Genomic DNA, 47,104 nt, shown 5'->3' on the forward strand with positions numbered 1-47,104 from the left:
TGCTACAATGCTGTGATATTGACGGTTATATCTCTCTGTTTTTGAGTTCCTTCGCCGTTAATACTTTCCTCACTGCATTAATTTGTCATGCTGTCAAGGGTGGCGACTTCTTCCTCCTACCTATTTTTCCTTGCTTTTTTTCTTCTTTTTCGCTTTTCAATCTTACTTTTCTTCTCTAAATTTTTTTCATAGCAAACTTTACACTATCAAATAATGATAGCATTTTATTAGTTGTTTTTCTCGATGATTCTTATCATGTTTTCTATTAAAAAAATCAAATATAACAGGGAATAGTAGTATGCTATGATGGAGTAAACCAACGTAAATTTAAAGTTGTTAAATCTACGTTGGTTTTAATAATTTCCTTGCCGTTTATGAAATTATCAATTCATGTATATTATATTGATAAAAAGCTAAAATAAAGAAGAATAATTTTATTAGAGGTGATAGCATGAAAAGGAGACTTACATTAGTTGCTCAACTACTAATTATAATTCTATTAATGGGTTGTAATGTAGGGAAAAATCAAAATTCTATAAAATCAAATAATAATCCAGCTGCTACTTCCACTAAAACTAATAAAGAGGAAGCGGATGTAATTAATATACCTGATAATATAAAAGACATGGGGAAAGGGTCGATATCGATTTCTACGCCTTCAGGAAGTTCTGAAAATGGAAAGGTACCTTTTATCTACAATAATAAAGATGCTACCATGGAGCAGATAGGATTGAATACTAATAACATTGATGGCAGCAAATTAAGTTATGTACTTGTTGATGGTATAATAAGTGACAAGGATCAATTAAGCGATAGTCAGTCTACATTAACTTTACAGGGTGATCATCTAAAAGCAGGCAAACATAAGGTAGAGTTACTTCAATTCTCTAATGATAAGCCTACAGGCAAAATCATTACTTATAAAACTGCTAATTATGAAGTTAAATCGAAATAAAACTATGTTTTATTTAGCAATATGAATTTTAATCTAATATATTATTTTTGATTTAAAATAACATTGTACATGTATTGTGGTAGCAGAATACGCTCAGCGAGTGTTTCTGCTGCCACAAAAATTTTAAATAATCATAGGAGCTAGGAATTTAATTTAAACATCTCTATTTTTTCTTTAAGATCGCTTGCCATGTTCTCTAAATCTACAGCTAGGGAACTGATCTGCTGTATAGTTGCATTTTGCTCTTCTGTAGTAGCAGATACTTCCTCAGCAGCAGCAGCAGTTTCCTCTGCTATTGAAGAAGAATTTTCTATTACAGATAACAACTTATCTCGTGTAACAATAATGTTTGATAGATTGGTATTCATATCATTTATCTTTGAAACGACATCACTTATAGCTGACCCTATCTCACTTAATGTATCATTAGTATTATTAACTGCTTCATTCTGTTCTACTACAACCATTTCTGCATCTTTCATAGTAGTTTTAGCAAGTTCAACATCTTCTTGTATTAGATTAATAATATCTTTTACGTTCAAACTAGATTGAGATGTACTTTCAGCTAATTTTCTTACTTCATCAGCAACTACTGCAAAGCCTTTCCCTGCTTCGCCTGCGCGGGCTGCTTCAATAGCCGCATTCAGTGCCAGCAGATTAGTCTGCTCAGATATTGATGTAATAGTTTCTGCTATCGTACCGACTTCATTTGCTCTATCGTAAAGATCATTTATTATTTTAGCTATATTTTGAGAAGCATTGCTGCTATCTTTAGTCTTTTCTTTTAGTATGGACATAGCGTTAATACCTTTTTGATTTGCAAGTGAAATTTTGTTTGAAGAGTTCAGTCCATTTTGTATGTGTGTTGCTAATACATTCAATTCATCCGATAAATTAGAGGAAACTTCTACTCCTTCTAAGGTATCAGTTACTTGGCTGCTAGCGCCTTCAGCTACTTGTGAAATTGACTTTGCGACCTCGTCTACTGATGCTGCGGTTTCTTCAGTGCTGGCAGAAAGTGTTTCTGACGACGAAAAAACAGAATTCATAGTTTTGCTAATATCATTTAATAAAGCTTTTATATTTGTAATCATCAGATTAAAACTTTCACTGAGCTGTCCTAATTCATTTTTTGATTTATAATCGCTGTATACTGTCATATCTCCTTTGGAAGCACGATTCATAAGCTTCATCATGTTTACAATAGGCCTAGTGATGACATTGGATATAAAATATACAAGCACTACTGCAAGTAATATTAATATTGCTGCGCTAATGATATTTTTTTGTTTTATCTGATTTGCAACAGACATAGCTGCGCTCTTCTTCTGTACTGTAATAACTGCCCAGTTATCAGACTGCCCCCTAAGCTTAATAGTGTGATAGGCACTGATAACTTTCTCATTGTTTTGATCAGTATATTCAGCTGTTCCAGACTCGCCGTTTAAGGCTTTCTCTGTTATTTCTCTTAGAGTAGAAGGTACCTTGATATTCTGTTGTTTGGTTTTATCATTTCCATTATCGTCTTTAATTGTATTTCCGCTACTATCTTTAAGTAATATAGTTTTCTTTAAAGTTTTATAGTTATATTCATTCTGAACTTGCTTTTTATCAGGATGGGCAATAACTACACCCTCACCATCGACAATAAATGAGTAACTTCCTTCACCAAGATTAGTTTTTTCAACCATCTTTTGAAGTGCATTCAGTTTTAAATCTGCGCCCATAACTCCTATCATATTTGATTTGCTATTGTATATAGGGAGTATTATGGATGTAACTGGCACGTTTCCTGTCAACGAAAAATATGACTTTGATACAAAGGGTTTCTTATCTTTCATAATTTGAAGAAACCACCAGCGGTCTGATCTATCACCAAGGTCTCCTGATGTTTTTGCTGTCTGCATACCATTTGTTTTCTGCACATATAACAAATCGAAGTAAGAATTTCTTTGAATGGAACTGGAGAGTACTGCCTTTTGTTTTTCAGCATTAAAACTTATTACATCAGAATTGTAAGATAGCTCTTCAGCTAGAGAATAAGCTTTATCTACTAGCTCACTTACATTATTTGATATAGATGCCGCGAAGGTTTTGTTGTTGGTTTTAAGATAAATTAGAAAACTATTTGTTATAAAGAAAGAACTTATAAGGTTAGAGACTATAAAGGGAATAAGTACAAGAAGTAATGTTATTACTATAAGCTGCTTTTTAATACTTTTCATTTGTGATCTCCTTTATTTCTTAAAATAATTAATTATCGAATGTATTATTACATAACATTCTAGTATTCTACATAAATGCCTAAAATCCTGCAAAATAAGCGGAAACAATAATTAGCAATGCCATAAGTTGTGACAAAACACAAGGCTTAGTAACCTTGCGTTTTATTTGATATACTCTGTTTATTGATGTGGTCCATTCCTTTGCTTTTGAGAAGGATAATTAAAACATAAATGAGAAAACTAAAGTAGATACATTAGTTGAAAGGCATATTGATTTTAGTTAATTTCACAAAATATGATAATAAATAAAACTCGATGAGATAATATAAAGGAAGTGAGAAAGTGGCTTTACAAACATATTTATATTTTAAAGGTAACTGCCGCGAAGCTATAGAATTTTATTCAAAGGTTTTTGAAACAGAGGAGCCTCAAATTATGCTGTTTGGCAATATGCCAGTAGATGATGACTTCGCACGTAATGAAGAAATGGAAAATCTAATACTACATGCAGAGCTTAAAATAAAAGATAGCAGGATAATGCTTTCAGATGTTCCGCCGGGCATGCCTTTTGTCATTGGAAATAATATTAGTCTGTTTGTTAGCAGCAGAGATATGGATGAAATTAAGCTATTTTTTAATAGATTAAAAGTTGATGGAAATGTTATAATGGAGCTCGAAGAAACTGCTTGGAGTAAGTGCTATGGACTTGTTGAGGATAAATTTGGTGTAAGATGGCAGCTTAGCTATGATAAAGAATAACATGTAAAAATTGCTTAAGCTTGATAGCACTAAGCAATTTTTATCTTTAGCATTTTTGTTTCCTGTAAATCAGAAAGTGGGAAATAAGAGCTAGACCTTGAAAGATAAGGCCTATTGCACAGACGCCATGCCATCCAAAATTTTGCCAGCAAAGAGTACCAAAGAAAGAACCAGCTGCACCACCGATAAAATAAGAGAACATAAAAACAGTATTATTACGACTGCGGGTTTTATCTCCTAAACTCTGTACTCGTGCTTGATTTGATATCTGACCACACTGGTTGCCAAGATCAAGAATGATTGCCCCTAACATAAGTCCCCACAGGTGAAAACCGAAAATAAGAAAGCATATGTAGGCAATGGTAGAAAGTATTATACCTATGCCTACTGTAAATTTAGGACTTTCTTTATCAGCGGCTTTTCCAACTAGAGGTGCAGCTAATGCACCGGCTACTCCAAAGAGTCCAAACAGGCCAGCTTCTTTTGTGCCCATGCTATAGGCAGGAGTTTCAAGCAAAAAGACAAGTGAAGTCCAAAATATGCTGAAAGAGCCAAACATAAAGAATCCATTAACCGCTGATTCACGCAGTGTAGGCTGGGTTCTTATCAAATCGGGTATTGATTTTAACAGCTCACCATAAAAGATTTTTTCTTCTGGTTTGTTTTTTGGAAAAAGTTTATAAATAAAGACAAATAAAATAGCAATGAATACAGCTGCAAAAATGTACACAATTCTCCAATTAAAAATTGATCCTACAATTCCACTAAAGGTACGTGATAACAAAATTCCTATAAGCAGTCCACTCATAACGGTTCCTATAACTTTACCTTGCTGGCCTTTTGGGGAAAGGTGGGCAGCATAGGGAACAATAAGTTGAGGAACTATAGTTGTAAGTCCAATTATAAACATTGCTGCAAGCATAAATAAATAAGCTGGTGAAAATGAAGTGCAGATTAGTGCTAAGGTTATTAAAACCAGCATACGCAATATAAGAGAACGTCTCTCGCACATATCGCCCAGAGGTGTTATAAATAAAAGTCCTAAAGCATATCCAATTTGTGTAACTGTAGCAGCTATTCCAGCTGAATTCTGTGATACGTGAAAAGTACTTACAATCTGCGCTTCCAGAGGTTGAACATAGTATAGATTTGCAACACAAACGGCACAGGCAACTGCCATTAGCAGTGTCAGTGATTTGGTTAAAACAAATTTCTTATATGTTATAGTATTATGCAATTAAATGAATCTCCCTTCAGAAAAATAATTAAATATAATTTACAGTGTATACGTGGTATACACTGCGTGTATAGAGAATTTTCACTTAAAGAAGATTCTCTAATTGTTCTAAAAAATAGTAAATGGTTTTTATGTCTTGTTCTGATTTACCTTGAACACAGGAAAAGATAGTTTTATTAATATTTTCATGATATTTTTTATGTTCACTATAGGCTATCCAACCCTTTTTTGTTAACGAAACGATGGTTTGAGACTTATTTTCCGGATTTAAAGCCTTAACAATAAGTTTTTTATCCTCCAATCTAATTAGTGTTTTTGAGATGGCACCCTTTGTAACGCTTTTTTTGCGTGCTATCTCTGATACAGAAAGCTTTTCATTATCACCTATAAATTCAATTAGATGAATCTCTGAAAGATGAAGTGTTTCATCCGTACCAAAGTTCCTAGCTTTACTATCAATTTCGTTAAATCGGTTTATGACATCAAGTAGTTTTCTCGGTAAATTATCGATTTGAAAATTTTTATCCATAACAATAATTGTATACCTGGTATACACTACTGTCAAGTATTATAATTAGAGTAAAGAGTTTGGATATAAAGTCGATGAATGTATTTTTGTTAATAATAAGGAAAAACACGTTATAAATTTATTATGAGGTAATAATTTACATGGTGATATTAACCTAAGTGGTTTTTTATACGTATACTTAAATGGTAAAAAAATCTTAAGAAAGGTACTGAAAAAGAAAAAGCCAAGGGAAATTATATTATTAGGAGGAAAATTTCTATGAAAACGAGACCTATATTAAAAAAGAGTGTAGCTTTTCTTCTGCTACTCACATGTGTAATTTTTTTACATCAGCCACTTGTTGTAAACGCAGCTTCAACAACAGAGAAAAAGGCATCAGTTAAATTTACAAAAGCAAAAATTAGCGGTTTCACAAAAATATCTACATTAACGAATGTGGATAATTACCTTGTAGCACTTGGGAAAAAGGCTAAAAGCAATACGTTAGCCTATAGCAGAGATGGTATAAACTTTAAGAATATTTCATTAGACTCTGCAGTTAATAAAAAATACAATAATGAAAAAATTAGCAGCATTGAAATGGGTTCATATCATCCTTACTATGTAAGGAAAAGAGGAATTATATTTATCTTAGGCTCAGCAACAACAAGTAAAGGAGAAATCCACCACTTTATTGTATCCATTACTAAGAGCATGAAAACTGTAAGTATTATTTCTTTAGATTCAGTTGTTAAGAAATTGAATTCAAAAGCAAAGGATATGTATGTTGATGACTATGCTAATTGTAACTATGAAAAAGGATATATTACAATAATCGGAGCCTACTATAACACTAATAATTCTAAAGTCCCATTTTATATCCTATCAAAAAATGGTTCAACATTTACTGCCTACAAAACACCAAGTACTAATGCCGCATATATTGATTTTATAGGAAATTATTTGGTTTCTTATGGGTGGCCACTAGATAAGGCAAGTAATGGACGTGGAGCTTTCTACTATTCAAAAGACTGCACAAAGTGGATTAAGGCTACTACACCTAAGCATTCATCATCAACTTCTTGGAATAGGTCTTTTTTCAAATGGGATAACTTTTGTACATCACCTGAAAATAACTCTTCTAATAAATATAAATTATTTTATACAAAAAACATGAAGGATTATAAAAGTATTAGCAAGGATTATGTTGTAAAAGATAACCATAGGTCTATGAATTTCGATGAATATGATAATAAATATATTGCTGAAGAGCATGGATTAGGAAGTAAAAATCAATTAGTTATTTCAGAAAGAAGCAAGCAGTCGGGAAGTAGATGGAAGGTACTGCTTAACTATAAACAAAAAAATTTCGGAGATTTCTACTATAACTCGCTAACTAATATGGATGGTGGAGTAGTGATTATCAAAGATGGAAATACTAAGAAGATTTATACACTTAAAAATAGAAAGAGTTATGGAACAACTATTGATGTTGGAAAGTTAGATATGTGCTATTTTACATCAACTGAGGCGTACGGAGGCTATGATAAGCAGTATATATTAGCTACCAAGAATAGTTTTACGAAAAACTATTTATTCAAAGCTCCAATTAAGTTCAATAAAATAGAAGAAAGTTCAAATAATAAATTTGGAGAAAGAATGTATGTTTATTCTGATTCTGCAGTATATTTTGTAAGTAAGACAGCTTTAGAAAAGGCAATGAAATAAGATAAAGCGGTTGTCGCACAGCAATTGAAAATTGCTGTGCGACAACCGTTTATTTTAAAAACTTTTAATTACAATATGCTGAGTATATTTAAATTATCTTTTAGTTTTCTTAAAGGTATTTTCAGCATTAGTTGAATCGCTGGTAAATGCTTTAATACAAACATTAGTATTCTTACACTCATCCTCTTTGGTCAAATCATACCAAACTATTCCGTCATCGCTTATATAGCTTTCATCTGGGTTAGCCGTAGCTCTGCTTGAATACCCATCAATCGGATCTTCAATAGGTAGCGGATATTTACTACCTGGTGACGTAAATTTAATTGAAACGGCAAATTCTTTGTTTTTTTCAAGCTGCACACCTGTATCTAGTTTGATAGTATGGTATCCTCCATATTCTATTGTGCCTGATTTTGTTAATTTAAGATCCGTAAAAGAATTTCCATTTACATTATTATATATCTTTATTTCATAAGAAGTATCCTGGGTTTTAGTATAGAAGGCTACAGCTGATATAACGCTGTTTGAGGTTGCAGTAAATACATTAGCAGCATACGCAGTATCTTCCTCATACCCATACCAATCTGTTACTCCAAGTGGATCATATGAATATTCTGAAGTATAGTTATCTGTGTCTTCAGCATCATTGAATGCAACATTTTCGGTAAATGCATAAACATCCTCATAAGAAATGTAGAAATAACCGTTATCACCCCAGTCTTTTCCCCAACTGTTTCTGACAATAAACGCACCATTGTGAGAAGGTTTCTTTCCACTTGGAGATTCGAATTTATTCCTGCTAAAATTATCATCCCATCCAACTATATCCACTTCATGGTTGATATAGTATTTCTTTTTTTTATGGTCACAATAATATGAATAATGTTCATCATCATAATATTTATCTTCATTCATATACATACCTGTATCAATAGCTCCAGAAGTAATAATAGCTTTTTTAATATTGGCATATAAACTATCTATATCATTTCCTGTAATGTAATCCGCATTTTGAATATGTTTCTGTGGCTGTAAATTTGAAGGCGATCTTTTTATTTTACCTGTATATTTATCCTCTTTTTCACTTACAGGACCATTCCACCTGCTCAGATAAGCAATTGCCATTCCAGGATATCCACCATCATTGTAGTTATTATCAAAACCACTTTTATTTATAAGATTGTTTTCTGAAAAATCTTGCTTTTCTTTAGGAAGCAGGGTTGATTCCAAAGATCCATATGCAGCAAATGCCCAGCATGTCCCCAAAGTTCCTTGATCTCTTATTGGCGTAATTCTTTTTAATTTTCTTAGATCATATTTAGCCGGCAAACCTTCAGCTTTGGAGAAAGTAAATTTATGACCTTCTTTTGGAAAATAGTGAGTATTATTACTAGGCGAAATTATATGTCCATAATTTTTTTCATGCTTGTCATCTGTTTGATTTGAACTCTTCACAATATTCTGTTTCTTATTTTGTGTATATTTTATAAATTCATTACTTAATGGTTCCTTTTTAAAATTCAACCTGCTTTTTTGTGCATATACCGTATTCCATGGTATGACTAAAGTTTCAAACAAAAATACTAAAACAGTTATTAACGGAAGCATTTTTCTCTTCAATGTTTTTTTCATTAGGATTCCCCCTTTTACCCATAATTTCATAAAGTTATATAATTTCTGATATTAAGTATTTATTTACAGCTTGGTTCCATTATATCACGAAAGTGGATTATTATTACTAAAACCTTATTGAAAATTCTGCGAGTACACATGTGGTTAATCCATTATGCAAAAAGGCTGCAGTTGAAATAACTGCAGTCTTTGAAAATTCACTTGAATCCATATTGTGTTTGCTATATTCATTATATCGCATCAAAAAAGCATAGTTGATCGCTTTCAGGAAGGCCTTTTAAGCAGCCAAAGTTTCTAAGCAGCTCTATTCCTGAATTACCAATCTTAGCACGTTTTTTTACATCTTCGACGGAACTAAACGGCATTTCTTGTGCAGCATTATATAAGCTTTCTGCTGCCACATTACCCATACCAGCGATACTGTTAAGAGGTGGCCTTAAACCTTCCTCCTCAACGAGAAATCTTGTAGAATGGGACTTATATAAATCAATCGACAGGAAATTAAAGCCCCTTTCATACATTTCAAGAACAATTTCCAAGTCGTCGTACATATCTTTATCCTTTGGAGAAGCTTGATTGCCCATCATCTGGATTTCCTTCATCTTCATCTTAACCTTTTCTTTTCCAAAGATCATAAATTCACTATCGAAGGCCTTGGCTCTGATGGAAAAGTAGGCTGCATAGTAAGCCTTTGGTATATGAACCTTAAACCAAGCTATTCTAAAAGCCATCATTACATAGGCCGCAGCATGGGCCTTAGGAAACATGTATTTTATCTTTCGGCAGGAATCTATGTACCATTCCGGAACTTCATGTTCTCTCATTAAAGCTTCATATTCTGCCCACTTTTCAGGATCCTTTAAAGCCTTTCCCTTACGAACAAGCTCCATTATCTTAAATGCAGTATTTGGAGGCAGACCTTTCTTTATAAGATAAATCATGATATCATCTCTTGTACAAACTGCTTCACTCAGCGTTACTATTCCCTGATCGATCAAGTCCTTGGCGTTTCCAAGCCAAACGTCGGTACCATGAGAAAGTCCAGATATACATAGCAGCTCTGAGAAAGTCTTTGGCATTGTATCCAAAAGCATTCCCCTAACGAACTTAGTTCCAAACTCAGGGATACCAAAGGTTCCAACCTTTGAATTTATCTGTTCCGGCGTTACTCCTAAAGCCTCAGTTGAGGAAAACAAAGACATTGTCTCCTTATCATCCAGCGGTATCTTATGAGGGTTTACTCCGGTTATATCCTGCAGCATTCTTATAACTGTAGGATCATCGTGCCCCAGTATATCCAGTTTCAACAGGTTCTGATCTATAGAGTGATAATCAAAATGCGTCGTTATGATATCTGAGGTTGGGTCATCCGCAGGGTGCTGTACAGGGCAGAACTCAAAGATTTCTCTTCCCTTTGGCACAACTATTATTCCTCCTGGATGCTGACCCGTGGTTCTTTTTATACCTGTGCAGCCTTTTGAAATTCTAGTTATCTCAGCTTTGTTTATAGGAATGTTCTTTTCCTCATAATATTTTTTAACATAACCAAAGGCGGTTTTTTCTGCTATGGTACCTATGGTTCCAGCTTTGAATGTTGTACCTTTACCAAAAATAACTTCTGTATATCTATGGGCTTTTGCCTGATATTCACCAGAAAAGTTCAGATCTATATCTGGTTCTTTATCACCATTGAAGCCAAGGAACGTTTCAAAAGGTATATCCATGCCATCCTTATCCAATTTTTCACCACATTTAGGACATACTTTATCCGGTAAATCGAAGCCGTTTTTAACGCCGTAATCCGCAAAGTCAGAGTATTTGCATTTAGGGCATCTATAGTGCGGCGGCAGAGAATTAACCTCCGTTATACCTGTCATATTTGCAACAAAGGACGATCCAACAGATCCTCTGGAACCAACCAGATAGCCATCTTCATTAGACTTCCATACCAGCTTCTGAGCGATGATATACATAACTGAGAAGCCATTCTTTATAATGGATTCCAGCTCTTTATCTAGTCTAGCCTGAACAATCTCAGGAAGAGGATCTCCATACAGTTCATGAGCCTTATCGTAAGCAATATTTTTAATGGTTTTCTCACAACCATCTATATGCGGCGGGCACTTTTCCGGGGAAATAGGGCTGATCTGTTCGCACATGTCTGATACTAGGTTCGTATTTGTAACTACAACTTCATAAGCCTTTTCCTCTCCTAAATATGAAAACTCCTTAAGCATTTCCTCAGTGGTTCGCAAATAAAGAGGAGCCTGATTATCTGCATCCTTAAAGCCCTGGCCCGCTTCAAGAATACGTCTGTAGATTTCATCTTCAGGGTCCATGAAATGTACGTCTCCCGTAGCTACTACTGGCTTATGCAGTTTTTCAGCTAAAGCTATTATCTTTTTATTAATTTCTATTAAGCGCTCCTTATTAGGTACTTGTTCTGACCTTATTAAGTAGTCATTATTTCCTAGAGGCTGGATTTCTAAGTAATCATAAAAATCTGCGATAGCTTCAATTTCCTCATCAGATTTTCCAAGCAGTATAGCCTGATACAATTCGCCTTCACTGCAGGCACTGCCGATAATAAGACCTTCCGAATATTGGTTATAAAGGCTTCTCAGTATTCGTGGTTTCTTGTAGAAATAATTTAAATGAGAATAGGAAACCAGCTTATACAAATTTTTTAACCCTACATAATTTTTAGCTAATATTATCGCGTGATAGGTTTTAAGTTTCTTATACTCTTCCTTTTTAGACTCCTGATTTGAGGCATACTTATCTACATCTTCAAGAGTTTCTGTACCTCTCTCTTTTAACATATCTATCATCACATTAAAAACCTTAACAGTAGTAGCAACATCGTCTAGCGCTCTATGGGCTACCTCAACTTTTATGCCAAGATTCTTAGCAATTCTTCCTAGCTTATATGTCTTATATTCAGGAAATAATTCCTGAGCCAATGATAACGTATCTAAATATGTAAAATCAAAATTATAACCAAGCACTTTAGCATTATGCTTTAAAAATCCTACATCAAATTCTGCGTTATGAGCTACCAATACACTTCCATCAATAAACTCCAGCAGCTTAGGAAAGACTTTATCTATCGTCTCTGCATCCTTAACCATATCATCGGTTATGTTAGTAACTTCAACGACTCTCATTGGAATAGGCTTTTCAGGATTTACAAAGCAGCTGAACTCATCAATAACCTTTCCATCTTTAACCTTCATTACACCTATTTCAGTGATTTTTTCAGTTATTGGCGAAAAACCTGTGGTCTCCAAATCCAGTACGCAGTATGTGGTATCAAGGTTCTGACCTTTAATATTTCTTATGGATGGCTTTTTGTCGGGTGCTAGATATGCTTCAACTCCATATATAATCTTCATATCTGGATTATCTCTTCCAAGCAGCTTATGTGCTTCAGGAAAGGCCTGCACTACTCCGTGATCTGTTATCGCAATAGATTTCATGCCCCAGCTCATAGCCCTTTTAATAAGATCGGTAGCACTGGTCATTGCATCCATCTGGCTCATTTGCGTATGCATATGCAGCTCAACTCTCTTAACCTCTGCATTATCCTGTCTCTTAGCCTTCTTTATGCCTTCTGTCTCGATTATAGTGTTAGCAATAAGTTCAACCTCGTGAGAAAAGGTACTCAAGCCAGCATTTCCTGCAAGCTTAACTCCTTTAGCTTTCTTAAGCCTTGAAAACACTCCATCACCTTCACCGGGCTTGCAGAACGTCTTACACGTCATGGAGCTGGAACCGTCATATAAATCAAAGGAAATAAGTATCTTTCCGCTCTTAAGTTCCTTAGACTCAATGTTTGATATTTCACCTTCTATAGCAATTCTACCTTCATCTGGCGTAATATCAGTAATCTTTATTACAGGCTCCTTGATGTGAGCATTTCTGCCTACTATAAGCCAAGGGTTTTTCTTTCCGTCTGCTTCAGCTCTGCCATCCTGTTTGTTTTCAAAATTTTCCTTAGATGGTTTAGGAGCAGCACTTGCAGCATTATTTATCTCTTGCTTTATGAATTTCATTTCATTTGCAGTTCTTTCTTCCTGCTGCTTAAGCATATCTTCACTGCTGACTTTATCAATAAAATTTATGTGAAAATCTGTACCATATAGGTTCTTTACAGCTTTATGTATCTTTTTGTCATAATCCATAGACTTTAAAAAGTCTGATGCCGCAATTTTTAGGTTGAAATTTATGTTATTATCTTCTATTTCGTAATCACTATTGTTTAATAGCACTGCCTTCAATGCAGGATATCTATTTGACACTGAGGCCACAATATTGTGAAGTTCTTCTTCAATAGGTTTCTTATTGGTTCCTTCAGAATAATTCACAGCAATTCTCGAATCCTCTAATGCAAATCTCTTTTGTATGAACTTATTTAGTTTTTCAATTTCGTTTATGTCGATATACTTATCCGAGTTTAATTTCATCTCCAGCGTCTTAGTCTTTTTCTTTAAGACTACCGACGCAACCATAGCAGTGTCTAAATTGCCTGCTGCTTCATAGTCACTAAAAACTTCATTTATTCTTTTCATACAATATCAGATATCCTTCCTCATAAAATTTTTAGTACGTTACTATTATATAAAATATTATTAGTATTTGCTATGAGAAAATGAGGGAAATAAATTTTATAAAGATATAGGAATACAGGAAGCAATTGTTATAAAAGTGTTACATTGAATTGATTAATATTAAAATTGCATGGAAATAGTGCTAATATAACAATGAAATAATAAGTTTAAATTATCAATAAGTTTGTAATTTAAAATATTGAGTTATGTCATTAACATAAAGTTAAAGAAACTATATGTTATTTATTTTTAAAAGGGAGAAAAAGAATGGAAAAATATAAGAGCTACTTTGCAGATTTATTATGTTTGTTACTGATTCCATTGCTAGGAATGGTATATAGTTTGCTTAATACATCCAGTAATGGATTAAATAGTTTAGTTACTGATCTAGATAAAAAAATACCCTTTATCAAGGAATTTGTAATCCCATATTTATTATGGCATCCATTTATTTATATATGTATGATCTATTTCCGATTTAAGGATAGGAAAATATATTTTATCACCTTTATAAGTATTGTAATAGAAAGGCTTATAGCTTATACGATATTTTATACCTTCCAGACCTATGTTCCAAGACCTATTCTTCATGGAAATGACTTATTTACTAAGATTACGGCTTATATATATAGTTCGGACAAGCCTTATAATTGTTTTCCAAGCATCCATGTTATAGAAAGTTATTTAATGATTAAAGGCATAAAGAATATAACTAATAAAAGAAAGCTAGTGCTTCGTTTGATTAGCATCACAGCTATAATAATAATTTTATCCACTCAGTTTATAAAACAACATGTCATTATGGATGCAATAGGTGGAATTTTGCTTGCTGAGGTTGTGTTTAATGGAGTTTTAAAAATTTTCCATATTGTATACAGCAGCAAAGATAAAAATTTAAACAACAGCATAAATAGTTAGTTACAGATGCGTAATTCTTTTATAATCTGGGCACAGATGAGTTTCACTCTAGGTCATCATGGTATTTAAAACGGGGACAAAGCTTTCTCCCAGTTCACTTAAAGTATATTCAACCTTCGGTGGAATTTCTTTGTAAATTTTACGATATAAAAAACCATCTGCCTCCAACTCACGGAGTTGTTTGGTAAGTGTAGACTGGGTTATACCATCTAGACGACGCAGCAATTCGCCAAAACGCTGGACCTTGTAAAAAGCTATATACCATAAAATTAGTATTTTCCATTTACCGTTCAACACGGACTGGAGCATACTCATTGGTACACAGCGCGTCATCATGTTCTTGTTGCGGAACTTATTTTCTCCCATAGTTTATCACTCCATTTCATAAGCAGTATACCTTATGTTGAGAAAGAAAACAATGCACTATTTTTTATTATACTTAGTATTAAAAATAGTACTAAAGCCATAAAAAGACAGTACTTGAATAAAAAAAACTTTGCTGTAATATGTAAATCAGAAACTGAAGCTACTATATCGATACTTGTTTTATCGAGAAAGTAACTGTAAAGGAGCGATATATATGCATTACACAGGAACTATTTGGAGACCTCCATATGAGGCATCCTCTCTATTAATTGAAGTTACTGCTGGCTGCACTCATCACAAGTGCAAATTTTGTACTCTTTATGATGACCTTCCATTCAAATTCAGAATGTCTCCTCTTGAGGATATCGAAGCGGATTTATTAGAAGTGCAGACTGAACTTAATTCTTGGCATAGTCAGAAAGTAGCTCGTGTTTACTTAACAGGAGCCAATCCTTTTGTTTTGAAATTCGAACGGCTAAAAGAAATCGCTGACTTGATTCATAAATACCTGCCTGAATGCCAAACAATAGGCTGTTTTGCTCGTGTTACTGATATTACTCTTAAGACTGATGATGAATTAGAGGCTTTACATGAACTTGGTTATGATAGCATTACTATCGGCGTGGAAACTGGTGATGGAGAGATACTTAAATTCATGAACAAGGGGTACCTGCCGGAAGAGATCATAATCCAAAGTCATCGTCTGGATGCAGCCAGCATCAAGTATAATTATTTTTACCTTACTGGTATCTCTGGTGCTGGACGAGGAAAGATAGGAGCATTAGAATCCGCTAAAGTATTTAATCAGACGCATCCACAAATTATCGGCTCATCAATGCTTACTATCTATCCTGAATCTGAGCTATTTGCTGAAATTGAGGCTGGCAATTGGTCTGAGGAAACAGAATTAGAAAAACTAGAGGAACTAAAGACGCTAATTGAAAACTTAGATATTCCAGTGTTTTTCGCAACTTTAGGTGCGTCAAATGCCATTTTTGTTCAAGGTGAGCTTCCAAAGGATAAAGTCAGGATGCTTACTTATCTTGAGAAGATGTGCAAAACACAAAATGAATCTGAATTACGGTACTATCGTACACACTTAAGACACCTTTAATGGAGGAAGCAGACTTGGATCAACAAATATGTAGTGAAAATGAAATATTGGTAGATATTATTGAAAAATATAGTAAAATAGTTTCCTCTTTATGTAATAGGATAGTTTACGATAGAGAACTTGCTAAAGATGCAGCTCAGGAAGTGTGGCTAGAAGTCTTTAAAAGTATTTCAAAATTTAGAGGTAAATCAAAATTATCAACATGGGTATATGCACCTGAAATGCTCGGATTAGGATATACAGAAGCACCTATAGAATATGATCACTCACTGAAGGGGTAGGCAAAAATTGTTGAATTATTTATCAGAGAGATAATTAGAAAAGAATGCATAATAGTTGGCCATGATTTGGGAGGTGGAGTGGCTCAAATAATTGCTACAGAGAAGTCAAGTATTATTAATAAATGTGTACTCACAGATTGTGTGGCTTTTGATTCATGGCCTGTTGAAGGAATAAAAAAGCTGATTCAACTATCTAGAAGTGAAGAAGCACTAGATATCCTTAGCGATGAGGTTATAAATGATACATACTACATAGCTTATATACGGCTAATTTTGCATATAGATTTCTCCAGTGTAAAGTTTACATTCTGCGATAACGTTTAATAAAGTAATATTTTACCCAAATAGAAAGAAATTACTAATATTATCTCAAAGCAGATGTTATATAATCATTTGGTAAAAAATATATAGGGGGATAGTAATATTATGAAGAAGAACAAGAAAATTCTTTCACTTATTATGTCTGTTATGATGATTTCTCTATTGACATCTATAGGTAAGACCACCGTTGTAAAAGCTTCTGAAGTATCTGCTGCCGAAACTAGCACCTTTGCAAAAGGTGCGGATACAAGCTGGCTGCCGCAGATGGAAGCTAGTGGTTTTGTTTTTAAAAATGATAAGGGAGATCAAGAAGACTGCCTACAGATTCTAAAGAAGCATGGGATTAATTCAATAAGGTTAAGAACCTGGGTCAATCCGTCAAACGATCGCACAAATGGCCACTGCAGCACTAAAGAGACTGTTACTATGGCTGTTAGGGCAAAACAGATGGGTTTTAGGATAATGTTAGATTTTCATTACAGTGATACATGGGCAGACCCAAGCCATCAGGATATTCCAGAAGCCTGGAAAAATGATACGCTGGAACAAATGAAAACTCATTTGTATAATTACACCTATGATGTTATGACAAAGCTAAAGGATGCAGGCGTTACTCCAGAGTGGGTACAGGTAGGAAACGAAATCAATTCAGGGATGCTGCTTCCAATGGGAAGCACCACAAAACCGGACAATCTAGTACAGCTTATTAATTCCGGCTATGATGCTGTTAAGGCTGTAAGCCCTACTTCTAAGGTTATACTTCAGAGAGCAAATGGATATGAAAATGCTAATTTTAGAAATTTCTTTGATGCTCTTAAGAAGTATGGTACTAAATACGACGTAATAGGTGTTTCATATTATCCTAGCGTGGATTATACTTCTACAATCGATGAGCTTGGAGATAACCTTAAGGACATGGCAGCAAGGTATGGTAAGGAAGTAATGGTAGTAGAGGTTGGCGCTGATTGTTCCGAGGATGAAGTAAACGTTCACAACATGCTGGTGGCTGTGCAGAATAAAGTGCTAGCAGTTCCTGACAACAAGGGACTAGGAGTGTTTTACTGGGAGCCAGAAGGAGCAAAAAGCTGGAGCGGATATAGCATGTCTGCTTGGAACGGCTATGATGGAAAAGCTAATGATGGACAGCCGACAAAGGCCTTAGATGCATTTTTACCAGGAGAAGCAGAATTAAATCCATATCCCGTAACGGAAATATCTTTTGATAAGAAAAAAGTTTCTGTAGAAGTTGGAAATACATTAACTTTAAAGGCATCACTAACACCATCAAATTCCACTTACAAGGGTATTATTTTTTCATCCTCGAAAGAAAGTGTAGCAAAGATAAATTCATCCACTGGAATAGTAACGGGCATTGCACCGGGTACAGCTACTATAACTGCAACTAGCTATGATCAGCATAAAACTGCAGTTTGCAAGGTTACCGTTACTAAAAGCAGCAATCTTATCAAAAATCCAGGTTTTGAATTAGATGAAGATAATTGGACAGTAGCAGGAAATAGTTCTTCAGTAACCTTTGAAAATGATGCACATACAGGCAATAAAGCACTTCATTACTATAATGGAGACTTTAAAGCTTCTCAGACGATAACAGGTTTAAAAAATGGTTTCTATAGATTAACTGCATGGGCTTCTGGCGGTGGCGGAGAAAAGACTTCAGAGATTTTTGCAGTTAATGGAGCAAAAAAAAGATCTGCAGTTGCTTTTACTAATACGGGTTGGAATATATGGAACAAGTACACAATCAACAACGTAGAAGTAAAGAATGGAAAATTGACTGTCGGTGTAAAAGTTCAGATGAGCAGCAGCGGCGGCCAGTGGGGAAACATAGATGATTTTGTTTTAACTAAGAATAATAGTACTTCGTTGAAGGATTTAAAGGTAAACGGAACAACAGTTAATGGGTTTGATCCTGAGGTAACCAGTTATAATGTAACTTTGCCAGCAGAAACAACTAAAGTGCCTAAGATAAAAGCAGCAGTAGTTGATTCATCTGCTAAAGTGGTTGTAAAACCAGCAAAGGCTTTGCCAGGAAAAGCAACTGTTACAGTAAAAGCTGGTTCTAAAAGAAAGGTTTATGTAATCAACTTTAACGTTGAAAAAAGCAATCCTGTTAAGAATGCTGGCTTTGAAGCAGGTTTTGATAACTGGACAATTTCTGATACAGATGCTGAGAATATAAGCAAGGATGTATATTCAGGCTCAAAAGCATTAGGTTACTGGAAAGCATCAGCATATAAGCTTACGGTTTCACAAAAAATAACCGGATTAAAAAATGGGGTATATACATTATCGGCATGGTCGCAAGGAGCTGCAGAAAGCTGCACTAATCAGATATTTGCTGTAGATTCAAAGGGAAAACCATTAACTGCAGATATTAAAAATACTGGCTGGGCAGTTTGGTCTCAGGTAAAGATCATAAATATAGTGGTAACAGATGGAACTTTGACAATTGGTTCATATTTAGATGCTCCAGCAGGATATTGGGGATCTTATGACGATTTTGAATTGACGCAGACAAGTACAAACATTTCAAATTAAATGAATTAAAGACGTAGGTTGATCGAAATGTCAACCTACTTCGGCATTTATGTTCTTCTGATGCCGGTAATATTCAAGCATAATGTGCTTATATCAATATTATAACTCGAAGGAACTTTTGCATAAAACCCCCCTGAGCTAATTAAATGAATATCAGCTCAGGGGGGTTAACTAAGCCAGCAGCGCTAATAAGTTCTGCTCAGCTGTAACCTCTTTAATATTAGTTTCTGCAATTACATTCGAATAATCTTTAGTATTTGTAATAACAACAGGAGTAATAACCGAGTAACCAGCATCTACAATTTTTTTGATATCAAACTTAATTAGCATGTCACCTTGCTCAACCTTATCGCCTTGGTTCACGATAGTTTGGAAGTACTTACCATCTAATTGAACAGTATCTACACCTATATGAATCAATATTTCTGCTCCTTGTTCAGACATTATTCCGATTGCATGTCCTGTTGGAAATACTGCTGTAACAGTACCATTAACTGGCGCTACTACTTCACCTACAGTTGGTTCAATAGCAATACCTTTTCCAATTGTCTCTGATGAAAAAACAACATCATTAACTTCACTTAAATTTTTAATTGCTCCAGTTATTGGACTGGCAATAAGCTCTTTCCTAAGTAATGCTTCGTTTTCTCCTTCAACAGCGGCAGAGTTTTCTTTTTTATGTTCAAAACCAAAGGCTACTGTAAGTGCACTTGAAATTACAAAGGATGTGCCAAGAGCCATTAAGTATTTCATTAACGGAGTGAATTCTGGAACAGTAAATATATTTACAAAGAATGTAAATACAACTAGTTTAACTTTAAATAGTCCGATAAAAGCTCCGCCTATTGCACCTGATATAATTAAATAGGGAATGGTACGCCTGTATCTAAGCACTATACCATAAATAATTGGTTCAGTTACTCCAGATAGGAAACCAGATATTATTGCAGAGCCAGCAAGTGTTTTTAAGTTTTTATCTTTTGTTCTTATAAAAACTCCGAAGGCTATACCCAAAGCAGCAGTTACTGTAACAGCAAACATTGGTACGATTGGATCACTACCCTTGGCAATATTGGCTAACACAATAGGTACAATTGCCCAATGAAGTCCAAGCATAACTAGAAACACCCAGGATGCTCCAACAGCAGCACCGGCTAAAACTCCACTTTTGCCGATTAAGAAGCTTATTCCTGACCCAATTGCGTTCCCGAGGTAAACACCAAATGGTCCAAATACAATGGCTGTTAGAGGTACCATTATCATTAATGACAACATAGGTACTAAGAATAATTGTACATTTTTATGAATAATTTTTTTTAAGCCTCTTTCGAGAAACGCAAAGATATTAATAGTTATTAATATAGGAAATACTGAAGAGGAGTAGTTCATTAACACTACAGGTATTCCTATGAATGAAGTAGTTTTGCCGGCATTTAATAGAGCTGTAAAATTAGGTTCTAAAAGAGCAGCCCCAATTGCACCTCCTATATAGGCATTGGCACCTAATTTTAGTGAGCAGGTAATACCAAGCATAATTGGTAAAAAGTAAAATACAGAATTTCCAGCTGCTGATAATATAGCATAGGTACCACTTTTGGGTGATAGAAGGTCAAAATTCTGAAGTACTAGTAAGAGTGCTTTTATCATACCTGCACCTGCAAATATGGGAATTAACGGAGACAAGGTTCCTGAAATTATATCAAAAACCGTAGAGATAATTGAGTTGTTTTTAGAATCTGCATTATCTGATGCTGTTCCAAAGCTGCAAATTTTCATTATTTCCTTATATACATATGAAACATCACTGCCGATAACTATCTGAAATTGACCGCCGCTTCTTACTATACCCAATACGCCTTCAATTTTTTCCAGGGCTTCTTTGTCGGCCTTTTTCTCATCCTTCAATTTGAATCTGAGCCTAGTAGCACAATGAACGAGGTTTACTATATTTTTTTCTCCTCCAACTTTATTCAAAATATCTTTTGCGAAACTGCTGTAATCCATTTTGACACTTCCTTTTAGTAAATTTGTTATAAATAAAGCCATATATACTTTTAACCTTAAAAAAAATAAGACCCGATTGAAAATTAAGTACTCTATTAATAAGGCTTCTATTAATAAAGCAATTAATAAACAATCTAGGTCTTGCCTGCCAAACCAGTCACAATCCTATTTAAACTCTATATACTAGATAATAATATATCATAAGGATAAACGCTGTCAACATTAATTCTGTAAAAGCGCTATTATGTACAGATATTTTCCTTTGCTTGATAAAGGCGAGTTTGGAGATAGGCGGCAGCAGTCATTTTTAATCAGAAAAGTTATAGTTCCTTGTTATGCAGCCAGTTTTTTATATATTCTTCCTTAGTAAGTTTAGGAGGATTCTCTTTTATGATTTTATCTGCTAAAATTCCGCCATCTGCTAGTAGGTCATAGACTGTCATAGCGATTGCCTTTGCAGGAATTATATAGGCGAGTTCCTCATCTGCAATTTCAAAATCTGCTCCGTGAACATTGCCTTTAAAACCACTAAAACCAAATTGTATCGTAGGTTTTATTGCAGCTAAGTCGCCTATATCTCCAGAAGCCATAGATTTTTTCCCGTCAATCACATTATCTGGACCTATTAGGGTTGTCATGTTATTTTTCAAAACATTTGAGAGAGAAGTACACTGAGCAAATGGTAGATAGCCTATAGTATTCTCAATTACACATTTGCCTCCTACGGCATAAGCACCAGCTTTGAAAGCTCTGTCAACTTTTGAGTTTGCATCTAATATGGATTCCCACCTAGCACCACGCACATATGCTTCTATAACAACTTTCTCAGGCACAGAATTAGTGCTTTGACCGCCTTCTTTTATTATTCCGTGGACTCTTATATTATCTTCATCTAGAAAGGTTTCTCTCTGTGCATTTACGGCAGAAAGTCCAATAACAGCTGCATTTAATGCGTTTATTCCAAGATGAGGTGCTGCACCAGCATGAGAGGCTTTACCGTAATAGGTTATATTTTTGAGAATAAAACCATTAAGTGACGAATTTACATCTGCCATTGGAGTTGGTATACCTCCCATAGTATGGCAGGAGATAACAAGGTCTATATCATCAAAAATTCCATTTGCAATCATATCTTGTTTACCAGACATATATCTGATTTTATTTTCTTTTATTAAGTTTTTTCTGTAATTAAGATTGATAAATTCTTCTGCTGGAGTCCCTATTAGTGTTACTTTAGCATCTATTTTATCCAAAAGACCGCTATTTTTTAATGCTTTCATTACTCCCAGCATTATGGCAAGCTGATTGGAATGTCCGCAGGCATGAGCTGCATGCATATCATTAGAAGAATATTTATGGCCATAAGTTGGAATAGCATCTAGTTCGGCAATTAGTCCGATATTGATTTTTTTACCTGTGCCCAGTGAAGCTTTAAAACCTGTTATTGAAAGGCTTTCTTCAATATCTATGCCAATGCCTTTTAAATAGTCACAAGCAATTTTGGAGGTATTGAATTCTTTAAATCCAAGTTCAGGATTTTGAAAGATTGTGTTACCTACATTTATTATTTCGTTTCGTATATTATCTAATATTTCACATAATAAAGCTTTTATTTTAACCACCTCTAAATTTTTAGTTACAAATATCACTGGCTGAATTATGATAAAAAATTCATAACCATAAAAGGTGAATGCTCTAAGATATATCGTTATATATCTTAAAAGACATTCACCTGTTTGATTAACTGTTGCATTCTGTATCTAGAATGTCTAAAGCATTGAATATCATATTAACAAAGGCTTCTCTATCTAGATCAAGAAGTACATTGGCATTAAGTCTGCCTTCAGGAAGCTTTCTTCTGTCTGCAACAGTCATTCCTCTAGTTACAGTTCCTGTAGTTTCAATATCTATATGATACTTCTTAGCTGTAAAAATATCAGGATTCAACAAGTATGCAATGGCACAAGGGTCGTGAAGAGCACTTCCTTTATCGTATCCGAACTTCCTACTGAATATTGAATAAAAATCCAGCAAGTCATTTACAAAAGCTGACACTTTACCCTTACCTTTTAATCTTTTAAACTCAGTGTAATACATTTGAGCTTTATTTGTAACATCCAAACCGCTCATTACTATCGGAATACCTGAATCAAATACTATTTTGGCTGCTTCAGGATCTACATAAATATTAAACTCAGCGGCAGCTGTTTTATTTCCTTCATTTATTCCACCACCCATAAGAGAAATAAGTTCTACCTTTTCTTTTACCTCTGGGAAAGTGGAAAATAACATAGCTATGTTTGTTAAAGGTCCTATGGCGATTAAAGTAATCTTCTCGCTGGCTTCAGTTATTATATCTTTCATAAACTCTACTGCACCTTTGGCAATTGGCTTAAATTTAATGTCAGAAAGGTTATGTCCGTCCATGCCAGTTCCACCATGAGCCTCCTCGCCTGTAACAAGCGGGCATACCAAAGGAGATTTTGCACCCTTAGCTACTTTTATATCCTTATCTACAAGTGTAAGCAGCTTAAGCAGATTATCTGTTATTTTATCAACATTATGATTTCCGCCAACGGTAGTTATTCCTTCTATTTTAAATTTGTCTGGATGAGCTAATGCAAGTAAAATTGCGATTGCATCATCATGTCCTGGGTCACAATCAATAATAATTCTCCTCACATTTATCACTCCTGAATTTTTTTCTTATTAGTTTCTTTTATTGCATAGAACATAAGTCCGATAATAGTAGCTATATATGGAACCGTTGAAACAAGTTGCTCTGGAACCTTAAGTACCTGGAGCGTGTTAGCTAGTGCATCCGCAGCACCAAATAGTAAAGAGGCTAGTGCAGTTCCGAGGGTCGTACCTCTTCCAACGGCTTCTGCTGCTAAGGCAATCCAGCCTCTTCCGGCAGTCATATTTCTTGAGAACCAAGAAACGTATCCCATAGACATATAAGCTCCGCCAAGTCCAGCTAAAAGGCCGCTTAAGATTATTGCTATATATTGTACTTTCATCACACTGATACCAACAGATTGTGCTGCATTAGGATTTTCGCCTACCGATCTTATTCTTAAGCCTAAAGAGGTTTTCTTCAATAGGTAATAGATGGCTATAACTGAAAGTATCGAAACATACGTGAGTATATTGTGCCCTGATATAATTTTGCCTACAACTGGTATTTGATCGATTAATGGCAGTTTCAGAGAAGGAACTACTTTACTTGGAAGTGAAGCTGAGGTTCCTTTATCATGGGTGAACAAGTATAATAAGAAGACTGATCCGCCATCTGCAAAAAGATTTACTGCGATTCCTCCCAGTATTACATCTGTCTTAAAGTGAAGAGTAAAATACCCGAGTATTCCGGCTATTACCATTCCTGTAATCATTGCAGACAGCAGTCCTATAATTACACTATGGGAATATGCACTTCCAAGAACACCTGCAAGAGCTGAAAACAGCATTATTCCTTCAAGTCCTATATTAACGATACCCGCTCTGTCGGAAATAAGTGCTCCAAGAGCTGCAAATAGTATAGGAGTCGTTACCCTTAAAATAGAGAAACCAAAGTTAGTTGTAAATATCGAATTGAATAAACTATGCATTTTTCTTAGCCTCCTTAAGTAACGATTTTTCCTTCCAATACTTTAAGAATTTTTCTGCTGATATCAGCAGGATTATTATAGCCTGTATAATAGAAATCATTTCTGCTGGCACATCAGATGTTCTTGACATTAGGTCTGCACCGGTTCTTATGTATGCAATAAAAATTGCAGAACCTATGACAGATACAGGATTGTTTTTAGCTAACATTGCGATTAATGCTCCGTCAAAGCCATATCCAGGCAAGGTTATCCATTCAAATCTATGGTGCATTCCAAGAACTTCTACAGATCCTCCCATGCCGGCAATAAGTCCAGCTAAAACGTGCACATAAACAATTACTTTTGCAGTTTTTATTCCCGAATACTCTGCAAATTTTCTATTGATTCCAGTCATTCTTAGCTCATATCCCCATTTAGTCTTGTAAAGGAAATAGTGAGTTAGTAAAACCATAATAAGAACAATTATAAAACCAACGTGAACTCTTGTTCCAGGTATAATTCGTACAAGTCTCGCAGTATCCTTAAACTCAACTGAGCAATTTGACAATGCATTAGGATCTCTAAGCTGATAGGTTAATATATACAAGCCAACGCCAAGCAGAATGTTATTAAACATAAGAGAAGTAACTAATTCACTGGCATTCCATTTTGCTTTAAGTATTCCAGGTATTGCAGAGATCAATCCGCCTGCTAAGGTACCTGCGGCTATTGCGAAAAGTGGGTGAATTATTGAATTTGTCTTCCAGTATATAGCTATGATTGCAGCTATAATACCTGAAAAATAAAATATTCCTTCCGCACCCATATTAAAAAGTCTGGTTTTAAATAGTAATGCCATTGACAAGCCAGCAAACATAAGAGGTATCGAAAGTTCAATAACATTTCCCATATGGCTTTTAGATGTTAATGGCCCTAATAAGAATGCCTTCAATGCTTCAGCTGGCTCTTTACTTACTAAAAGTATTACTATAAATGCGATGATAAGCGCTATACCTACAGAAATCAGCGTTCTGATAATTTCAAACTTGCTTTCCTTATTCATACATAGCCCTCCTTAGTTCAGATTCTGAATGCTTCTTTAATCCCAACATGCAAAGTCCCAGTTCTTCTTCTGTGATTTTAGAAGGGTTTTCAAAATATGCGACAATTTCTCCTTCGTACATAACTATCAGACTGTCACTTAGTTCCATAACCTCATTTAGGTCTGCTGACACTAACAAAATTGCTGTTTTATTCTTTCTCATTTCAAGAAGCTTTTCATGTATAAAGTGAGCTGCGCCTATATCTACTCCTCTGGTTGGCTGCTCTGCAATCAAAAGTTTAGGAGAGGTTGAGCATTCTCTTGCTACAATAACCTTCTGCATATTACCTCCTGAAAGCATTCCTATCTTCTGTCCTATGCCGGAGCATTTTACTTTAAACTCTTCAACAAGCCTGCTGGCAAGAGAAGTTATTTTTTTATTTTCTAAAAATATGCCTTTAGAACTTATTTCTGTTTTATCGTAAATGTTGGAAATAACATTATCGGCTATGCTTGCATCACCAGCCATTCCTTCAGTTATTCTATCTTCAGGTACATATGAAAGTCCTGTGTTTCTTATGTCCTTAATACTTTTCTTATTTATTTGAGTCCCATTTATTTCAACAGCTCCATCGCTAACTGACATACTTCCGGTAATAGCTTTGATAAGCTGTGTTTGTCCATTTCCTTCAACACCTGCAATTCCTAGTATTTGACCCTGTCGTACCGAAAAATTAATATTTTTAAAGATATATTTATCTTGATAATTTTTATAGGCTAAATTTTTTACTTTAAGTACAGCATCACCATATTGGCTGTCTCCTTTATCATATTTCAGTACTATATCTCTTCCTACCATAAGTTTTGATATTTGTTGTTCTGTTACATCTTTTGTATAAAAAACGCCTTCAGTTTTTCCGCTTCGCATAATTGTAATTCTATCGCTTATTGCTTTTACTTCTTTCAATTTATGTGAAATGAATACTATGGTGTGTCCTTCTTCTTTTAGTTTCTTTAGCTGAACGAAAAGTTCATCAGTTTCTTGAGGGGTAAGAACTGCGGTCGGTTCGTCAAGTATTAATATCTTAGCGCCTCTAATTAGTGCTTTTAATATTTCAACCTTCTGCTTCATAGCTACAGTTAAATCTTCTACTCTCATCTCAGCATTTACAGAAAGGTTATACTTTTTTGACAATTCTTCTGTCATCTGTACTGCTTTTTTATAATCGATTGATAATCCTTTATGAGGTTCTATTCCTAATATAATGTTTTCTGCTACAGTAAAAGATGGCACAAGCATAAAATGTTGATGAACCATTCCTATACCTTTTTTTATTGCTTCGTCAGGTGTATGCAAAACTACCTTGTCTCCATTTAAGCAAATAAAGCCTTCACTTGGCTGCTCTATGCCGAAAAGCATTTTCATCAGTGTTGACTTTCCTGCACCATTTTCTCCAACTACAGCATGTATTTCTCCTTCATACAGCGAAAAGTTCACATTTCTGTTAGCTACAACACCATCTGTATAAATCTTAGTTATATTGTTCATTACCAACAATTCTTGCTGCATAAAATTACCTCCATCAATAGTAATAAATGCCCATATAATATATAAATGGAGATCCCTGCTTTGAGCAGGAATTTCCATCTATACAAGCTATTAATCTAATTATTTCTGTTAAGGTTTTACTGCATTACGTATTTTACTAATTTCACTAGTTTTCATACCAAATGCTGTATTAACTTTGATTTCACCATTTTTTAGTTTATCTTCGATCTTTTGAACTTTTGTCTGTATATTTTTAGGAACTAATTGATTGTAGAATTCGTTCTTAGCGATTCCAACTCCGCCTTCTTTAAAGCCTAATTTTTCATGTTTACCGTATTTTAATGTTCCGTTTTTAGCCTTTTTTACTGCTCTAAGTAAAGCCATATCTATCTTCTTAGTTGCAGAAGTTACTATATGCTCTGCTTTCTTCTTATCACTGTCCTTAAACATTTCTGCTTGGTCTGAATCAACACCTATAGCATATTTATTCGTATTTTTAGCTGCGTCAAGTAATCCTAAACCTGTTCCGCCTGCTACGTTAAAGCTTATATCTACGTTAGAATTATACTGCAGTAATCCAAGCTCTTTTCCCTTTCCAGGGTTAGCAAAATCTCCAGCATAAGCAATATTAACTTTTATACTAGGATCAACATATTGAGCACCTTGAATGTACCCAACTAGGAAATCATTTATTCCTGGTATATCCATACCGCCTAAAAATCCGATAACCTTGTCCTTGTTTACATTAGGCATATTTGAAGAAGTAACTAATGCTGCTAATGAACCAGAAAGGAAGGATAATTCATTTGTAGCATAATCCATTGAATAAACATTTTCAGGAGTTTCTGTTATTGTTGTATCGTAGTTAATAAATTTTTTATCCGTATTATCTTTTGCTGCATCATTCAATATTTCAGTAGCATCTCCACCGGATATGATTACATCATAATCTTCACCGCATGCATCTTGTACAGCTGGCTGCCATTTTGTCTTGTCTCCGCCCATTTCAATTACTTTTGTAGTTGCATTGAGTTCTTTTTCTATAAGCTTCATGCCTTTATTTGCAGCATCAAAGTAAGATTTGTCACCAAGATTTCCAGGAACTAGTAAGACTACTTTTAAGCCTTTCTTTTTTGAACTGCTGCCGCCTTTTTGGCTACATGCAGCCAAGGCAAATGTGAATGTGAAAATCATCAGCATAGCAATTACGGTTTTGATAGTTTTTTTCATTTCTTTAGTACCCCCCACATTAATTATTGTTAGTGTTTTATAAAATTATTTACCTCTGTCAAGGATGGCAGAGAATTAATAGCACCACTTTTAGTAACGCTTAGAGCTGCAGCAGACATAGCAAACTCTATGCTTTCATTCATGCTTTTATCATTTGCTAGCATAAAAGTTAAAGCTCCATTAAAACAATCACCAGCACCAGTAGGATCTATAGCATTAACCCTATGTGCTTCAAACTTATGACAAAGAGAATTTGATATATATAGTGCACCAGCTTCTCCTAAAGTCACTATAATTTGCTTCAAGCCCTTCCTAAGTAATTTTTTAGCAGAAGTTATAATGTCAGCTTCTGTTTTTATTTCCATACCAGTTAAAACTTCTAACTCTGTCTCGTTAGGTGTTATGATATCAACAGCTTTTAATATATCTTCAGATATTTTTGCCGCTGGAGCTGGATTCAATATAATATATTTATTAAATTCTTTTGCTCTCTTTATAACGTGTTCTACAACTGCTAAAGGTATTTCAAGTTGCAGTAAGATTATGTCTGAACCTTTTAAAATGTCTATATTACTCTCAATATCTTCTATTGTTAGATATTGGTTAGCCCCTGGTACAACAGTTATGGCATTATCCGCATTTTTATCTATTTCAATGAGCGCAAATCCAGTTTCTACACCTTCTTTTGTCAATATGCAGTCTGTCTTTACTCCTTCTCTTTCGAGAACTTCCTTAAACTGTAATCCCTCTTTATCATCACCTATCATTCCAAGCATTGATACGTTACCCTCTAGTCTGGCCAAAGTTACTGCTTGGTTTGCACCTTTTCCCCCAAAATAGTTTTTTAAATCAGTGCCTATAACAGTTTGACCAACTTTAGGGATACTCTCAACACTGACAACTCTATCTATATTAAGACTTCCTATTACTAATACTTTCTTCACGCATTTTCCTCCTGCACGTAGAATTTCTTATTTTCAATTTAGGTGATAAAACTATATTTTCACCATTCTTTTTACCTTCAAGTATATCAATAATCATTTCTACTGACATATAACCCATTTCATAGTTGGGCTGCTTAACTGTGGTAAGTTCTGGTGTAACCATAGTAGCAACGGTTATATCATCAAATCCTACTACGCTTACTTGTTCTGGAACTTTGATGTTGTTCTTTTTCAATGCTTTGATAGCACCAAGAGCTATCAAGTCATTTCCGCAGAAAATTGCAGTAAAATCTCTCTTCCCAATTAATTCACCTACAGTACCAACTGCCCAATCGCTTTGAAAGTCGCCAACAAATACATTATTGTCATCATACTTAAGACCATTATCTTCAAGAGCATCTTTATATCCCTGCAATCTGTATCTTGAGATACTTAAGTTTAAAGGACCTGACAAAACTAATATATCCTTGTGTCCAAGTTCAATAAGATACTTTATAGCATCATAAGCACCACGATAACTATCAATAGATATGAATCCCTTAATACCATTTATATTTGTTTCTCTGTCTATTGCAATAACGGGCACTGGTATGGAAATTTGCGTTTCAAGATTTTTATCTCTACTTACAGCAGCTGCTAAAACAATTCCATCTACCATCTTTTCTACAAGTGCATTTATATATTTTATTTCTTTTTTAATATCATCATCAGAATTACAAAATATAAGATTATAGTCTTTTTCACTGGCCTTATCTTCTGCACCCCTAACTAACTCTGTAAAAAATGGATTTCTAACATCTGGTATGATGAGCCCGATAGTTTTTGTCTTTTTTGTAATCATACTTTGAGCTAACTTATTCGGAATATAGTTATATTCTTTAATAATGTTTTTCACCCTAGTTTTAGTCGTTTCACTTATATCATTATCTTTGTTATTTATAATCTTTGAAACAGTGGTTACAGATACCTCTGCTAATCTTGCAATATCTTTTATCGTAACCGACATATCATTCACTCCTTACTGTAACGTTTTACTAAAACGTTACAGTAAATATAACATATTTCCGCACGTTTTTCAATAATTTTTATAAAATATTCGCGTTTTTTGTTTGAAATTGATTTATTAGGTCATTTTTGATATTATTTATTTATCATTTCACTTATATAAAAACGTTTTTTTACTCTTTAGGAAGTTATGTTTTTTTGTAAGTAAGTTAGGTATAATAAAATATCCTTCGATATACAGAATTTACTTACTCAAGTTCTTTGTATTCAGCATATTAAATACTACTCCAATATTAAAATGAGGATGGATATTATGAGAAGACTACAAGAAAATTATGTAGAAAAAATTTATGCGGGCTTGCTTGGCAAAATTATAGGTATTAGACATGGTTCAAATATTGAAGGCTGGAGTTATGAAAGAATAGAAAAAGTCTACGGAGAAATAACAGACTATTTATTCAATTTCAAAAATTTTGCTGCTGATGATGACAGTAACGGACCTTTGTTTTTCATCCGGGCATTGGAAGATTATGCATATGAAAATGAATTAACACCCGAACATTTAGGGTTAACTTGGCTTAACTATATACCCTATGAACATGGATTTTTTTGGTGGGGTGGATATGGAAAATCTACGGAACACACTGCGTATATAAATTTGAGAAATGGAATTCCTGCACCTCGATCTGGCTCAATAGAACAAAACGGCCCTACAGTAGCCGAGCAAATTGGCGGCCAGATATTTATAGATACCTGGGGATTGCTCGTACCTGATGACTATAAATTAGCAGCTGAATATGCTAAGAAAGCTGCAAGTGTTTCTCATGGCGGAAATGGAATATATGGAGGTATGTTTGTAGCCGCATGTATAAGTGCTGCTTTTTCGAAAAAAGATATTGATGAGATTATACAGTGCGGCCTTTCTGTAATTCCGAGCGATTGTGAATATGCAAAAATGGCACATGATATAATAAACTGCCATAACAGCCATCCTGACAATTGGAAAGAATGTTTTAAATTCATACAGGATAACTATTCATATGGTCATTATCCTGGAAACTGCCACATCATACCTAACTCTGCTGTAATAATGCTGTCTTTATTATATGGTAATGGAGATTTTTCAAAATCAATTAATATATGCAATATGTGTGGATGGGATACGGATTGCAATGTGGCAAATGTCGGTACAATTATTGGTGTTAAAAATGGTCTTGAAGGAATCGACTACAAATGGCGAAAACCTATAAATGATTTAGTTATCTGTTCCAGCGTGATAGGCAGTTTAAATATACTAGATATCCCACAATGTGCTCTCTATATATCAAAATATGGATATAAGATTGCTAATGATTTATCTTACGGTAAATATGTAGATGCTCTAAGCGGCAGTGGAGCAAAATATAATTTTAATCTTCCGGGTTCAACCCACGGATTCCGTATTGAATCAGACGACAGTGAAAGCATGAATTTATCACTTCTTCATAGTGATTCAGTATTTCACAGTGGTAACGGCGCTCTAAAAATATCTGGTAGTACAATGGCCTATGGAACAGAAATAAAAGTATTTAATAAAACGTATTATAGGCCAGACGATTTTAATGACAGCAGATATGATCCTGCTTTTTCTCCAACTCTGTATCCGGGCCAAACTATTAGCGGGCATATAATGCTTGATAAAGAATCAGAAACTGGAGCTGCAGCCTGCCTATATGTGAAGGACGGTAATAGCGGCAAATATTATGAATCTTGTGCTATCCAATTAGAGCCTGGTACATGGCAGAAGTTAAATTATGATATTCCTAGAATCGATGGTGCATGTTTAGAGGAGATGGGTTTCAAAATAATATCAAAGGATGGATTTAGGCAAACGCTGATTGCATATATAGATGACGTTGATTTTAATGGCTTGGCTGATTATAGCATTGACTTCGGCAAAGAAAAAATTGAATTTTGGAATAACCTTCATCAGGAAGTAAGTCAGTTTACGTATTTAAAAGGTATTTGGACCTTAGAAGACGGTGAACTCAGCGGCAGCTGCAGTGACTATGGTGAAGCGTACACTGGTGGTTATGATTGGGAAGATTATGGTTTTCAAGCTACAGTAATTCCTAAGTTAGGAAATCATCATAATATTAATTTTAGGGTTCAGGGGGCAATGCGTTCCTATGCGTTAGGATTAGCGGAAAATAATAAGTTATTACTGTATAAAAATCACAATGGATATTCTGAATTAATGCAAACAGTTTTTGAGTGGAGTCATAATGCGGCCTATACATTTTGTGTGAATGTGTGCGGCAATAATATTAAGGTGTTCTATAAAGATAAGTTAATATTGGAATATACTGATTCTGATAAGCCGTTTTTAAAGGGACAAATAGGCGTGTCCGTTAAAGAGGGCAGCCACTGCCATTATAAAGATTTTGCTATTTTCCCGATTCATATATAATAAATTAGAGTATGGTGAAGGTAGAGAGGATTAATAGTATGGAGAAAAGCAAAATTGATTAACTAATAGGGCTGATAGCCGGATTTTATTATCTTTTGTCCTGTTCATTGTAGATAAACCCTGTTTCTTTTCTAGAAACAGGGTTTATTTACATTAATATGAATGATTAATATAATATGTGAAACAAAATTATAAGTACAGCGTATTATTACGTAAGACGAATTAGCTAAGTAAAAATTGTATGTGAAGGTAAAATATATAAAAATAAAAGCTAGAAAACTTACAGCTATGCGTCAATTTTTTTAAATAAAGTAAAAAGGGGAGTTCCGATGAAAACGAGAAAGATATTTAGTAGAATCACTGCTGGTTTAATTGCAGTGAGTGTAATTTCACCAGCGATGGAGGCTTTTGCATGTACTACAGTTATTGCTGGTAAAAATGCTACTGCTGATGGTTCCACAATAATAGCGAGAAACGATGATTGCAATCCATCAAAACCAGATTATTTTGTTGTAAGAAAAGCAAAAGAAAATGCTAGAAATGCAGTTTACAAATCTAAACAAAACAAGTTCTATTGCAAACTGCCTAAACATCAATATAAGTATACTGCTACTCCATATTGGACTGATGCCAAAGGCCAGTACGATGAAGCTGGAACTAATGAAAAGGGAGTAGGTATGAGCGCTACGGAATCTACTGTTTCTAATGATAATGTATTAAAAGTTGATCCTTTTGATGAGACACATGGAATTCAGGAGGATACTATGGTTACCGTTGTGTTGCCATACATAAAGTCTGCGAGAGATGGAGTTAAAAGATTAGGTAAGATTGTAACAGAGCAAGGTGCTGGAGAAGGAGATGGAATAATATTCTCTGATAAAAAAGAAATATGGTATATGGAAATTGGTTCAGGACATGAATGGGTAGCAAGGAGAGTTCCGGATGACTCTTATGCAGTAGTTGCAAACCAGGTTTCTATTGAAGATATAAACTTTAATGATAAAGATAATTACATGTATTCTAGTGACATAAAATCTTTTGTAGATAAGAATAAATTAAATCCTAATAAAGATGGAAAGTTTATATTCAAAGATATATTTGGTACTAACAATGATGAAGACGCTGAAGTGAATATTCCAAGAGTATGGGATGGACAAAGGATCTTATCTCCATCACAGACAAAGGATCAAGAAATAACATCTAAAAACATTCCAATGTTTCGTACACCTGATAGAAAGATAACAGTAGCTGATGTGGAGCAAGTACTTAGTTCACACTTTAACGGAACTAAGTATGATACAATAACAAATGCCGATAATACCGGTATTACATATAGACCTATAAATGTTCCTTTTACAGAAGAATCACATATAATCCAATTTAGACCTAATATGCCTAATCAGATTTCAGGGATACAGTGGCTAGCTCTTGCAACACCGGAAACTAGTGTGTATGTTCCGTTTTATGCGGGCATTACAACAACACCCAAGACTTATCGTATAGGAACAGACACACCAGATACTAAGTCAGCCTACTGGACTTATCGTACTACGCAAGTGCTGGCGGCACCATACTATAATGAATTTCTTAGTGATTTTATAAGACCTGTTCAAAAGGATATCGACAAGGAGTTTAATTATAGCATAGCGGCTGTGGATAAAAAGGCTTTAAAAATATATAAATCTAGTCCTAACAAGGTGGCCGCTTATCTTAACAAAGCAAGTGAACAGAATGCTGATTATGCCTTAGATAAATTTAGGAAATTAAATAAAATGCTGCTTAAAAAGTCTACAGTTTTTTGGCCTCGTTAGAAATATATCAGATTATTTTAAAAACAAAGAACAGAAACGCAGAGTTGATATTGATCAACTCTGCGTTTCTGCATTATTAATATAAATAAAATTTATTGTAAGAAAGCAATATATTAGAAAAATACTGATAATATCCAATTATTGACAACTGATAAACTAGAAACTATACTATAATTGATTAAATTTATCTGTGCACGGAGAGGTTTATCAGTACTTGATTTTATGGAGGAAATATGAAAAGTAATAAAAAAGTATTAAAAAAAACTGTTGCTTTTTACGTGGCGTTTGCACTCACGTTAACTAGTGCAAACATGCTTAATTGGGGATGCAAAGAAAAGGTTTACGCAGCAGAACAGGATACGTCAGTAGATTCAAACATTGCCGTTAAGTCGGCTGATGAACAACAGGTTAGTGTTTCTGATGGAAAGTTAATAACGCAGAAAAAGGATGAAAGCGTACAAGGAACAGCCCTTGCCCGAAATGTAAAACTAGTAGATGGAAAAGCAAAGAAAAATACAAGACAAATTTATGCTTACTTAAAAGCAGTTGGTAAATCAGACAGTGTCATTTATGGACATCAGGATGATACATTCCAGAAGGCCGGTTCTTTTAATTTAACATGTTCTGATACATCAGATGTAACAGGCTCCATAGCAGGCGTTTTGGGTATAGATGGTCTTGCCCTTACAGGAAATGAGTACAGTGCAAAAACTTATAACTCTACTCATAATACGTCTCTTCCACAGACACCAGCTGGAAATGTAGAGGCTGCAGCAAAGATTACCAATGAAGGAATTAGTAATGGAGCTATAGTCACATTATCCGCTCACATGCCAAACTTTGCGAATATTAAGACAAATAGCAGCTATAATTCTAAGACAGATCCAGACTATGCAAAATACAAATTTGCTGTATATACGCCAAAGGACACTACCAAAGATTGTGCAAGCAATATCTTGCCAGGCGGTAAATATAATAAGGTTTATAAGGCATACTTAGATATGATTGCAGATTATGCAAGTCAGGTAAATGGAACAATTCTTTTTCGACCATTTCATGAGAATACAGGCAGCTGGTTCTGGTGGGGGGCGGCATATTGTGATGCGGAAACTTATAAAAATGTCTACAGATATACAGTTGAGTATTTAAGAGACGCGAAAAATATTCATAATATGCTTTATGAATATGGACCAAGTAATACTGGTTCTTCTTCAGTAACTGAATATGAAACACGTTATCCTGGTGATAACTATGTAGATATGGTTGGAGTAGATATGTATGATTCCAAACCGACAGCTGAAGATGCCTGGATCTCACAGTTTAAATCTCAGCTAGAGGTAGTTAATGCATTTGCAAAGAAGCATGGAAAACTCTTCGCAGTTACAGAGACTGGAATCTCGAATGATACAGCATCAGGAGATAATCAGACTGCATTGCTAAAGACTGGTAATGGCGATAGGAATTGGTATAACAGAGTTTTAGATGCTGTATCTCAAACAGATGCATCCTATTTTCTGTTATGGGCAAACTTTAGTAAAAAAGATGGCTTCTACACACCATATGTAGATTCAATTAATTCAAATGGAACGTTGCATGGACATGAGATGCTGGATAATTTTATTTCTTTCTATAATGATGGAAGAACAATTTTTGCAGCAAATCAGAAAAAGATATTAACTGGCGGAAGTGTTGGTAGTATTAGCGTGAAACCTACCACTGCAAAGGCAATTGGATATATTGTTTCACCGCTTCCTGGAAAACGTATTCAAAAGGCAATTACAGTAACAGCAAAAATTACTAATGCAAAAGAGAATACAACTGCAAAGATAGTATTTAAAACAGACAAGAAAAACATCACTGTAAAAGCGGTTCCGAACGGAGAAGGTTATTACACCGCGAAAATAACTGCAAGTCAGGTAAAGTCACTTGGTCAATATGTAGGAACTTTGATGCTATACATTGATGGGAAAAAGGTTCAGAGTATTTCACAAGTTTACAATATCCCAAAACCAGAAATAGATACATGCGAGGTTGATGGATTTGAAAATTATAACGGTGTAGATACCGAATTGACGAAAGCATGGACGATAAACAAGGACAATAATTGTAATATTTCTCTTACATTAAACAAGAGCTATAAAGCCAATGGTGCATATGGCCTTAAATTTACTTATGATGAGACAGCTACAGGCTGGGCTGGAGCAACAATTAATAAAGCTGCTGACTGGTCTAATTGTAATGCATTACAGTTCTATATGGTGCCTGATGGAAAAAATCAGAAGACTGTTATTCAAATTACAGCTAATGGAACTGTATATGAAGCATATCTGAATACTTATGAGGAATATGTAAAGAATGGCGTTAATCCTGTTCTGGTTACAATTCCATTCTCAGATTTCTGCCAGAGAGATACAGCTGGAAATCCAACAGGAGGACTAGTAAAAGATTGCAAATCAATTACATCCTTTGGACTTTGGGTAAATGCCATTGCAAATTCTTCCGCGGTATCTAAGGGAAGGGTTAGTGGAACTTTAATTTACGATTCTATTACTGCCATAAAAGCTAAGACTAACAAAGTCTCCATTATCAAAACAAGCAGTAAAGCTTATAACGATATTCTTAATTTAAAGGTAAGTCTAAACACATCAAAGGTAACATTGTTAAAAGGCAAGAACAAGACATTAACTGCAACTGTTACAGGAAACGGAGATAAGTCTGTAACCTGGTATTCAACAAATCCAGCTATCGCCGCAGTAAACGATAATGGAGAGATTACTGCAGAAAGGACAGGTACAGTAAAGATAGTTGCAAAGGTTAGAAATGGTAAAAAAGCGATTTGCAAGTTTACTGTAAAAGCAAATTCAGACGATAAAGATATTATACCTGCTCCTACGAACTATGTAACAGAAGATGAAATGAAGCTTGCACAGGAGTGGACTGGCGTGAATAAATCAGCATTGGCAGCAGTTATGAAGAAAGCGGAGTCGGGGAAAAAAGTAACTATTGCAGTAATAGGAGGGTCTATTACGCAAGGAACAATATCAAATGGTACTTCTGATTCAACTGTTTCAACTAAAGCTGCATATACAGATACTTTTTTTAAATGGTGGAAAGAGACCTTCCCAAGTGTAGAATTTAACTTTGTGAATGCGGGTATTGGTGCTACAGATTCTTACCTTGGAGTTCATCGTGTTCAAAAAGACGTTTTGGATAAAAACCCTGATCTCGTATTGGTAGAGTTTTCGGTAAATGACTGGGAAACAGACTTTTATAAGAAAACTTATGATAATTTAATAAGAAGAATATTATTGTATAAAAACAATCCAGCAGTAATGCTGTTGTTTATGTCACAGGTTAACGGTGATAGTTCCCAGAATAATGATGCCTATATAGGGACTAAGTATGAGCTGCCAATGATTAGTTATAAAAATGTAATTATAGATATGATGAAGAAAGCAATTTATACTAAGGAGCAGCTTTCAGGGGACACAGTTCATCCATCTGCTCTTGGTCATGCAATTGCAGGTGAGATTATATGGAAGTACCTTAACTCTGTATATAAAGATGAGGACATTTATGGTAAACCATCGACATTTAATAAAACTGCTGTTACAAAGGATTGTTATTTAGATTCTGAAATCCTTGATAGTACTAGCATTAAACCAGATAGTTTTGGAACATTTAAAACTAGTAATGAGTTTGCAACTTTTCCTAATGACTGGACCTGCTTAGAAGGTACTGGTGATATTACTTTTACAATTTCTTGTAAGAACCTAGGAATTATGTATTACTGTCAGACTAATGGAAAAGGTGGTCAATTTGATGTATATGTTGATGGAAAACGTGTTGATACGTTAAATGCAGATTTTTCCGGAGGCTGGGGAAATTATGCGAAGACTCAGGAATGCTATACCTCTGATGAGACTGCAAAGCATACTATTACTATTAAAAAAGCTGATGACTCTAAGGAAAATGAGTTTAGTGTCTTAGGTTTATTAGTATCACATTAATTGGCATGATGAAAGAGGAGCTGATTTAACCAATATCAGCTCCTTTAGTAATAGCTGATTATTTCAACATGGCGATATTTTACTTAAGTCACCATTTGCTTACTATGACATATAATAAACTATAAATTAAAATCGTAATGTAATATTAATGTTCTGTAATTAAGTATAAAGTTTTAGATTTACAGTACTAAAGGAGGATATTTATGAATTTGATATCTGAGGTTCAGGATAATATTGAAAATTGTATTTCCAATAAACATTTTCACGCTGTACCCTGTAGTCGACATCCGCAGCCTAGCGAAGTATTATTAAGTTCTGCTAAGGTTAATTCTGGACCAATCACATTTACTAAAGAAGCTCCACCTTTTGTTCAGACCTTTAATCAACCTTTGACCAGTATAACTCTTAATGCGGGTTGTTTTAGTAGGGCAAAAGTTTTAATCAGATTCGTAGGAAGTTTAACTGAAACCCCAAATTACTTTTTGACGTTAACAGTACCAACAGGTATATTAATTTTTACATTGTATAAAATCTGCGAAAAAAGTTCTATTCGACAAGTTGCTGCTACTTATACTATTAATTATACAGATATTAGTGGATATAGCGGTTCTCGTGCTCTAGACTTTGAATATTTTACTTGTGATGAGCAGTGGGGGGAGTGCTATACCTATACCTTGGAACTTACAAGCATTTCCGATAGTGGCCGCATTGATAGCAATTACTTTTTCACAGGAGTATTTTCTGCACTGGCTGTAGGTACACGCTGTTAGCATTTAATTAAAGAAAGAAAAGGAGAATTTACTTATGGCTATATCTAACAATTGTACCATCACAACCCCTTTAATATATGATCTTCCACTTACAGAAGACATAGATTTATTCTTATTTTCTTTAACTGTTGATCAAACTTACTTTATTCCTGCAGCTTGGAATATACAATTTAATATTATGCTAACTGGTTCAGCTACACTGACAGGAGACTACACTTATACTTTTAATCTGCTTCAAGAGAATTCAACAGAAATCATACCCTTTACTTTTACCCAATCTCTAACTGTTGGAGAATCTAAAGTTCAGCGTGCACATTTTAAATATGAAGTAACTCCTAAAGAAGTAAGATCAACAATGACGTATACATTTCAACTTGCTAGTATTAGTTTAGGTACTACAAGCACGCCCGTTCCTACTACTACGCTTACAATTAATAGAGGTGTTCTGACTGGTACGATCACACCAGTATTGAATTCAGGTTCTTAGTATTGTTTATAAATTTAACAAAATTATTTAAGGAGGAATATTATGGATTCTCCATACAATTACAACAACTTCAAAAATCATTTAGAGTGTGATAAACATAATGATTTTGAAGCTCATAATTTATGTCCTTTGCCAGGAAAGGCACTTTTAGAAGCTAATGTCAGCAATTTTGAATTGTCTAATATAGAATTTGAAGCTAATGGTACTACTTTGACTTTAGATAAGTTTATAGCAGCTGTTAATATTGATACAACATGTTTATCGAAAGCAAAGCTTTTAATTCATTTTGGCGGCATTTTAGATTTAACCTCACCTGATAATTTTTTAGTATCTAATCTTATATTTACTTTGTTTAGAGTTTGTGACAGGAATAAGGTGCCTCAACCTTTGACCACCTTTAGTCACATTTTTGTAAATACATCTGGATATCAAAATAGCAGCAGTTTAAACTTTGAATACACATCTTGTGACAATTTGAGTTGTTGTGGAGCTAACTGCACCTATATATTAAAGTTAACCTCAATTACAGCTCAGATTGCTGGAACTGAGAATATTTCCATTAATGGTGTGCTTTCCGCGCTAGCTGTAGAAAAACAATGCTAATCAAGAAGAGTATAATAGAAAAGAGAAAGCAATCTCCGTGGGCTGAAAAATGCCTCTTGTACTTGCTTTCTCTCAGCTGCCTATTAAATATGTTTTAGATTTTTCTTTTCAAGTAACAGTATAACATTTATGGACATCCACGTCCGCAAAGTCTGCAGTCTCTTTTAGGTGTATTAAAGGGTCTTATAGAAAATTCTTTTCCATTCATATTACATTTTACGCGCATTAGTAAGTCTCTTCAAGCTGTACAATAGAACTGATGGTTCTAATAAGCTTGGACAATTATTTGAATTAGCTATTAACATTTCATCTATTATTTGGTAGTTATTAAGATATAATTATGGTACAATAAAATGGGACAAGCATTGATTTATATGTTTGAATATGATTTTATGCAACAAATCTTGGTATATTTATGGAGGGTATATGGGTGTGGTTTTAAAAAGGCGAATAAAAAAAATAAAGACAATGTGTTGTATTGTATTTTTACTTACAATTATATTTAGTTTTATGGAGGTTCCGCAGGCTGTAAAAGCTGCAACCGGAACAGTAGCGGTTCCAACATCAGTAAAAGCAGTATCATATTCATATAATAGTACATATATTAGTTGGAGTTCAGTAGCGGGAGCGGGCGGATATGCAATTTATAGAGCTGAATCAAGTACGGGAAATTATGCATTGATATCAATGACTACTGTGCAAGGTTATAGGGATACTGCACTGACTACAGGAAAGACATACTACTATAAAATAAGAGCGTATAGAGTTTCAGGAAAAACAAGGGTTTATGGAAATTATTCTTCAAAGGCTAGTGTTAAACCTATTCCATCGGCTCCAACTTTAGTAAAGGCAGCCGCATCTTCATATAATAGTACTACTATTAGTTGGGGCGGGGTAGCAGGAGCAAATGGCTATCAAGTGTACCAAGCTACATCAAGTACAGGTACATATAAATTAATAGCGGCTACTGCAGCTAAGGTTTATAGAACTACTGGATTAAAAATGGGGACAACCTATTATTATAAAGTTAGAGCATATAGAAATATTGACGGCAAAAAAGTGTACAGTAGTTTTTCGACTGTAAAAAAAGGAACTATTTCTGTAGTAAAGGTAACATCGGTAACCTTAAATAAAAGTGTAGATACTTTAGTAATAGGAACTTCAAAAACATTAACGGTTTCGATAGCACCAGCGAATGCAACTAATCAATCAGTAACTTGGGAGTCTTCAGACGATACTGTGGCAACAGTGGATGATGAAGGAAATGTAACAGCAGTTGGTGTTGGTACAGCAACAATCACTGTTACAACTGTAGATGGGAGCAAGACTGCAGCTTGTATTATAACTGTAAATAGTGATGTAAATAATGTTCAGATTAATGGGATTGATGTTTCTAGACACCAGCAGAAAATAAATTGGGCATCGGTAAAAAAAGCTGGCGTTCAATTTGCAATGATAAGGTCATCTTTTGGAGATGGCACTAGCGGATATAAGGATAATGGTATTGATACTATGTTTGAAACCAATTATACTGAGGCTAAAGCTAATGGAATAGCGGTAGGTGCCTATCATTACAGTTATGCAAAAACAATAGATGAGGCTGAAACAGAAGTCGATTTTTTTATAAGCCGATTGCAGGGAAAGCAGTTTGAATATCCAGTATGTGTAGACATAGAAGATGCATCACAGAGTAGCCTTAGTAAAAAAAAGCTGACGGATATAGCACTTGTTTATTTACAAAGGCTCAATGAAGCAGGATATTATCCAATGATATATGCAAATAAAAATTGGTTTACCACAAAGTTAGACGATAGTAAGCTTACAACTTATGAGCATTGGCTTGCACAATATAACTCTTCAATTACATATACAGGTACAGTGGGAATATGGCAGTACACTTCATCTGGCATTATAAATGGAATCAATGGCAAAGCAGACATGGATATTTCATATGTTGATTATGCAGCTAAAATAAAATCGCTTCATCTAAATGGATTTTAACAATAAGCTGATTCTAAGTTATACGCTTTTCAAATATGTAAAAATGGAGATGGTTGCTGCTTAATCATCTCTTTTTTACTTTTTGGGAATTTATGTATTTTACTGGCTTACATATTTTGGTTGAAATACTTATCGAAAAAAAATTATTTATGGAGGTTGTTTTGAAAAAAAGAATAAGAAAAATTAGAGGTATAAGCTGTATTATCATTTTAATTGCATTCATACTGAGTTTGGTTGAAGTTCCCAAGCATGTAAATGCTGAAACAAAGAATCTGCCTACATCGATGAAGGTAAATGCAGTTTTGTCATCACATAATGGAGATAGCAGATTACATAAGGAATTTTCTTCTACATCCGATTCACAGTTTGTATTGGATACTCCGGAATCGCTGAAAGCAGAGGAATACTCTTATGACAGCATTACTGTTAGCTGGTCAGGTGTGACGGGAGCAAGTGGTTATGAGGTTTATAGAGCTGAATCCAGCGATGGACCTTACAATTTAATATTGACTTCAGTCTCTACGTCTTGTATCGATAAAGGTGTAATAACAGATAAAACTTATTATTACAAGGTGAGGGCATATACAGTAACCGGTGATAGCAAGATATATAGTGATTTTACGCCTGTGGTAAACGGGGCAGCTACTATAATTAATGTAGTTTCTGTGGGTTTAGATAAAAAAACAGATACTTTAACTGTAGGAGATAAAGATACTTTAGCGGTATCTATAAAACCTAAAAATGCTACTAATCAATCTGTTATGTGGAATTCTTCAGATGAAACTGTGGCAAAAATTAATAGCAAGGGAAAGATAACTGCGGTAGGAGCAGGTAAAACAATAATAACAGTAATAACTGTAGACGGAGGTATAACTGCAAGCTGTACAATAATAGTGAAGGATGTTGTAAAAAATCCTAAAATTAAAGGTATTGATGTTTCTAAGTGGCAGAATAGGATAAATTGGTCGAAGGTAAAAAGATCCGGTGTTAAATTTGCAATGATAAGAGCATCTTATGGAAGCAGTGGTGTTGATCAAATGTTTTCAGCAAATTATGCATCGGCAAAGGCTAATGGAATAGCTGTGGGTGCTTATCATTACAGTTATGCTACAACAGTGTCTAGGGCTAATAAGGAGGTAAATTTCTTTATAAAACGATTGAAAGGAAAGAAATTTGAATATCCAATATGCGTGGATGTAGAAGATTCATGTCAGAGAGGCCTTAATAAAAAGAAGCTTACAAACATAGTACTTACTTATCTTAGAAAGCTGAGCAAAGCAGGATATTATCCAATGATATATGCAAATAGAACCTGGTACACAACAGAATTGGATGATACAAGACTTAAAGTTTATGATCATTGGCTTGCACAGTGGGGAGCTTCTATCACATATAAGGGTAAAGTGGGAATGTGGCAGTACACTTCATCTGGGAAGGTTAAAGGGATAAACGGCAGAGTAGATATGGATATTTCATATGTTGACTATGCAGCTAAAATAAAGAAACTTCATAAAAATGGGTTCTAAAGATACATTGCAGTGTACACCAAATGTATACAAGCATCTTGGAATTTAAAGAATGAGCTGATTGAGTTAAAATCAGCTTATTTTTTGTTTATCATTACAATTCTAGTAATGTGAAAAGTTTGTAAAAGTTGAATTTTACACTAAATTGCATCACATTTATATAATATTATTAAATTTAAGGTACTCTTTATATTAATTAGGCATTGAAGTATAATTATGCTAAAATAAAGAAGACAGGCTATGGCTGAGTATTAGTTGGCGCAACTGTATTTGTGCTTAATAAAAAATATATATTATTATACTATGGAGGCTGTTTTGAGAGAAAAAATAAAGAAATTAAGGACAACATGTTCTATTATCATTTTAGCAACATTTTTATTTAATTTTTTAGAGGTTTCGCAAGTTGTAAGTTCGAAAACCGTAACATTAGCTGCAGTTACCTCGGTAAGAGCTGTATCATACTCATATAATAGTACATACATTAGTTGGAAGTCAGTAACAGGGGCAAGTGGCTATAAAGTCTATAGGGCTACATCAAGTAAAGGAACCTATAAATATATAGCAACTACTAAGTCAAAGACATATAAAAACACTGGACTTACTACTGGAAAGACGTATTACTATAAAATAAGAGCGTATAAGACGTCAGGAAAGACGAAAATATATGGAAAGTATTCCTCAAAAGTAAGTGCTAAGCCAATTCCATCTCCTCCGACGTTAGTAAAAGCATCAAAGGCTTCATATAATAGTATTAATATAAGCTGGGGTGGAGTATCAGGAGCAAATGAATATAAATTATATAGAGCTACATCCAGTAAGGGAAGCTATAAGTTAATAAAGACAACTAAGACAAAAAGCTATAAAAATACAGGACTGAATACAGGAACAACTTATTATTATAAGGTGAAAGCATATAGAAATGTCGGCAGGAGCAAAGTATATAGCAATTATTCATCTGTTGTGAGCTCAAAGCCATCATTATCTACTCCAACTTCGGTTAAGGCAGCAGTATCATCATATAACAGTGTTACTGTCAGCTGGGGTGGAGTATCAGGAGCAAACGGATATAAGTTATATAGAGCTACATCCAGTAAAGGAAGCTATGCTTTAATATCAACTACTACGTCAAAGAGTTATAAAAATACTGGTTTAACAACAGGGACAAGCTATTATTATAAAGTGAAAGCGTATAGAAATGTTGACAGCAGCAAAGTGTACAGCAGCTATTCATCTGTTGTGAGCTCAAAGCCATCATTATCTACTCCAACTTCGGTTAAGGCAACAGTATCATCATATAACAGTGTTACTGTCAGTTGGGGTGAAGTTACAGGAGCAAGCGGATATGAAATCTATAGAACATCATCAAGTTCAGGGACATATACATTAGTATCTACGACAACATCAAAGAGTTATTCAGATATAGGACTATCAACAGGGACAAGCTACTATTATAAAGTTAGAGCATATGTAGATACCGAAAATAGCAAAGTTTATAGCAGTTATTCATCTGTTATAAATACAAAGCCAGCGTTACCTGTACCCAGTGTGGAAGCGTCTGTATCAGCTTCTCATGATGATATTGATTTAAGCTGGAATGCAATATCAGAAGTAAATGGTTATGAGGTGTACAGAGCCTCCTCAAGCTCCGGAACTTATACTTTGATTTCAGATACATCTTCAACAAGTTATAGTGATATAGGATTAACAGCAGGGACAACTTATTACTATAAGGTTAGAGCGTACATAAACACTGGAGACAATAAACTATATAGCAGTTATTCTACTGTTGTAAGTAGAACTGTCTCTGCAATTAATGTTACTGCTGTAAGTCTAAATAAAAGTACAGATACGTTAGTTTTAGGACGTACAGATACTTTAACAGCATCAATAACTCCAACAAATGCAACTAATCAATCAGTAAAATGGAAATCTTCAAATAGCACTGTAGTGAAAGTTGACAGCAAAGGAAAACTAACAACAGTAAGTAAGGGTACAGCGACAATTACTGTAACGACGGTAGATGGTAATATGACAGCAACATGTAAAATAACTGTAAGTAACGCAAATATCAAAGGAATTGATGTTTCTAAATGGCAAGGAACAATAAAATGGTCTTCTGTAAAAAGTGCGGGCATTAAATTTGCGATGATAAGATCCTCCTATGGAAGCAGCAGTGTTGATCCTATGTTTAGTACGAATTACGCTGGAGCTAAAGCTAATGGAATAGCAGTTGGCGCATATCATTACAGTTATGCTAATACAGTATCAAAAGCTACTACGGAAGTAAATTCATTTATAAAACAATTAAAAGGAAAACAGTTTGAATATCCGGTATGTGTGGATATGGAAGATCCATCTTTGAGCAGTCTTAGCAAGACAACCTTAACTAATATAGTACTTGTATATCTTAATAAACTGAGTGAAGCTGGTTATTATCCGATGATCTATGCAAATAAAACTTGGTTTACATCAAAGTTAGACGACTCAAAGCTTAAATCATATGATCATTGGCTAGCACAGTGGGCATCTTCTATTACATACACGGGGGCAGTAGGTATATGGCAGTATAGCGATGCAGGTTCTGTAAGCGGAATTAGCGGTAAAGTTGATATGGACATAGCCTATGTTGATTATGCAACTAAAATAAAGTCACTTCATTTAAATGGATTTTAATAATAAAATCATTATAGACAGGCTTCTATCACAGCCTGTCTATTCTTATGAATATTTTAGTCTCTAGGAATTTACACTGGTGTTCAGAGAATGGAAATGAAATCATATTGACAAGATAAATAGAAAACTTTAGTAGCGGGTCCAAAATTTTAGCATTTAAAAAAGTCAGTATCCTTAGTAAAGTAATGTTTGGACAAACT

General features: G+C 34.5%; 32 protein-coding genes. 17 read left to right on the top strand and 15 right to left on the bottom strand.

Annotation, left to right across the window (positions count from 1 at the left end; genetic code table 11):
* Positions 1–451: 451 nt before the first annotated feature.
* Positions 452–955 carry a hypothetical protein gene (locus CLORY_RS14545; RefSeq protein ID WP_079425725.1) on the top strand — a complete coding sequence of 168 codons (504 nt, stop codon included), beginning with the start codon at positions 452–454 and terminating at the stop codon, positions 953–955.
* Positions 956–1,095: 140 nt separating this feature from the next.
* On the opposite strand, the gene CLORY_RS14550 is transcribed toward CLORY_RS14545, so the two are convergent.
* Positions 1,096–3,180 (bottom strand): methyl-accepting chemotaxis protein, encoded by a 2,085-nt coding sequence (locus CLORY_RS14550; protein WP_079425726.1) that lies wholly within the window; start codon positions 3,178–3,180, stop codon positions 1,096–1,098.
* Positions 3,181–3,522: 342 nt separating this feature from the next.
* Here CLORY_RS14550 and CLORY_RS14555 point away from each other — a divergent pair, with 342 nt between their 5' ends.
* Positions 3,523–3,939, top strand: a complete 417-nt coding sequence (locus tag CLORY_RS14555) for a VOC family protein (RefSeq protein WP_079425727.1) — start codon at positions 3,523–3,525, stop codon at positions 3,937–3,939.
* 46 nt (positions 3,940–3,985) lie between these two features.
* Here CLORY_RS14555 and CLORY_RS14560 read toward each other — a convergent pair whose 3' ends face one another.
* The gene (locus CLORY_RS14560; RefSeq protein ID WP_079425780.1) at positions 3,986–5,119 is read right to left on the bottom strand and encodes an MFS transporter; all 1,134 of its coding nucleotides are present in this window, start codon (positions 5,117–5,119) and stop codon (positions 3,986–3,988) included.
* A 142-nt stretch (positions 5,120–5,261) separates the two neighbouring features.
* Positions 5,262–5,705, bottom strand: a complete 444-nt coding sequence (locus tag CLORY_RS14565) for a MarR family winged helix-turn-helix transcriptional regulator (protein WP_079425728.1) — start codon at positions 5,703–5,705, stop codon at positions 5,262–5,264.
* 258 nt (positions 5,706–5,963) lie between these two features.
* On the opposite strand from CLORY_RS14565, the gene CLORY_RS14570 reads away from it, so the two are divergent.
* Positions 5,964–7,412: a hypothetical protein gene (locus CLORY_RS14570; RefSeq protein ID WP_079425730.1), complete on the top strand. Its 1,449-nt coding sequence runs from the start codon at positions 5,964–5,966 to the stop codon at positions 7,410–7,412.
* A 93-nt stretch (positions 7,413–7,505) separates the two neighbouring features.
* Here CLORY_RS14570 and CLORY_RS14575 read toward each other — a convergent pair whose 3' ends face one another.
* Positions 7,506–9,044 (bottom strand): lectin like domain-containing protein, encoded by a 1,539-nt coding sequence (locus CLORY_RS14575; RefSeq protein ID WP_169911636.1) that lies wholly within the window; start codon positions 9,042–9,044, stop codon positions 7,506–7,508.
* A gap of 230 nt (positions 9,045–9,274) precedes the next feature.
* Positions 9,275–13,615, bottom strand: a complete 4,341-nt coding sequence (gene polC, locus CLORY_RS14580; protein WP_079425733.1) for a DNA polymerase III subunit alpha — start codon at positions 13,613–13,615, stop codon at positions 9,275–9,277.
* A gap of 306 nt (positions 13,616–13,921) precedes the next feature.
* Between polC and CLORY_RS14585 the strand changes: the two genes are divergently transcribed.
* Positions 13,922–14,572: a phosphatase PAP2 family protein gene (locus CLORY_RS14585; RefSeq protein ID WP_079425736.1), complete on the top strand. Its 651-nt coding sequence runs from the start codon at positions 13,922–13,924 to the stop codon at positions 14,570–14,572.
* A gap of 48 nt (positions 14,573–14,620) precedes the next feature.
* On the opposite strand, the gene CLORY_RS14590 is transcribed toward CLORY_RS14585, so the two are convergent.
* On the bottom strand, positions 14,621–14,938 hold the full coding sequence (locus tag CLORY_RS14590; protein WP_079425738.1) for a winged helix-turn-helix transcriptional regulator: 318 nt from the start codon (positions 14,936–14,938) through the stop codon (positions 14,621–14,623).
* Positions 14,939–15,152: 214 nt separating this feature from the next.
* Here CLORY_RS14590 and CLORY_RS14595 point away from each other — a divergent pair, with 214 nt between their 5' ends.
* From CLORY_RS14595 to CLORY_RS23325, 4 genes are all read left to right on the top strand, one after another.
* Positions 15,153–16,052, top strand: a complete 900-nt coding sequence (locus tag CLORY_RS14595; protein WP_079425740.1) for a radical SAM protein — start codon at positions 15,153–15,155, stop codon at positions 16,050–16,052.
* Positions 16,053–16,066: 14 nt separating this feature from the next.
* Positions 16,067–16,333 carry an RNA polymerase sigma factor gene (locus tag CLORY_RS14600; protein ID WP_169911637.1) on the top strand — a complete coding sequence of 89 codons (267 nt, stop codon included), beginning with the start codon at positions 16,067–16,069 and terminating at the stop codon, positions 16,331–16,333.
* A gap of 78 nt (positions 16,334–16,411) precedes the next feature.
* Positions 16,412–16,657, top strand: a complete 246-nt coding sequence (locus CLORY_RS14605; protein WP_079425743.1) for a hypothetical protein — start codon at positions 16,412–16,414, stop codon at positions 16,655–16,657.
* 102 nt (positions 16,658–16,759) lie between these two features.
* Entirely contained in the window at positions 16,760–19,213 is a 2,454-nt protein-coding gene (locus tag CLORY_RS23325; protein WP_079425745.1) for a glycosyl hydrolase 53 family protein, read from the top strand.
* Positions 19,214–19,384: 171 nt separating this feature from the next.
* Here the strand turns inward: CLORY_RS23325 and CLORY_RS14615 are convergent, their stop codons facing one another.
* From CLORY_RS14615 to CLORY_RS14655, 9 genes are all read right to left on the bottom strand, one after another.
* Positions 19,385–21,217 carry a beta-glucoside-specific PTS transporter subunit IIABC gene (locus CLORY_RS14615; RefSeq protein ID WP_079425747.1) on the bottom strand — a complete coding sequence of 611 codons (1,833 nt, stop codon included), beginning with the start codon at positions 21,215–21,217 and terminating at the stop codon, positions 19,385–19,387.
* 320 nt (positions 21,218–21,537) lie between these two features.
* Positions 21,538–22,866 (bottom strand): amidohydrolase, encoded by a 1,329-nt coding sequence (locus CLORY_RS14620; protein ID WP_169911638.1) that lies wholly within the window; start codon positions 22,864–22,866, stop codon positions 21,538–21,540.
* Between the two features lie 91 nt (positions 22,867–22,957).
* Positions 22,958–23,899: a nucleoside hydrolase gene (locus CLORY_RS14625; protein WP_079425750.1), complete on the bottom strand. Its 942-nt coding sequence runs from the start codon at positions 23,897–23,899 to the stop codon at positions 22,958–22,960.
* A 5-nt stretch (positions 23,900–23,904) separates the two neighbouring features.
* The gene (locus CLORY_RS14630; protein WP_079425752.1) at positions 23,905–24,825 is read right to left on the bottom strand and encodes an ABC transporter permease; all 921 of its coding nucleotides are present in this window, start codon (positions 24,823–24,825) and stop codon (positions 23,905–23,907) included.
* Complete coding sequence (locus CLORY_RS14635; protein WP_079425754.1) at positions 24,818–25,867, bottom strand: ABC transporter permease; 1,050 nt, start codon at positions 25,865–25,867, stop codon at positions 24,818–24,820. Before CLORY_RS14635 ends, CLORY_RS14630 begins: the two co-directional genes overlap by 8 nt.
* Positions 25,860–27,416 carry an ABC transporter ATP-binding protein gene (locus CLORY_RS14640; protein ID WP_079425756.1) on the bottom strand — a complete coding sequence of 519 codons (1,557 nt, stop codon included), beginning with the start codon at positions 27,414–27,416 and terminating at the stop codon, positions 25,860–25,862. Before CLORY_RS14640 ends, CLORY_RS14635 begins: the two co-directional genes overlap by 8 nt.
* A gap of 108 nt (positions 27,417–27,524) precedes the next feature.
* The gene (locus CLORY_RS14645; RefSeq protein ID WP_079425758.1) at positions 27,525–28,625 is read right to left on the bottom strand and encodes a BMP family ABC transporter substrate-binding protein; all 1,101 of its coding nucleotides are present in this window, start codon (positions 28,623–28,625) and stop codon (positions 27,525–27,527) included.
* Positions 28,626–28,654: 29 nt separating this feature from the next.
* Entirely contained in the window at positions 28,655–29,569 is a 915-nt protein-coding gene (gene rbsK, locus CLORY_RS14650) for a ribokinase (protein ID WP_079425760.1), read from the bottom strand.
* Entirely contained in the window at positions 29,538–30,575 is a 1,038-nt protein-coding gene (locus CLORY_RS14655; protein WP_079425762.1) for a LacI family DNA-binding transcriptional regulator, read from the bottom strand. Before CLORY_RS14655 ends, rbsK begins: the two co-directional genes overlap by 32 nt.
* A gap of 312 nt (positions 30,576–30,887) precedes the next feature.
* Here CLORY_RS14655 and CLORY_RS14660 point away from each other — a divergent pair, with 312 nt between their 5' ends.
* The 9 genes from CLORY_RS14660 to CLORY_RS14700 all read left to right on the top strand — a co-directional run bounded on the left by CLORY_RS14660 (position 30,888) and on the right by CLORY_RS14700 (position 46,904).
* Positions 30,888–33,023: an ADP-ribosylglycohydrolase family protein gene (locus tag CLORY_RS14660; RefSeq protein WP_079425764.1), complete on the top strand. Its 2,136-nt coding sequence runs from the start codon at positions 30,888–30,890 to the stop codon at positions 33,021–33,023.
* A 329-nt stretch (positions 33,024–33,352) separates the two neighbouring features.
* Positions 33,353–34,834 (top strand): C69 family dipeptidase, encoded by a 1,482-nt coding sequence (locus CLORY_RS14665; RefSeq protein WP_079425766.1) that lies wholly within the window; start codon positions 33,353–33,355, stop codon positions 34,832–34,834.
* Positions 34,835–35,067: 233 nt separating this feature from the next.
* On the top strand, positions 35,068–38,844 hold the full coding sequence (locus CLORY_RS14670; protein WP_079425768.1) for a glycosyl hydrolase: 3,777 nt from the start codon (positions 35,068–35,070) through the stop codon (positions 38,842–38,844).
* A 209-nt stretch (positions 38,845–39,053) separates the two neighbouring features.
* Positions 39,054–39,614, top strand: coding sequence for a DUF4489 domain-containing protein (locus tag CLORY_RS14675; RefSeq protein ID WP_169911639.1), 561 nt, complete (start codon positions 39,054–39,056; stop codon positions 39,612–39,614).
* A 34-nt stretch (positions 39,615–39,648) separates the two neighbouring features.
* The gene (locus tag CLORY_RS14680) at positions 39,649–40,101 is read left to right on the top strand and encodes a hypothetical protein (RefSeq protein ID WP_079425771.1); all 453 of its coding nucleotides are present in this window, start codon (positions 39,649–39,651) and stop codon (positions 40,099–40,101) included.
* 42 nt (positions 40,102–40,143) lie between these two features.
* A complete protein-coding gene (locus CLORY_RS14685; RefSeq protein ID WP_079425772.1) occupies positions 40,144–40,704 on the top strand; it encodes a DUF4489 domain-containing protein in 561 nt (186 codons plus the stop codon).
* Between the two features lie 426 nt (positions 40,705–41,130).
* The gene (locus tag CLORY_RS14690; RefSeq protein WP_169911640.1) at positions 41,131–42,705 is read left to right on the top strand and encodes a GH25 family lysozyme; all 1,575 of its coding nucleotides are present in this window, start codon (positions 41,131–41,133) and stop codon (positions 42,703–42,705) included.
* 161 nt (positions 42,706–42,866) lie between these two features.
* Positions 42,867–44,231 carry a GH25 family lysozyme gene (locus CLORY_RS14695; RefSeq protein ID WP_169911641.1) on the top strand — a complete coding sequence of 455 codons (1,365 nt, stop codon included), beginning with the start codon at positions 42,867–42,869 and terminating at the stop codon, positions 44,229–44,231.
* A 315-nt stretch (positions 44,232–44,546) separates the two neighbouring features.
* Positions 44,547–46,904, top strand: a complete 2,358-nt coding sequence (locus CLORY_RS14700) for a GH25 family lysozyme (protein WP_169911642.1) — start codon at positions 44,547–44,549, stop codon at positions 46,902–46,904.
* Positions 46,905–47,104 lie beyond the last annotated feature (200 nt).

The organism is Clostridium oryzae (assembly GCF_002029235.1).
Lineage (GTDB): Bacteria > Bacillota > Clostridia > Clostridiales > Clostridiaceae > Clostridium_AE > Clostridium_AE oryzae.

Coding starts and splice junctions, on each gene's coding strand:
- CLORY_RS14550 (WP_079425726.1), bottom strand. CDS start 3,180: ATGAAAAGTATTAAAAAGCAGCTTATAGTAATAACATTACTTCTTGTA.
- CLORY_RS14575 (WP_169911636.1), bottom strand. CDS start 9,044: ATGAAAAAAACATTGAAGAGAAAAATGCTTCCGTTAATAACTGTTTTA.
- CLORY_RS14670 (WP_079425768.1), top strand. CDS start 35,068: ATGAAAAGTAATAAAAAAGTATTAAAAAAAACTGTTGCTTTTTACGTG.
- CLORY_RS14630 (WP_079425752.1), bottom strand. CDS start 24,825: ATGCATAGTTTATTCAATTCGATATTTACAACTAACTTTGGTTTCTCT.
- CLORY_RS14655 (WP_079425762.1), bottom strand. CDS start 30,575: ATGTCGGTTACGATAAAAGATATTGCAAGATTAGCAGAGGTATCTGTA.
- CLORY_RS14665 (WP_079425766.1), top strand. CDS start 33,353: ATGAAAACGAGAAAGATATTTAGTAGAATCACTGCTGGTTTAATTGCA.
- polC (WP_079425733.1), bottom strand. CDS start 13,615: ATGAAAAGAATAAATGAAGTTTTTAGTGACTATGAAGCAGCAGGCAAT.
- CLORY_RS14645 (WP_079425758.1), bottom strand. CDS start 28,625: ATGAAAAAAACTATCAAAACCGTAATTGCTATGCTGATGATTTTCACA.
- CLORY_RS14635 (WP_079425754.1), bottom strand. CDS start 25,867: ATGAATAAGGAAAGCAAGTTTGAAATTATCAGAACGCTGATTTCTGTA.
- CLORY_RS14680 (WP_079425771.1), top strand. CDS start 39,649: ATGGCTATATCTAACAATTGTACCATCACAACCCCTTTAATATATGAT.
- CLORY_RS14685 (WP_079425772.1), top strand. CDS start 40,144: ATGGATTCTCCATACAATTACAACAACTTCAAAAATCATTTAGAGTGT.
- CLORY_RS14660 (WP_079425764.1), top strand. CDS start 30,888: ATGAGAAGACTACAAGAAAATTATGTAGAAAAAATTTATGCGGGCTTG.
- CLORY_RS14560 (WP_079425780.1), bottom strand. CDS start 5,119: ATGGCAGTTGCCTGTGCCGTTTGTGTTGCAAATCTATACTATGTTCAA.
- CLORY_RS14590 (WP_079425738.1), bottom strand. CDS start 14,938: ATGGGAGAAAATAAGTTCCGCAACAAGAACATGATGACGCGCTGTGTA.
- CLORY_RS14545 (WP_079425725.1), top strand. CDS start 452: ATGAAAAGGAGACTTACATTAGTTGCTCAACTACTAATTATAATTCTA.
- CLORY_RS14585 (WP_079425736.1), top strand. CDS start 13,922: ATGGAAAAATATAAGAGCTACTTTGCAGATTTATTATGTTTGTTACTG.
- CLORY_RS23325 (WP_079425745.1), top strand. CDS start 16,760: ATGAAGAAGAACAAGAAAATTCTTTCACTTATTATGTCTGTTATGATG.
- CLORY_RS14690 (WP_169911640.1), top strand. CDS start 41,131: ATGGGTGTGGTTTTAAAAAGGCGAATAAAAAAAATAAAGACAATGTGT.
- CLORY_RS14640 (WP_079425756.1), bottom strand. CDS start 27,416: ATGCAGCAAGAATTGTTGGTAATGAACAATATAACTAAGATTTATACA.
- CLORY_RS14595 (WP_079425740.1), top strand. CDS start 15,153: ATGCATTACACAGGAACTATTTGGAGACCTCCATATGAGGCATCCTCT.
- CLORY_RS14570 (WP_079425730.1), top strand. CDS start 5,964: ATGAAAACGAGACCTATATTAAAAAAGAGTGTAGCTTTTCTTCTGCTA.
- CLORY_RS14615 (WP_079425747.1), bottom strand. CDS start 21,217: ATGGATTACAGCAGTTTCGCAAAAGATATTTTGAATAAAGTTGGAGGA.
- CLORY_RS14565 (WP_079425728.1), bottom strand. CDS start 5,705: ATGGATAAAAATTTTCAAATCGATAATTTACCGAGAAAACTACTTGAT.